The sequence below is a fragment of the bacterium SCSIO 12643 genome, assembly GCA_024398135.1.
Classification (GTDB): domain Bacteria; phylum Bacteroidota; class Bacteroidia; order Flavobacteriales_G; family Salibacteraceae; genus CAJXZP01.
The window spans coordinates 1,211,101-1,268,771 of sequence record CP073750.1; the positions used below are offsets into that span (position 1 = coordinate 1,211,101).

General features: G+C 37.0%; 54 protein-coding genes, 1 tRNA gene and 1 pseudogene (2 of these 56 only partly in view). 33 read left to right on the top strand and 23 right to left on the bottom strand.

The window, feature by feature from the left end; translation table 11 throughout:
* The 6 genes in view from KFE94_05250 to KFE94_05275 are tightly spaced (at most 24 nt apart) and all read left to right on the top strand, a layout consistent with a single transcriptional unit that may run on beyond the window.
* Window positions 1-600: the 3' portion of an outer membrane lipoprotein-sorting protein gene (locus KFE94_05250; protein ID UTW68218.1), read on the top strand. The gene continues 129 nt to the left of window position 1, outside the view; the window shows 600 of its 729 coding nt (coding positions 130-729); its start codon lies off the left edge, out of view; the stop codon is at window positions 598-600.
* 10 nt (window positions 601-610) lie between these two features.
* On the top strand, window positions 611-1,831 hold the full coding sequence (locus tag KFE94_05255) for an ABC transporter permease (protein UTW67519.1): 1,221 nt from the start codon (window positions 611-613) through the stop codon (window positions 1,829-1,831).
* 24 nt (window positions 1,832-1,855) lie between these two features.
* Entirely contained in the window at window positions 1,856-3,070 is a 1,215-nt protein-coding gene (locus tag KFE94_05260; protein UTW67520.1) for an ABC transporter permease, read from the top strand.
* Window positions 3,071-3,087: 17 nt separating this feature from the next.
* Window positions 3,088-3,780 carry an ABC transporter ATP-binding protein gene (locus KFE94_05265; protein UTW67521.1) on the top strand — a complete coding sequence of 231 codons (693 nt, stop codon included), beginning with the start codon at window positions 3,088-3,090 and terminating at the stop codon, window positions 3,778-3,780.
* Window positions 3,781-4,968 (top strand): hypothetical protein, encoded by a 1,188-nt coding sequence (locus KFE94_05270; protein UTW67522.1) that lies wholly within the window; start codon window positions 3,781-3,783, stop codon window positions 4,966-4,968.
* Between the two features lie 9 nt (window positions 4,969-4,977).
* On the top strand, window positions 4,978-5,514 hold the full coding sequence (locus KFE94_05275; protein UTW67523.1) for a DUF2867 domain-containing protein: 537 nt from the start codon (window positions 4,978-4,980) through the stop codon (window positions 5,512-5,514).
* Here the strand turns inward: KFE94_05275 and dusB are convergent.
* Entirely contained in the window at window positions 5,511-6,509 is a 999-nt protein-coding gene (gene dusB / locus KFE94_05280; GenBank protein UTW67524.1) for a tRNA dihydrouridine synthase DusB, read from the bottom strand. The genes KFE94_05275 and dusB overlap by 4 nt on opposite strands.
* Window positions 6,510-6,555: 46 nt before the next feature.
* On the opposite strand from dusB, the gene KFE94_05285 reads away from it, so the two are divergent.
* On the top strand, window positions 6,556-7,467 hold the full coding sequence (locus KFE94_05285; protein ID UTW67525.1) for a CPBP family intramembrane metalloprotease: 912 nt from the start codon (window positions 6,556-6,558) through the stop codon (window positions 7,465-7,467).
* Here KFE94_05285 and KFE94_05290 read toward each other — a convergent pair.
* The 10 genes from KFE94_05290 to thiL form a co-directional block, all read right to left on the bottom strand.
* Window positions 7,464-8,027 carry a biopolymer transporter ExbD gene (locus tag KFE94_05290; protein ID UTW67526.1) on the bottom strand — a complete coding sequence of 188 codons (564 nt, stop codon included), beginning with the start codon at window positions 8,025-8,027 and terminating at the stop codon, window positions 7,464-7,466. The two genes, KFE94_05285 and KFE94_05290, sit on opposite strands and share 4 nt — an antisense overlap.
* 106 nt (window positions 8,028-8,133) lie before the next feature.
* Window positions 8,134-8,604 carry a biopolymer transporter ExbD gene (locus KFE94_05295; protein ID UTW67527.1) on the bottom strand — a complete coding sequence of 157 codons (471 nt, stop codon included), beginning with the start codon at window positions 8,602-8,604 and terminating at the stop codon, window positions 8,134-8,136.
* 1 nt (window position 8,605) lies between these two features.
* On the bottom strand, window positions 8,606-9,193 hold the full coding sequence (locus KFE94_05300; protein UTW67528.1) for a biopolymer transporter ExbD: 588 nt from the start codon (window positions 9,191-9,193) through the stop codon (window positions 8,606-8,608).
* A 6-nt stretch (window positions 9,194-9,199) separates the two neighbouring features.
* Window positions 9,200-9,595 (bottom strand): hypothetical protein, encoded by a 396-nt coding sequence (locus KFE94_05305; GenBank protein UTW67529.1) that lies wholly within the window; start codon window positions 9,593-9,595, stop codon window positions 9,200-9,202.
* A gap of 11 nt (window positions 9,596-9,606) precedes the next feature.
* Window positions 9,607-10,449 (bottom strand): MotA/TolQ/ExbB proton channel family protein, encoded by an 843-nt coding sequence (locus KFE94_05310; GenBank protein UTW67530.1) that lies wholly within the window; start codon window positions 10,447-10,449, stop codon window positions 9,607-9,609.
* Between the two features lie 57 nt (window positions 10,450-10,506).
* Window positions 10,507-10,593 (bottom strand) — tRNA-Ser (locus tag KFE94_05315).
* 179 nt (window positions 10,594-10,772) lie between these two features.
* On the bottom strand, window positions 10,773-12,851 hold the full coding sequence (locus tag KFE94_05320) for a tetratricopeptide repeat protein (protein UTW67531.1): 2,079 nt from the start codon (window positions 12,849-12,851) through the stop codon (window positions 10,773-10,775).
* A gap of 3 nt (window positions 12,852-12,854) precedes the next feature.
* Window positions 12,855-13,886: an asparaginase gene (locus KFE94_05325; protein ID UTW67532.1), complete on the bottom strand. Its 1,032-nt coding sequence runs from the start codon at window positions 13,884-13,886 to the stop codon at window positions 12,855-12,857.
* 121 nt (window positions 13,887-14,007) lie between these two features.
* Window positions 14,008-14,571, bottom strand: coding sequence for a ribosome recycling factor (gene frr / locus KFE94_05330; protein ID UTW67533.1), 564 nt, complete (start codon window positions 14,569-14,571; stop codon window positions 14,008-14,010).
* Window positions 14,572-14,617: 46 nt separating this feature from the next.
* The gene (thiL, locus tag KFE94_05335) at window positions 14,618-15,679 is read right to left on the bottom strand and encodes a thiamine-phosphate kinase (protein UTW67534.1); all 1,062 of its coding nucleotides are present in this window, start codon (window positions 15,677-15,679) and stop codon (window positions 14,618-14,620) included.
* A gap of 129 nt (window positions 15,680-15,808) precedes the next feature.
* On the opposite strand from thiL, the gene KFE94_05340 reads away from it, so the two are divergent.
* The 12 genes from KFE94_05340 (at window position 15,809) to KFE94_05395 (ending at window position 28,852) form a co-directional block, all read left to right on the top strand.
* Window positions 15,809-16,033: a hypothetical protein gene (locus KFE94_05340; GenBank protein UTW67535.1), complete on the top strand. Its 225-nt coding sequence runs from the start codon at window positions 15,809-15,811 to the stop codon at window positions 16,031-16,033.
* A 79-nt stretch (window positions 16,034-16,112) separates the two neighbouring features.
* Complete coding sequence (locus KFE94_05345) at window positions 16,113-16,970, top strand: helix-turn-helix transcriptional regulator (protein ID UTW67536.1); 858 nt, start codon at window positions 16,113-16,115, stop codon at window positions 16,968-16,970.
* Window positions 16,960-17,457, top strand: a complete 498-nt coding sequence (locus KFE94_05350; protein ID UTW67537.1) for a GNAT family N-acetyltransferase — start codon at window positions 16,960-16,962, stop codon at window positions 17,455-17,457. Before KFE94_05345 ends, KFE94_05350 begins: the two co-directional genes overlap by 11 nt.
* Before the next feature lie 58 nt (window positions 17,458-17,515).
* Window positions 17,516-18,139, top strand: coding sequence for a Crp/Fnr family transcriptional regulator (locus KFE94_05355; protein UTW67538.1), 624 nt, complete (start codon window positions 17,516-17,518; stop codon window positions 18,137-18,139).
* 79 nt (window positions 18,140-18,218) lie between these two features.
* Window positions 18,219-18,431, top strand: coding sequence for a DUF2892 domain-containing protein (locus KFE94_05360; GenBank protein ID UTW67539.1), 213 nt, complete (start codon window positions 18,219-18,221; stop codon window positions 18,429-18,431).
* Window positions 18,432-18,538: 107 nt separating this feature from the next.
* Window positions 18,539-19,783, top strand: coding sequence for a hypothetical protein (locus tag KFE94_05365; protein UTW67540.1), 1,245 nt, complete (start codon window positions 18,539-18,541; stop codon window positions 19,781-19,783).
* A gap of 198 nt (window positions 19,784-19,981) precedes the next feature.
* Window positions 19,982-21,223, top strand: a complete 1,242-nt coding sequence (locus tag KFE94_05370) for an efflux RND transporter periplasmic adaptor subunit (protein ID UTW67541.1) — start codon at window positions 19,982-19,984, stop codon at window positions 21,221-21,223.
* Window positions 21,224-21,235: 12 nt separating this feature from the next.
* Complete coding sequence (locus KFE94_05375) at window positions 21,236-21,919, top strand: ABC transporter ATP-binding protein (GenBank protein UTW67542.1); 684 nt, start codon at window positions 21,236-21,238, stop codon at window positions 21,917-21,919.
* Complete coding sequence (locus KFE94_05380) at window positions 21,916-24,327, top strand: ABC transporter permease (GenBank protein ID UTW67543.1); 2,412 nt, start codon at window positions 21,916-21,918, stop codon at window positions 24,325-24,327. The genes KFE94_05375 and KFE94_05380 overlap by 4 nt, the downstream gene beginning before the upstream one ends.
* A gap of 117 nt (window positions 24,328-24,444) precedes the next feature.
* Complete coding sequence (locus KFE94_05385) at window positions 24,445-25,497, top strand: alpha/beta hydrolase (protein ID UTW67544.1); 1,053 nt, start codon at window positions 24,445-24,447, stop codon at window positions 25,495-25,497.
* A gap of 354 nt (window positions 25,498-25,851) precedes the next feature.
* Window positions 25,852-27,348, top strand: coding sequence for a hypothetical protein (locus KFE94_05390; GenBank protein ID UTW67545.1), 1,497 nt, complete (start codon window positions 25,852-25,854; stop codon window positions 27,346-27,348).
* A gap of 82 nt (window positions 27,349-27,430) precedes the next feature.
* The gene (locus tag KFE94_05395; protein UTW67546.1) at window positions 27,431-28,852 is read left to right on the top strand and encodes an SDR family oxidoreductase; all 1,422 of its coding nucleotides are present in this window, start codon (window positions 27,431-27,433) and stop codon (window positions 28,850-28,852) included.
* Between the two features lie 35 nt (window positions 28,853-28,887).
* Here KFE94_05395 and KFE94_05400 read toward each other — a convergent pair whose 3' ends face one another.
* The 5 genes from KFE94_05400 to KFE94_05420 all read right to left on the bottom strand — a co-directional run bounded on the left by KFE94_05400 (window position 28,888) and on the right by KFE94_05420 (window position 35,553).
* Window positions 28,888-31,968, bottom strand: coding sequence for an efflux RND transporter permease subunit (locus tag KFE94_05400; GenBank protein UTW67547.1), 3,081 nt, complete (start codon window positions 31,966-31,968; stop codon window positions 28,888-28,890).
* 20 nt (window positions 31,969-31,988) lie between these two features.
* A complete protein-coding gene (locus KFE94_05405; protein ID UTW67548.1) occupies window positions 31,989-33,497 on the bottom strand; it encodes an efflux RND transporter periplasmic adaptor subunit in 1,509 nt (502 codons plus the stop codon).
* Between the two features lie 17 nt (window positions 33,498-33,514).
* Window positions 33,515-33,802, bottom strand: coding sequence for a hypothetical protein (locus tag KFE94_05410; GenBank protein UTW67549.1), 288 nt, complete (start codon window positions 33,800-33,802; stop codon window positions 33,515-33,517).
* A 46-nt stretch (window positions 33,803-33,848) separates the two neighbouring features.
* Window positions 33,849-35,033, bottom strand: a complete 1,185-nt coding sequence (locus KFE94_05415) for a TolC family protein (GenBank protein UTW67550.1) — start codon at window positions 35,031-35,033, stop codon at window positions 33,849-33,851.
* 61 nt (window positions 35,034-35,094) lie between these two features.
* Window positions 35,095-35,553 carry a hypothetical protein gene (locus tag KFE94_05420; GenBank protein ID UTW67551.1) on the bottom strand — a complete coding sequence of 153 codons (459 nt, stop codon included), beginning with the start codon at window positions 35,551-35,553 and terminating at the stop codon, window positions 35,095-35,097.
* Window positions 35,554-35,708: 155 nt separating this feature from the next.
* Here KFE94_05420 and KFE94_05425 point away from each other — a divergent pair, with 155 nt between their 5' ends.
* The 8 genes from KFE94_05425 to KFE94_05460 all read left to right on the top strand — a co-directional run bounded on the left by KFE94_05425 (window position 35,709) and on the right by KFE94_05460 (window position 42,070).
* Window positions 35,709-36,314 carry a zinc-ribbon domain-containing protein gene (locus KFE94_05425; GenBank protein ID UTW67552.1) on the top strand — a complete coding sequence of 202 codons (606 nt, stop codon included), beginning with the start codon at window positions 35,709-35,711 and terminating at the stop codon, window positions 36,312-36,314.
* Window positions 36,315-36,532: 218 nt separating this feature from the next.
* The gene (locus tag KFE94_05430; GenBank protein UTW67553.1) at window positions 36,533-36,955 is read left to right on the top strand and encodes a hypothetical protein; all 423 of its coding nucleotides are present in this window, start codon (window positions 36,533-36,535) and stop codon (window positions 36,953-36,955) included.
* On the top strand, window positions 36,956-37,507 hold the full coding sequence (locus KFE94_05435; GenBank protein ID UTW67554.1) for a hypothetical protein: 552 nt from the start codon (window positions 36,956-36,958) through the stop codon (window positions 37,505-37,507).
* Window positions 37,497-38,321: a GNAT family N-acetyltransferase gene (locus tag KFE94_05440; protein ID UTW67555.1), complete on the top strand. Its 825-nt coding sequence runs from the start codon at window positions 37,497-37,499 to the stop codon at window positions 38,319-38,321. The genes KFE94_05435 and KFE94_05440 overlap by 11 nt, the downstream gene beginning before the upstream one ends.
* Before the next feature lie 32 nt (window positions 38,322-38,353).
* Complete coding sequence (locus tag KFE94_05445; GenBank protein ID UTW67556.1) at window positions 38,354-38,929, top strand: Crp/Fnr family transcriptional regulator; 576 nt, start codon at window positions 38,354-38,356, stop codon at window positions 38,927-38,929.
* Between the two features lie 77 nt (window positions 38,930-39,006).
* The gene (locus KFE94_05450; protein UTW67557.1) at window positions 39,007-39,531 is read left to right on the top strand and encodes a YceI family protein; all 525 of its coding nucleotides are present in this window, start codon (window positions 39,007-39,009) and stop codon (window positions 39,529-39,531) included.
* Window positions 39,532-39,648: 117 nt separating this feature from the next.
* Entirely contained in the window at window positions 39,649-40,554 is a 906-nt protein-coding gene (locus tag KFE94_05455) for a hypothetical protein (GenBank protein UTW67558.1), read from the top strand.
* Between the two features lie 31 nt (window positions 40,555-40,585).
* Window positions 40,586-42,070 carry a hypothetical protein gene (locus KFE94_05460; protein UTW67559.1) on the top strand — a complete coding sequence of 495 codons (1,485 nt, stop codon included), beginning with the start codon at window positions 40,586-40,588 and terminating at the stop codon, window positions 42,068-42,070.
* 2 nt (window positions 42,071-42,072) lie between these two features.
* On the opposite strand, the gene KFE94_05465 is transcribed toward KFE94_05460, so the two are convergent.
* Window positions 42,073-44,229, bottom strand: coding sequence for a S8 family peptidase (locus KFE94_05465; GenBank protein UTW67560.1), 2,157 nt, complete (start codon window positions 44,227-44,229; stop codon window positions 42,073-42,075).
* Window positions 44,230-44,377: 148 nt separating this feature from the next.
* Between KFE94_05465 and KFE94_05470 the strand changes: the two genes are divergently transcribed.
* Both KFE94_05470 and KFE94_05475 read left to right on the top strand, forming a co-directional pair.
* Entirely contained in the window at window positions 44,378-46,075 is a 1,698-nt protein-coding gene (locus tag KFE94_05470; protein ID UTW67561.1) for an RNA pseudouridine synthase, read from the top strand.
* A gap of 63 nt (window positions 46,076-46,138) precedes the next feature.
* Window positions 46,139-46,693: a putative metal-dependent hydrolase gene (locus KFE94_05475; protein ID UTW67562.1), complete on the top strand. Its 555-nt coding sequence runs from the start codon at window positions 46,139-46,141 to the stop codon at window positions 46,691-46,693.
* Here KFE94_05475 and KFE94_05480 read toward each other — a convergent pair.
* Complete coding sequence (locus KFE94_05480; protein ID UTW67563.1) at window positions 46,690-47,556, bottom strand: alpha/beta hydrolase; 867 nt, start codon at window positions 47,554-47,556, stop codon at window positions 46,690-46,692. The two genes, KFE94_05475 and KFE94_05480, sit on opposite strands and share 4 nt — an antisense overlap.
* 79 nt (window positions 47,557-47,635) lie before the next feature.
* Here KFE94_05480 and KFE94_05485 point away from each other — a divergent pair, with 79 nt between their 5' ends.
* On the top strand, window positions 47,636-48,271 hold the full coding sequence (locus KFE94_05485) for a TetR/AcrR family transcriptional regulator (GenBank protein UTW67564.1): 636 nt from the start codon (window positions 47,636-47,638) through the stop codon (window positions 48,269-48,271).
* On the opposite strand, the gene KFE94_05490 is transcribed toward KFE94_05485, so the two are convergent.
* The 3 genes from KFE94_05490 to KFE94_05500 all read right to left on the bottom strand — a co-directional run bounded on the left by KFE94_05490 (window position 48,263) and on the right by KFE94_05500 (window position 53,648).
* Window positions 48,263-49,816, bottom strand: a complete 1,554-nt coding sequence (locus KFE94_05490; protein UTW67565.1) for a hypothetical protein — start codon at window positions 49,814-49,816, stop codon at window positions 48,263-48,265. The two genes, KFE94_05485 and KFE94_05490, sit on opposite strands and share 9 nt — an antisense overlap.
* A 62-nt stretch (window positions 49,817-49,878) precedes the next feature.
* Window positions 49,879-51,450, bottom strand: coding sequence for a hypothetical protein (locus tag KFE94_05495; GenBank protein ID UTW67566.1), 1,572 nt, complete (start codon window positions 51,448-51,450; stop codon window positions 49,879-49,881).
* A 560-nt stretch (window positions 51,451-52,010) separates the two neighbouring features.
* Window positions 52,011-53,648: an ABC-F family ATP-binding cassette domain-containing protein gene (locus tag KFE94_05500; protein ID UTW67567.1), complete on the bottom strand. Its 1,638-nt coding sequence runs from the start codon at window positions 53,646-53,648 to the stop codon at window positions 52,011-52,013.
* Between the two features lie 148 nt (window positions 53,649-53,796).
* On the opposite strand from KFE94_05500, the gene KFE94_05505 reads away from it, so the two are divergent.
* A complete protein-coding gene (locus tag KFE94_05505) occupies window positions 53,797-54,360 on the top strand; it encodes a PorT family protein (GenBank protein UTW67568.1) in 564 nt (187 codons plus the stop codon).
* A gap of 39 nt (window positions 54,361-54,399) precedes the next feature.
* Window positions 54,400-54,779: pseudogene (locus KFE94_05510) on the top strand (DUF2237 domain-containing protein).
* 28 nt (window positions 54,780-54,807) lie between these two features.
* On the opposite strand, the gene hemL reads toward KFE94_05510, so the two are convergent.
* Window positions 54,808-56,100 (bottom strand): glutamate-1-semialdehyde 2,1-aminomutase, encoded by a 1,293-nt coding sequence (hemL, locus tag KFE94_05515; GenBank protein UTW67569.1) that lies wholly within the window; start codon window positions 56,098-56,100, stop codon window positions 54,808-54,810.
* An 8-nt stretch (window positions 56,101-56,108) separates the two neighbouring features.
* The gene (hemH, locus tag KFE94_05520) at window positions 56,109-57,152 is read right to left on the bottom strand and encodes a ferrochelatase (GenBank protein UTW67570.1); all 1,044 of its coding nucleotides are present in this window, start codon (window positions 57,150-57,152) and stop codon (window positions 56,109-56,111) included.
* Window positions 57,153-57,325: 173 nt separating this feature from the next.
* Here hemH and hemA point away from each other — a divergent pair, with 173 nt between their 5' ends.
* A protein-coding gene (hemA, locus tag KFE94_05525; GenBank protein UTW67571.1) for a glutamyl-tRNA reductase crosses the window boundary here: on the top strand, window positions 57,326-57,671 show its beginning. It continues 917 nt past the right edge of the window; 346 of the gene's 1,263 nt are visible here — the first part of the coding sequence; the start codon lies at window positions 57,326-57,328; its stop codon lies beyond the right edge, outside the window.

A 57,671-nucleotide genomic window follows, 5' to 3' on the forward strand; every position in this document is an offset into this window, starting at 1 on the left:
ACGCGTGAAATGACGATGGTTAGTTGGTCTTTAGGTAGAGATTATTCTATGACCTATTTGATCTCACCTAAAAGAGATGCCGGAAGTACTTTTCTTAACCGCCAGAAAGAAGTATGGTCTTATACTCCAAGTATTGAACGTATTATCAAGCTTCCACCGTCCATGATGACTCAAAACTGGATGGGAACTGATTTCACTAATGATGATCTTGTCAAACAATCATCTATGATTACCGATTACAAACACCATCTGATAGGTAAGGAAACAATTGAAGGTTATTCATGTCATAAAATCGAAATGATTCCTAAAGAAGATGCTGCCGTTGTTTGGGGTAAGGTTGTAGTTTGGATCGATGAAAAAGAATACATGCAAATGAAGGTAGAATATTATGATGAAGATGGATATCTCATCAATACATTACTGGGTAAAAATCCTAAAATGTTTGATGGCAAAATGCTCCCTTCAGTCATGGAAATGATCCCAGCGGACAAACCTGGAAACAAAACAATCATGACTCAAAATAGCATGAAATTCGATATCGTAATCGATGAAAGCTTCTTTACAACCAGAAAGATGAAAACAGTGACTGCAAACGATTAAATCCTGAACTATGATTTTTAAACTGGCATGGAGAAATATTTGGAGAAACAAACGGAGATCTTATCTCACAATTGCCTCCATTATGTTTGCTGTTATTCTGGCCATTTTCATGCGTTCCGTACAGCTGGGTTCTTACGAAAACATGATTGAGAACTCTGTTCGATTCTATACCGGCCATATTCAGATACATCAAAAAGGGTATTGGGACGATAAAGTCATCGACAACAGTATGGCTTTAGACAGTCACCTATTGGGAACTCTTCATCAAATTGAAGGAGTTACAGATGTTGTACCTAGAGTAGAGTCTTTTATTCTTTCTGCTTACGGCACTAAAACTCGCGGTTCTTTGATCATGGGAATTGATCCTATTGCCGAAGACGGTCTAACAGGATTAAAAGACAAACTGGTGGAAGGAGAATACCTGAACATCGATGATAAAGCGGTTCTTATATCAGAGGGATTAGCCAAATATCTCAGAATGGGAATTGGAGATACACTAGTCCTATTGGGACAAGGATATCATGGTTCATCAGCTGCTGCAATTTACCCCATTAAAGGAATCGTCAAATTCCCGGTAAAAGTTCAGAACGATCAATCGGTATTCCTCCCTGTCGCAGAAGCACAATGGCTTTTTGATGCTGCTGATTTATTGACTAGTGTTTCTATTATGGTCGATCAGGTAGATCGGGTAGAGGGTGTCAATCAAACAATAAAATCACAGGTAGATTTAGAAACTCTGGAAGTTATGGATTGGCAGGAACTCACACCAGAATTGCTTCAGGCCATTGAAATAGATAATCTAAGCTCCAAGTTTATGTTGTACATCTTATATCTGGTTATTGGATTTGGAATGCTTGGAACCTTTATGATGATGACAGCCGAACGTCAATACGAATTTGGAGTCATGATTTCCATTGGTATGAGTCGACTCAAAATGCAGATTGTTATTGCTCTGGAAATGTTAATGATGACCTTTTTGGCTTTATTCATTGGGATTAGCATTACACTCCCATTCCTCATTCACCTGCATAACAATCCTGTAAAACTGACCGGAGATATGGCTGTAGCGGCAGAAAACAAAGGTGTTGAAGCACTTCTAAGATTTTCATTAAATCCTGAGTTATTCCTAAATCAAGCCTGGGCTATATTTTTTATGGCATTCTTATTAGGTTTTTACCCCATCAGATCTATTCAAAAATTAAAGCCTGTAAAAGCCATGCGTGGTGAATAAGTTGAACTTACTTAAACGACTGATATGTTAGTAAAAATTGCATGGAGAAACGTTTGGAGAAATAGATCAAGAAGCTTGATTGTGATCTCCTCAATTGCCGTAGGTGTATGGGCTTTGGTAGCTGGAACAGGTTTTATGAACGGGTTTATCGTAAGTTATATTTCTGACCAGATTAACTATAACACTTCGAATATTCAGATTCATCACCCGATATTTCATGAAGACCGAGATGTCAATTATTACATCCCAGATGCTATTGAAAAGTCGGAATATCTACAGCAAATACCTGGAGTCATTGCAGTGACTCAAAGAGTTATTTTAAACGGGATGATCGCTTCGGCCAAAAAAGCAAGCGGTGTTGAGATCAGAGGGTTAAACATAGAAACCGAAAGACAGGTAACCCATTTAGATTCTATTCTTGTTGAAGGAAAATACTTTGAAGGAGTTAAAAGAAATCCGGTCATCATTGGTTCTAAATTAGCTGAAGAGCTTCATGTAAAAATTCGATCTAAAATTGTATTGACCTTCTCAGATAAAGATGGTGAAATGATTTCGGGAGCATTTAGAGTTGTTGGAATTATCAAAAGTTCAGCCGTCAATTTAAATGAAGGCACCGCATTTGTACGAGATTCAGACATTCAAACTTTGCTGGGAATTGATCAGAACTACCACGAAATTGCTGCACTTACGCATACACAAAGTGAAGAACAAGATATCATTTCCGAATACAAAAAGACATACAAAGAAGACCTCATTCAAGATTGGAAAGAAATCTCTCCCGACCTGGCTTACATCTCCGAGACCTTTGGAAACATGCTATACATTTTGATGGCTATTATTTTAATCGCATTGGTTTTTGGCATCATCAACACCATGCTGATGGCTGTATTGGAAAGAATAAAGGAACTTGGGATGCTTATGGCTGTGGGAATGAACAAGTCAAAAGTCTTCTTCATGATTGTTGTTGAAACGGTATTCTTAGGTCTGGTTGGCACACCTTTCGGACTTATTCTGGGATACTTTAACGTGAGCTATTATCACGAGCGAGGAGTCGATCTTACCGAATATTCGGAAGGGCTTGAAGCCTTTGGATATTCAAGTGATTTGTATCCATATCTGGAACCTTCGGTTTACATCATTGTATCTGTAGGCGTATTTATTACCACAATCGTTGGTGCTGCCTACCCGGCATATAAAGCAGTTAGTTTAAAACCTGTAGAAGCCCTACAAAAATTATAATTTGAAATTCATTGATCATGAGTATTATACAAGCAAAAAACGTAAAGAAAACATACAACGCTGATACCATTCCGGTACATGCATTAAATGATGTTAATTTAAACGTAGAGGAAGGTGAATTTACAGCCATTGTCGGACCTTCAGGTTGTGGAAAAACAACTTTATTAAATATTCTTGGAGGTTTAGATGATGCCACAAGTGGACATGTGGAAATTGATGGTACCGTAATTACTCAAATGAGCGATGGTGATTTAATTGATTTTCGTTTAAATAATATTGGTTTCGTGTTTCAGGCGTATAACCTGATTCCGGTTTTAACAACTAAAGAAAATGTAGAGTTTATTATGCTTTTGCAAAAAAAGGATGAAAAACTACGTTCGGAAAGGACTTTTGAACTATTGGAAGAAATGGGAATTGCAGATAAAGCAGATAAACGACCATCTGAGCTATCTGGTGGACAGCAACAAAGAGTAGCGGTGGCCCGTGCGTTGGCATCTAAACCTAAATTTGTTCTTGCCGATGAACCAACTGCTAACCTGGATTCAAACTCTACCAAAGATCTTTTAGATATTATGGCCAAATTGAATAAGGAAGAAGGAATCACTTTTGTTTTTTCTACCCATGATCAAAGAGTAATCGATCGTGCGAGAAGAATTGTGCATTTAGATGATGGTAAAATTGTGGATGACGTTACCGTAAAGCAATCTTGAATGAAAAGAATTCTATTCATATTTCTAAGCTTTATTGCTTTATCTCAGATTCAGGCACAGAGCAATTATAAATTGAAAGATCACATTCAATTTGGTGGTTATTTGAAATACATGCAAACGAATGTGATTCAAAATACAGATACAATCCTGACCGACAACCTTATTCATAACCGGCTGAACCTTAAAATTCAACTACCTAAAAACTTCACTTTTGGAGCCGGAGCCAGAATTCGTGCTTTTTATGGCGAGGTGACTAAAGGAGGCGTTATTGCTGGAAATGCAACGGGTAATTCTTATTCTGATCAACTTAAAGGATATGATGGAACTCTAAACCTGGAACGTACGTGGGTGAATGGTAATTCTCTAATCATCAACTCCATTATGGATCGTTTGTGGTTAGATTATGCGAAAGGAGACTGGGAAATTCGCGTAGGACGCCAAAGGGTAAATTGGGGCCTCAATACGGTATGGAATCCCAATGATCTTTTTAACGCACTCAACTATCTGGACTTCGATTACGAAGAACGTCCAGGGTCAGATGCGGTACGCGTACAATATTATGTTGGTGCAATGAGCTCTATTGACGTGGCTTATAAATGGGCTGAAGACCCTAAAAACAATGTGGCAGCTGTTAAATATAAATTTAACACGCACACATACGATATTCAGGTTTTGACCGGTAAATATCAAGAAGACCTCGCTGTGGGATTAGGTTGGGCCGGTAATATCAAGCAAGCTGGATTCAAAGGCGAGGGCACTTATTTCATTCCCTACGATAGCATTTCTTCGGCAACCGGTATTTTGAGTTTCTCCACAACTTTAGAATATGGATTTAAAAGCGGCTGGACTGGTATGCTTTCATACTTATTAAATAGTGGTGGAACAGATCACCCTCAAAACGCACTTTCATTAAGTACATTTACTCCAAATGCTAAAACGATGATGCCCAATAAGCACACAGTATTTGTAAACTTCCTTAAACCAATTAATCCGGTATTATCTGTAAATGCGGGTGGGTTCTATGGTTTTGGGGTAAACTGGTTGATCTTTTTCCCTACGGTTACCTATAGCATCAAAACCAATTGGGATATTGATTTGGTAGGGCAACTTTTCTGGGGAGATAATACACAAAGACAATTTACCAACCAGGGAAATGGCATATTTTTGAGGCTCAAATGGAGTTTCTAAATTAGACTCATGAATATTCAAAAATCACCGTTTCCAACGAACTCTTTACTATCTCATACCAAATACAACTACTTTGATAGCTATCTATCTGAATTTTCTGATCCAATCAAAAAGTTTGATATTCTATCGGTAGCAAAATCGTTTATGAGTGCTTCACCTAAATGGCTTGAAACTCTATTTTCATTGCGAAATAAAATAGTTGGTGTTTTCGGACTTAAAACTGCACCACACTTACAAGATCGTTCTGCTGTTATTAGAAATTTTAACGGACAACCTGGTGAAAAACTAGGATTCTTTAAAGTATACCAACGCTCAGAAAATGAAATCATTCTGGGTGAAGATGATACACATTTAGATTTCAGAGTTTCTTTATTACTGAAACCACAACAATCTGACTCTCAAATATTACAAATTACCACTACAGTTATTTTTCACAACTTCTGGGGCAAATTATACTTCTTTCCTGTCAAACCATTTCATCGACTCATTGTACCGGTAATGGTTAAAGGCATCATTAAAGAAATAAAAAATCAGCAATCGATCTAGCGTCTCTCAAAATCTCCCCTTTCGTATCGCTCCACTATACTATCCAAAGTATCATACAATTCATTCAACTCCACAGAAGTTACCAAAACCTGACGCACCTCTTTGAAATTGTGAATTCCTTTAAAATAATTGGTATAGTGTCTACGCATTTCGACAATTCCTCTACGTTCTCCTTTCCAGCCTTCAGATAACTCCAAATGTTTACGAGCCACCCTTACACGTTCACGAATTGTTGGAGGAGCTAAATGCTCTCCTGTACGCATATAGTGTTTAATCTCATTGAAAATCCAGGGGTAACCAATAGCAGCACGCCCTATCATAATCCCATCCACACCATACCTCTCTTTATACTCCACAGCTTTTTCGGGTGAATCAATATCACCATTACCAAATACTGGTATGTGCATTCTCGGATTGTTTCTCACATCCGCAATCAAACTCCAATCAGCCTCACCTTTATACATCTGCTTACGCGTACGACCATGAATAGATATCGCTTTAATTCCTACATCCTGTAGTTTTTCAGCAGTACTTACAATACTCTTGGTATCATCATCCCAACCCAATCTGGTTTTTACAGTTACCGGAAGTTTAGTCGCTTTCACCACGGCTTCAGTCAGTTCTTCCATCAAAGGGATGTTTCTTAAAATACCTGCACCAGCTCCTTTTGAAACCACTTTTTTCACAGGACATCCAAAATTAATATCCAAAAGCTCAGGATTCGCTTCCTCCACAATCTCAGCCGAGCGCATCATGGAATCCTTATTATGACCAAAAATTTGGATTCCAACTGGACGTTCTTCCGGATAAATATCCAGTTTTTCACGACTTTTTACTGCATCACGAATGAGTCCCTCTGTTGAAATAAACTCCGAATACATTAAATCAGCACCCAATTCCTTACATAATGCACGGAAAGGTGGGTCACTTACGTCCTCCATTGGAGCTAATAATAATGGAAATTCTCCCAGTTCAATTTGATCAATCTTTACCACTTTTTGATTTCTTTGCGATGCTGCAATATTACATAAAATACAATCTATGCCTTTAAAAAATAGTTTTAGTCATTCCGGATCTTTTGGTAAGGTCTTATTACTTATTGCTTTAATGGCCATCTGCATGATTGTTTCTTTGCTCATATTAACCGGAATACTTCTGATTTTTGGATTATCCCCGGATTTTGGAGGTACACTTACCGCTACAAGTTCTCAGGAAAATATTCTCATTGCCAAACTGATGCAGATAACTTCTCAAATGGGTTTATTCATTCTCCCGGCTCTGATTTTTGGGTATCTCACTGCTCCTTCAATCGCAAACGGGCTGAACATAGGTAAATTCCCAATACCAAGATCTCTGGCACTGGTTGTTGTTAGCACTTTATTTGCTATTCCTTTTATTAATTTACTGGCACAATGGAATACCCAATGGCATCTACCAGACTCTATGCAATCTATTGAGGACTGGATGCGTAATATGCAATATGCCAATGATAAATTGATGGAAGTCATCCTAATAATGGATACTCCTTCGGATATTGCGATTAACGTTCTAATGATGGCCATACTTCCTGCCGTAGGAGAAGAACTACTTTTTCGAGGAGTCCTACAAAAAGAATTTGAGAAATCCTTTAAAAACCCTCATTTGGCAATTTTTATAACCGCTGCTATATTCAGTGCTTTTCACCTACAGTTTTTAGGGTTTCTATCCAGACTCATTCTTGGAATGTTGTTTGGTTACTTATTCTACTATTCCAAGAATATATGGACTGCAATTTTAGCACATTTTACAAACAATTTTCTGGCTCTGATTTTTGCTATTATTTACGGATCAGAAATAGCTACACAAAGTTTTGAAAATAACATGGACCCCATGATTATTTTACCTTCAATTGTGGCAATAGGGTTATCCGGATATCTCATTTATAAAAACCGATCAGAACTCGCTCATGGTTAGTTGGGTAAAGCCTCAGATATTCTTTGAGGATAAATCATTTTAATTGCGTCACATTCGCTTTTGCGATTTGATTTCTTGAGTTCCTCATACGTGCGTCCGAACTTTTGATCAGACAAATCATTTCTTAATTCAGAGTATGCTCTTACCAATTCATTTTGCACCTGCAAATACATCCTATAAGATGTTTCTTTATCATTTTGCAGCGATATTACCTGCTTTGATACCATCATCTCCCCAAAGAAAGGAATGTCCTTTAATCTTTTCTCTGGGAAGTTGGCATTATCATTTACGTTTAAAATAAAATTTTTGGTAATCTGTGTCACCTGATCTAAAGATACCAGTTCTCCTTCGATCATGATTCGGTCATCAGCATTTACCCATACTTCTAAAACATTCCTTCTTAAAATTTCTGCTTCGCTTTTCTGATCCGGATCAGGAAGGACTCTCATCATTCCGGCTTCATCATCCATAGTTGTGGTCATTAAAAAGAAAACAAGTAATAGAAATGCTATATCCGCCATAGAGCCAGCATTTAGTTCAGGGGTAATTCGCGTATTCATAATTTTACAATTTGGGTTACCTTGTAAAAATCAAATATCACACCAAAAACTCTGGCATAAAAAAAGGGGAGCTTTTGCTCCCCTTCTTCTTATAATAGAATATTATTTATTTCACAACAGATCCTTCACGGCTGGAATAACTAATCTTTAATGCAGATACCTTTCTTAACTCTTGCTTTACTTCAGTCACAATACCCATTTTAGTATCGCTATCCACTTTTAAAGCAGTAATTAATAATGGCACCTCAGCCTCATCGTGTGTATTACGTTCAGTCTCAATATATGGTCCTACATCTGCAACTTCTGCAAACGCATCGCCCAATTGAATCCTGGAACTTGTTCCGTATACTTTAGCATCATTCGGTTCACCAATGTAGATGTAAGTTACCAAAGACTTGTTCTTAAACTTGGAGATTTCAGTAGCTTCAGGTGTACTCACCTTCACTTTTAAATCTACCTCTCTCATCACAGTAGTTACCATGAAGAAGAATAAAAGCATAAATACAATATCCGGTAAAGATGCCGTAGAAATTGCTGGTTCGCCCTTTCCGTTATCTTTTTTAAACTTACCTGCCATATTAGTTTCCTCCTACATTTTTTGGTTCAGCCTCAGAAATTCTTTGTGGATAAACTTTCTTAATAGCTTTTACTTTATCCTTTTCTTCGTCTTCAACCAATGATTCATAAGACACTCCGAATTCTCTCATTGCTAAATCATCACGCAATTCATTATACGCTGCAGCTAACTCATTTTGCACCTGCAAGTACAATTTGTAAGATGTTCCATTATCATTCTGTAAAGAAATCACCTGCTTTGAAACCATCACATTTCCAAAGTATTTTACTTCCACTTGTTTCTTCTCTGGAAGTTCTTCTTTATTCAATGGATTTGCGATAAATTCTTTGGCAGCTTCCTTTAACTCAGAAATGTCCATCAACTCACCTTCCACCAAAAGTTGGTCGTTCGCATTTGCCAATACAACAAATACATTTCGATCCTTAATCGGTGGTGGCTTTGGCATATCTGGCGGTAGCGTTGGCGGCAACTTACGCATCATTCCCATATCAGAATCCATCGTAGTCGTAACTAAGAAGAATACTAACAGCAGGAAGGCGATGTCGGCCATCGAACCCGCGTTTATTTCTGGCGCTTCTCTTTTTGCCATAATCTATTAACGCATTAAACTATATACTCTCGCAAATACCAATGTTACGATTGACGCTCCAAACAAAATGTAGATTGCGTATAATAACATTCCAGAAAAACGAGACATTCCTTCAGTAATTCCAACAGGATAGCTTGAAGCATCTGATCCGTCAGCCATACCGTATGCTATACCTAGCACAACTAACATACCTACGATACCGATTGCCATTCCTTTAATACTACTCGGGTTCGCGATCAATCCGATAGCACCACCGATGATTGCCACAACTAACCCGATTCCAAAATACACGTACGAGCCGTATAAGATTGGATCAACATTCCCAGTGATCGACATAATAAATAGGATAATTCCTAAGATTATGAGGACCAACATTGCTATAGATGAAATCTTATCTTTCATATCAGCAGGGATTATTTATTGTTGTGTTGATATTTAACTAAGATATCGATCAATGAAATTGAAGCATCTTCCATGTCATTGGTGATAGAATCAATTTTAGATACGATATAGTTATAAAATACTTGTAATACCATTGCTACCAAAAGACCAGAAACCGTAGTAATCAATGCCTGACCAATACCTACAGCCACAATCCCTGGAGAAATGTTGTTTGCTTCTGCAATCGCATCGAACGCGCTAATCATACCAATTACAGTTCCGAAGAAACCTAACATCGGTGCTAGTGCGATAAACAATGAAATCCAAGAAACGTTTTTCTCTAATTGTCCTACTTGAACACCACCGTAAGCAATTACTGATTTTTCTACCATCTCGATACCTTCATCGTAACGATCTAATCCTTGATAGAAAATACTTGCAACTGGTCCTGCAGTGTTTCTACAGATGTCTTTTGCTGCGTCAATACCACCAGTATTTAATGCAGTTTCTACATCATTCACTAATTTAGAAGTGTTTGATGAAGACATACTTAAATAAATAATTCTTTCAATAACAATAGCTAAACCTAAAATTAATGCCAACGCAACGAAAGACATGAATCCTGCATCACCTTCGATGAATTTTTGTTTAACAGCTTGATGAAACGTTTTTTCAACTTCCGGTGCCTCTTCAACTTCAGCTGCAGCAGCAGGCTCTTCAGCTGGTTCTTCTACAACTTCCTCTTCAACAGCAGCAGCGTTAGCTGTGTCGTCTGCCATCACTTCAGTAGTTGAATCTTCTTGTGCATTTACAACATTTGTTACTCCAAATGTAAGTACTCCTGCAACAGCCAATACGGCTAGAAATTTTCTCATGATTTATCAGATTTAATTATTCTTATTTTCTATTTATTAATTGTTTACAAATTCCAGCGGAGAGAGAGGGATTCGAACCCTCGGTACCCTTTCGAGTACACACGCTTTCCAAGCGTGCGCCTTAAGCCACTCGGCCACCTCTCCTGTTATGACCAAGTTCGTTTTTAAACGGCCACTAAACTACAAAAAAATTAATTTTTTCCAATGGAATCAAAATCTCATTTTCATAGCGGGACGCAATTATACATCATTCCTATAAATTATGTAAGCCTAAAATGTTTGTTTTCTATTTTGTTAACGTTAATTTTATGAACACGGTTAGTTTACTTTGGTTGATTTAAGGTTTGACTTTTCTCTACCAAAATCGTACCACGCTCAATTTGCCCGGATTGGTAATACGCAATCCCCAGGTTTTTCATAATACTCGCATTATTCGGGTTGGCTTGATACAATGGCTCAAGTATCTGAATAGCATCAGGATACCTATTCAACATTGCATAGGTAATTGCTAATTTCTCAGCAACATCGGCATCATTAGGATAAAACTGATATGCCTTTTCCATGTAAGGTAAAGCACGTGAAGGATTTTTTAAATCTCTTGCAAAAACTTGTGCGGCAGCCAATAAATATCGCTTATCATTTGGTGAATAAGTCAATGCTTTATCATATGCCTGTACGGCTTCTTCATATCTTAATTCCTGCGCTAATTTATTACCGATGTAGAAAATATTATCTTTAAAACTCTGCTTTGTAGGCTTTCTTTCGACACAGTAACCATAAAACTTGATAGATTCAGCGTAATTTCCTGATTCAAAGTATAGCTTACCTAATAAATCCAATGGAGGGAAATATTCCGGATAAATATCCAATGAAGTCTTTAAATACCCATATGCTTCATTGATCATTTCAGTTTTCACATCGGGATTTTTCTCCTCACTAATTTCTTTGATCAAGGCATCTCCCGCAGCCATATTGGCTTTGGCACTTCCCGTAGAAGTTGCCACGTCAGTTAGCGCTAATGTTGCGTCATTTTTCCACGCTTGAGATCTGGATAAAGTCATTCCGGAAAATACAATTGTGACTACTCCCATTAAACCAATGGCAGTCACAGGCTTAAAGCTTTTGGCTTTTGCGGGTAATTCTTCCAGTAAAAAATATGTGAGTGCCATTAACATTCCAATACTTGGCGCATACATAAAACGCTCATTCATAAAAACACCAATAGGGAAGAATAAATTCGAAATCAGAATCGCTGTCCCCAGAAAAAACAAAGCCGCAAAGGCATAAATACTTTTGCGTTTAAACCCTTTTATGATTACCCACAAAAGCCCCAACATTATCAGTACTCCGGCAATCACCCCTAAGTCGGACCAAATTGCATATTGTTGCCCATCTTCTAGAAATGGCAGGTGATACGGATAATAATCATGTGTTAAAGGGAAAGGCATAAACAACAACTTGATATAAGCTGCAAAAACCAGAAAGATGGTGGCTAATCGCTCACTACCATTTGCATACAGAAATGGATCATTCATTAGCTCTGTGACTTCAGTATCCGCTCCTCCACCAATTACCATATAACGAATTAGAGTATACAAAACACCAGCCCCAAGTAAAACCACAAAAGACTTATTCCAGTCCTTCATTTTACCTATATCAAAGAAATACATCATTAACGGTCCTAAGGCTACAAACGCAATTGTGGTTTCTTTAGACATCAGACTTAAAAACAAAAGTCCAAATGCCCAGATCAAATTTTGATTATTCCTGGAATCTACATATTTCAAAGTTTGAATTAATGCCATTAACCCAAACAATAAACTCAAAATCTCATCACGGCCTTTTATGTTCGCGACCACCTCAACATGTAATGGATGGGCTAAAAACAAAAGTGTCGTCCAAAAAGGAATGGTTTTCCAAATATCTTTTTTCAAAGATGAGGGAAACAACCGCATCATTAAATGAAACAACACCAGCCCTGTTGCTCCATACAATAAAGCATTGATCAAATGGCTCCACCATGGATTTTCTCCAAATAGCTCATATTCTATAGCATATGACACTAAAGATAACGGACGATAACGACCTCCAGCCACCAAGGCATCCTTGTCCAAATCAGCCACATCAATCCCATATTGCTCTGCCCAAAACCCATCCATAGAATCATAAAAGAAATGATCCATTACGCCATCAAAACCTCTGGTGGTAATTTGATTAGAGATAATTACAATTTTATCATCCAGTGCATATTCGAAGTTTACAGTTTGCGCATATAACAGGAATCCAAATACAAATAGAATCACCTTCCATTTCATATCTACCTGAGGAGCTTTCGAAATATTCTGTGCCTTATCTTCTGAAGGAGGAGTTACTTTTTTCTTATCTGCTTTGGATTTACGCATAGTTTAAACTGTTATCTCTCCTCTCAAAGGAGTTTCAAATTGTTGTTTTAATTCTTCTAAGGTTAAATTCTTTTCTTTCAAATACATCAACTTGGTCAACGCAGCTTCAGAAGTAATATCTACCCCACTGATCACTCCCAGATCTTGTAACTTACGTCCATTCGCATATAACTCCATGTTGACTCTACCCTTTATGCATTGTGTGACATTCACAATGACTTTTTCATTGGTCACGGCTTCTTCAATGGCATTCAAAAACCAGGGTAACATCGGCACATTTCCTGCCCCAAAGGTGATCAAAAGAATCGCCCAATTATCCGGACTTCTTAATACCGATTCCACCTGACTTTGAGGCATTCCAGGAAAGACAGGCAAGATAAATATATCCTGACTTTTTAATTCTACCACGTTGATATTCCCATCACCAAATGGCTTCAAATGATGATTCTTGTATTCTATTGTTACACCAGCTTCTGCTAAATCTCTAAAATTTGGAGAATGAAAAGCATCAAAGTGCATGGTACTACTCTTATGTGCACGATTACCTCGAATCAACTTATACTCAAAATAGATGGCTACTTCACCTACCATTGATTTTCCGTTCGCATCTTTATCTCCGGCAATCTCTATGGCAGTCAACAAATTCTCCTTCCCATCCGTTCTTAATACTCCAATAGGCAATTGAGATCCTGTAAGAATCACCGGTTTATTTAAACCTTCCAACATATAACTCAATGCTGAAGCGGTATATGCCATGGTATCTGTTCCATGTAAAATCAGAAAACCATCGTATTGTGTATAGTTTTCAGCTATTAAATTAGCCAGTTTATTCCAATGTTTGGGCGAGATATCCGAAGAATCTATCGGAACATCAAAAGCAATCGTATTAATCTCACAATTCAACTTTTTTAATTCCGGAATTTCTTCTGTAATCTGACTAAAATCAAATGGGTGTAATGCCTTTGAATGAATATCTTCGACCATACCTATCGTACCGCCTGTATATATCATTAATATTTTAGAAGGTTGTTGCATTATCCACTTATTTGATGCCCAAATATACCTTTTGGATTTTAGAAATCGTAAAATCAAATCATAAAAAAAGGCCGCATAAAATGCGACCTTTCCTAATTCTATTTTATAAAATCTAAAATAACTAGACTTTCATGATTTCTGCTTCTTTCTCAGCTACCAAATCATCCACCTTTTTAGAATAACTATTCGTATCTTTTTGGATCTCATCTTCCGCATCTCTTGCGGCATCTTCAGATAGGTGATTGTCTTTTAACTTCTTCACCTCATGCATGGCATCATGTCGCGCATTACGTACACTTACCTTTGCATGCTCCCCTTCCGCTTTAGCTTGCTTTGCTAAATCTCTACGTCTATCCTCAGTCAACATTGGCACATTGATAATGACCATCTCGCCATTGTTTTGCGGATTTAATCCTAAATTAGAATTGATTATTGATTTCTCTATTTCTTGTAACAAAGATTTTTCGAATGGCTGAATCATTAAAGTATGTGCATCTGGAGTGGTCACATTTGAAACCTGACTCAAAGGTGTTTTTGAGCCGTAATATTCAACCATCACACTACTTAACATTACAGGATTTGCTCTTCCTGTTCTAATCTTTAATAATTCTCTTTTTAAATGGTCCATAGAAGCTTCCATTTGCTCTTTGGCCATATCAAAAATCATTTCTAATTCTTCTTCCATGTTTTTTTCTTGGTGCTACAAATAAACAATTTTGAACGGCTTTAGCCTAATCGTTTTGCGATTTATTCTTAAACGCATTCCATCCCTGCGCTTGCAATTCAACTACCTGTTCTCCACGAGCCACCATTGATACTCCTGATTCTTTATCTGCGATATGCCCGATCACCGAAATCCCGGGAATTCCCTTCACAACATCATAATCTTTCTGAGAAATGGTAAACAAAAGTTCATAATCTTCACCTCCATTTAAAGCCGCTGTAGTGGCATTAAAATTAAACTCCTCAGCAGTTTTATAGGTTTGATAGTCAATTGGAATTTTCTCTTCGTAAATCTGCGCACCTACTTCGCTTTGCTTACATATATGCATAATCTCAGAGGCTAACCCGTCAGAAACATCTATCATTGAAGTGGGTATCACATGCATCTCTCCCAAAATCTTAATCACATCTCTACGCGCCTCAGGCTTTAATTGTCTTTCCAATACATATTCACTTCCAGACATATCCGGTTGCATTTGTGGATTTTCTCTGAAAACAGCTTTTTCGCGTTCCAAAACCTGTAACCCCATATAAGCGCCTCCTAAATCTCCGGATACACAAATCAAATCGTGTTCTTTTGCACCACTTCTATAAGCCAACTTCTCTTCAGGTGCCGAACCAATTGCGGTCACACTAATCACCAAACCTTTTAAAGATGAAGTAGTGTCTCCTCCAATTAAATCTACATTATAGAATTCACAGGCTTGTTTGATTCCCGCATAAATCTCTTCCAAAGCCTCCACTGAGTAACGACTAGAAACTGCTATAGATACTGTCACTTGTTTAGGTGTCGCATTCATCGCATAGATATCTGACAAATTCACCACCACTGATTTATATCCCAAATGCTTTAACGGTACATAAGTCACATCAAAATGCACTCCTTCCACTAACATATCAGTAGAAACCACTGTTTTTTCATTTCCGTGATCTAATACTGCCGCGTCATCACCAATTCCTTTTAGTGTAGATTTCTCTTTATTCTCGAATCCATTTGTTAAATGGTCGATTAATCCAAACTCTCCTAATTGTTCTAAATTAGAGGTACTTTGATTCTTATCTTCTAACATGCTGCAAAATTAGAATAACCCTAATTTTAATCATCAAAAAACAACCAAGTATTTACGGAATAGCTATTTACTGATATCTCATTATTAATTATATTTAAACTTATTCACTAATCTCAAATTTCAATCCCCATGAACCTACCTTTAATTCAATTATGGTCAACGATAACCTGTCCGGTATGTGGTTTTCAAAAAGAGGAAAAAATGCCTCAGGATTCTTGTCAGTATTTTTACGAATGCACCCATTGTATTTCGCTTATTAAACCGCAAAAAGACGATTGCTGCGTGTATTGCTCTTATGGTTCCATTCCTTGTCCACCAATTCAGAAAAGCACGGATTCTTCATGCTGTCACTAAATAGTGTTTTTAGTGAACCGGATCGCCATTGGTTTTATCCAATTCTTTTACATTTGAGAAACACTCTCTTGAATCAATTATGATCATCAAAAAAGAAACATTTGATTTATCAGATAAAACGGTATTGGGCAGGTTAATCTTCAGGCCGCCATTTAAAGCCAGTTCGGCATTAAAAAATGAAGCTCGTTTTGTTCATGTATTGAACGGCACCTCAAAATTGCATTCGCCAAACTCAAGGATGGATTTAAATCCTGGAGATAGTGTTATGATGAAATGCGAAAACTTTGTGAACAATTGGATTCCCAATGATAGCTCTGAACCCAATGAAGCCATCATCATCCAGATTTATCCCGATATTTTAAAACTGGCCTACAATGATCAAATTCCGGAGGTATTTAATTCCTCAACCCCTATTTCAGCAAATCCGGTTGAAAAAATCCCTCCACATTTAAACATGAATCATTTTATTACCGGATTAAAGCACTATTTAAATCATCCTTCCGTAATATCAGAGGAATTACTAAAACTTAAAATCAGAGAATTGATTCATTTGCTTTTGCACACTCCGAATTCGGGTCCAATTAAATCCATGTTAGGTGATCTTTTTAAAACAAAGGACTACGCCTTTAAAGAGATCATCCAATCTAATATTTACGAAGATTTGAATCTTTCGGATTTGGCCTTTTTTGCAGGACTCAGTTTATCCTCATTTAAACGTAAGTTCAACGAGCTTTATGGGATGAGTCCAACTAAATACATTATTGGCAAACGGCTTGAAAAAGCAAAAAAACTACTGGCAGAATCAGATACCCGAATTTCGGAAATTGCTTATTCCTGTGGATTTAATGATACCGGATATTTCTCCAAATCATTTATTCGTGCTTTTCAATATTCGCCTTCAAATTATCGAAAAACATTTCAACAAAATGACCTATAGATCTGCTCAACCTTCTGACTTAGACCAATTAATTCAACTGGGATTTCATACATGGAGTATATTTAAAAATGATCTCGCACCAGAATTCTGGAAACAACTTAAACATGGTTTATTGGATCGATCAACTTACGAACCACTGGTAAACGCGTCTTATGGTGTTGTATGCGAAAACGAACAAAATGAAATTATTGGAATGGTGTTTTTAGTTCCAAGCGGAAACCCAACCGACATTTTTCCCGCTGATTGGTGTTACATCAGATTTCTAACTGTTCATCCCGACTATGCCGGAGCAGGAATAGGGAAACAACTGACTAAAGAATGCATGGATTATGCAGTTCAAAATAAAGAACACACCATCGCATTACATACTTCGGAAATGATGCAAAATGCCATTCGTTTATATACCAACCTTGGATTTAAACGCCTCAAAGAAATCCCTTCCAGACTTGGAAAGAAATACTGGATTTACACCTATTCAATATCATAAAAAATCAATTTTTTGAGTTTGAAAATCACCTACTTTTGTATTGAAATCTCAAATCATTATGTCTGAAAAAATTCCTACAACACTCGCTCATTTAGATCCCGAGCTCGCTCAACAGATCATTTCTCATTCAACGACATTAGATATTTCGAAAAACACCGAAATATTAAGAGATGGACAATATGTTAAAGTGATTCCAATTGTGCTGGAGGGGCTCATCAAAGTTTTTACCAGACACGAGGACAAAGAACTATTACTGTATTACATTCAACCCAATGAAAGCTGTATTATGTCGTTTGCTGCCGGTTTAAAAAATCAACCCAGTCGCGTTTTTGCTATTACGGAAGAAGACACCCAAGCTTTATTATTACCTATCGATAAAGTCACTCAGTGGATCAAACAATTTCCGGATATCAACACCTTATTCTTCCAACAATACAATATTCGATACAGTGAACTTTTGGATACCATTAACCATGTGTTATTTCATAAAATGGATACCCGCCTGTTTAATTACTTAAAAGAAAAGTCGCGACTTACCGGGAAGAATCCTATCAAAATCTCACATCGCCAGATCGCGAACGAATTAGGTACAGCACGCGAGGTGATCAGTCGTGTGATGAAAAAACTAGAAGTAGAAGGTAAAGTCAAACAGCACCCCAACCAGATTGAAATTTTGGATTAGCCTACCGTGGTGACCCTGGTCACTGCTTCGTAGTTCCTACCCGTCCTAGCTTTGATGCGTCAAATTTAAATTACACATCATGAAAAAGAACATGGGCAACATAGATCGCGGAATCCGTATCGTTATCGCCTTATTACTAGGCACACTTTATTTTACAAATACCATAACCGGTACATTGGGCCTCGTTTTACTTATAGTTTCAGTCGTATTCGTATTGACGAGCTTAATCAGCTTTTGTCCGCTATACACGCTATTGGGAATCAAAACATGTCCGGTCAACAAAGCTGAATAAAATCTATTTCATCCCCCGTTTAAAATTGCGTTGATCTGGTCAACGCAATTTTTCACCACCTACTTTTAACTCCTAAACTTTATCTTATTTTCGTGGAAACCGCGCAAATGAAATATTTAATCTGTATTGTAATCAGCACGCTTACCTTTTCCCTATGGGGACAGAATTCCTATCGACAATATCTTCAGAAAAACAGTTCAGACCTCAGAAAGTCATTCCCTCAACTCGATTTAAAAAATCAAAAAATAATTGGATTTGCAGCTATTCATGGGAGTGCAAAAACTGAAGAGGCGGAACACATCCTTTTAACAGAACTCATCAAAAATCATCAACTCAAATATTATTTCCCAGAAACTGATTATGCCACTGCCTTATATTTCCAAAAATTCATTGACACTGGAGATACTATACTCTTAAAGAAGCTCATTTATGAATATGGAAGTCGTGTTCCACAAGAAGGTACGGTTGAAACATATCAGAAATGGCTAAAAATTCAACCTATTTTTAAACAACATAACGTACAGGTATTAGGTATTGATAAAGTGATCTCGTATAAATACTCGGTGATTGCATTACACGATGAAATAAAGCATATCTCGGGAACATCTTATTCAGACTCACTACAATCATTGATTCAAAACCCAAACACCAATTGGATGACTTATTTTGATTCCAGAACTAAAAAGATATTAAAATCATTTGTGGCTGATTATGAACAAAATCAAATTGTATATCAAAATCAAATTTCCGATACTTCTAAATTCAACTTCATTATTAAAAACTTAAAAGCCACCTGGACAAAAGGTGGTCGAGAACAACGTATTTATGATAACTACCTGCACCTTCTACCACAATTGGAATTAGAAAATCAAATGGCCTTCGTCCGGTTTGGTGTCTTCCATATCATGAAAAGCAGAATAAATAATTATGCTTCCTTTTTTACCCGACTCATTGAAAACAAAGTTTACACATCCAGTCAAATGGTAAGCATTCAATGCTTTTTAACTAAAAGCAAGGTCTTATGGGACGCACAGTTTGATACAGAAGGGAATTATAAAGGCTATTCTAAGCGTGCCGGAATTGGCACTTCAGATCATATTTTCGAACACTACAAAGGAATCAAGAATTTAAAACACACCCGAATATCAGATCTTACATTCTTCAATCTAGACCACGACCATTCTCCTTATTCTATTCCATCTGAATTAGATCTGGTTAAATCTAAAAAACTTCTATATCGTAAGCGTTGGATGCCAGATGCCAGTAAATCTACACTAGATTATTTGGATTACGCCATTTTAATCTCAAAATCCAAGGCAAACACTCCAATAGAAGAAATCCACACTCCATAACACAAACCACCTCAAAAACAACCACTTAAAACCCTATCACATCTGAATTGCAGCATATTACATGTGAAATGCACCCATTCACCTATGCTCAAAACCATTGCTGTATTATTTATTGTAACAGCCTCTTACCCATCCTAATTTAGATTTCAAATCTCCCCATAACATCATGTTTTACAAACAAATAAACCGTAATACTTTATGGATAAACGTATACATAATGCCAAAAAATCTTACAAAAAGTACTTTTTCATTGGAGGCGCAATAAGTGCTTTATTACTGATCACCTACCTTGTTATAAATACATCTAGTTCCGCATTGTATTTTCCAAAAGATCAAATCTTAATGGGTACGGTCATTCAGGGGAATTTCACAGAAATCCTCACCACAAATGGAACGGTAATCCCAAGTAAAACAGTTCAAATTGATGCTTTTGAAGGTGGAGTCATAGATGAGATTTATGTTGAAAATGGACAATGGGTTAAACAAGGAACTCCTCTATTACAATTGAGTAATACTGCCCTGTCTCTGGATTTCATGAACCGTGAAACTCAGATCATAGAACAAATCAATAATCTACGAAATACACGAATTAATCTGGATCAAAATAAACGCAATATCCAGGAACAGCTGGTAGACATTAACTATGAGCTACAACAACAAAAGGAACAATTTTTAAGAGATAGTTTATTGTTTCGCGACAGTGTAATTACCCTATCAGATTATCAGGCCAGTGCACGATACTACCACTATCTGGAAAATAAACAAAACCTTTTAGACCAGCGGACACAGACGGATGAAAAATACCGAATCAGCCAACTTCATCGTATTGATGCTTCGATCCAATTGATGGAACGTAATCTGGAAGCTGTACGAAAAAGCTTAAATCAAATGACCGTTACTGCTCCCATGAATGGTCAACTCAATTCTTTCCAACACGAAATGGGTGCGACTATTAGTAAAGGAGCCAATATTGGTAGAATAGATATCATGGATACTTTTCATATCACTGCCTTTATAGATCAATATTATCTCTCACAAATTAAACAAAATCAAAAAGCTACTATCAAGTTGGGAGGCACTCCATCTACGTTACAGGTTGCTAAAATATTCCCTACGGTAAACAACAATCAATTTGAAGTTCACTTTTCATTTCACGATCCACAACCTGAATCTCTAAGACGTGGTCAGAGTGCTCCTATGAAAATTCATTTAAGTAATTCCAATCAGGCCCTTTTAGTTCCCAAAGGAAGCTTCTATGCTACTGGAGGAGGAAAATATGCTTACGTCATCAAAGGAAATGAAGCCCATAAAACCCCCATTCAACTTGGAAGGCAAAACGATACACATATCGAAGTTCTTGCCGGTTTAAATCCGGGAGATCAAATTATCATTTCCCCTTATACGAGTTTTAACGATAACGAATTAATAATCATTCAATAAAATGTCCTAATTATGATTAAAACAATCAACCTTTCCAAAGTCTTCAGAACTGAAGAAATTGAAACCACTGCATTAAACCAAATCAATCTCGAAATCCAAAATGGTGAATTTGTCGCTATCATGGGCGAGTCAGGTTGTGGTAAATCCACATTTCTAAATACCGTTGGTTTATTAGATTCCGTTTCATCCGGCCAATTGATCTTCAACGGTACCGATGTAAGCCAGTTTTCCGAATCGCAACGTGCTGTTTTAAGAAAAAAAGAAATCGGATTTATCTTCCAAAGCTTCAACCTTATTGATGAACTTACTGTTTTTGAAAACGTAGAACTACCCCTCACTTACCAAAACATCCATAAATCAGAACGTAAAAAAATGGTCACTCAAACATTGGAACGTGTCAATATGTTACACCGTGAGAACCATTTTCCTCTACAACTCTCCGGAGGTCAACAACAAAGGGTAGCCATTGCACGCGCAATTGTCCACAAACCACATCTCTTATTGGCAGATGAACCCACCGGAAATCTGGATTCTAAAAATGGTACTGAAGTCATGGAATTATTGACCGAACTCAATCAGGATGGCTCTACTATTATTATGGTAACACACTCGGAAAAAGACGCGGATCATGCTTCACGCAAAATTCATCTTCATGATGGTGCTTTAATTGAATCACCTTTAAATATCATGGCATGAAAACAGGTCAAATAAAATCATACTTACGTTTCTTATCCAAAAACAAACTTTTCACTACGATAAGTGTCATCGGATTGGGAGTTGGAATTGCATCGTGTCTACTGATCAGTTTATATATCCATTACGAAACTTCATTTGATCATTACCACGAGAAAAAAGATCGCATCTACCGTTTGACTTCTCAATTAGACTTTAATGGTGTCATCGATGCTGCGGTTACAAATCTACCCAGTGGACCAACACTATTACAAGATTATCCGGAGGTTGAATCTTATGTTAGATTTAGAAGATTTGGGCGGGAAGCGCAAATCAAAGTAGATCAAAAAATGTATCCTACCAGTAACGTATGGATTGTTGATAGTACCATCTTTGATGTTTTCTCATATCCGATGATTCAGGGAGACCCCAAACGGGCATTGGTTCAACCCAACAGTATTGTTCTGACTAAAACTACGGCTGATCGACTATTTGAAAATGGTGAAGCATATAATCAAACATTATTCATCAATAATACGCTGTATCAGGTCACCGGAATTATTGAGGATATTCGCCCTCAAAGTGAAATGCAAATTAATGCGCTGGTAAGCCTTTCTTCCTTACCTCAACCATTTATGGATGCGCATAATCAGGATTGGTTCCGAATAGGATTCTATACCTACTTACTATTCCACCAACCGGTAGATAAAGTTGAATTTGAACAAAAGCTAGTTGAATTTGAAAAGAAATATGTCCAACCATGGAGTGCAGAAAATCAAATCGTAGCTTCGCTTAAATATGAAATTACGCCTCTCAAAAATCTTCATTTTGACAATACCAAAACCTATGATCAACCCAAGGGAAACAAAACTTATCTGATCATATTTGCTTCTTTGGCTGTTTTCCTTTTGCTTATTGCGGTTATTAACTATATCAACCTCAATTTGGCACAAGGCGGAAAACGATCAAAAGAAGTAGGTGTAAGAAAAGCTACCGGAGCACAACAAAAAGAAATCTTTACACAATTCATTTCCGAATCGGTCATTCTTTCATTTTTAGCATTGCTATTCGGTCTCATCGTATTGGTCATTTCATTGCCATATTTCAACAGAATTATTCAAGCGGAAATATCCTTTGGTTCTTTATGGAACCTTACATTCCTCATTCCAATGATTGGTATTTTTGCAATGATCACGCTTGCTGCAAATAGTTATCCGGCCATGTTGTTGTCCCGACTGAATCCTATTCAGGTACTAAAAGGAAATACACAAAATGGTTCCAAACTAAGCAAACTCAATCAAACGTTAATCTTCATTCAGTTTCTGTTTTCTCTATTTATGATCACCGCAACGATCATGGTACAAGATCAAATGACGTTTATATCTGAATATGGTTTAGGGTTTGAAAAGGATAAGATTTTAACACTTAGAATTCCAGCTGATTCTACAGCGAGAAACCAACTGTCGCCATGGTTAGAAACCATCAACACAAACGCCAATGTTATTGCCTCTAGTCAAACCAGAATTCCGGATGGTAGTGGGACCGGACAACTTATGTTTAGAATTGAACAAGATGAAAAAATGATGGAGCAAACCATCAATTACCTTTTTGTAGATGAAGAGTTTCTTGATGTTATGGGACTCGATTTAATTCACGGTAGAAACTTCGATAAAAACATCGCTACAGACCAGCAACAAGCCTTTATTGTAAATCAGAAAGCTGCTGAAGTTTTTGGCTGGTATACGGATGCCCTAAACAAAAGAGTTCAATGGGGATTAATGCCAAACGGACAAGCCACAAATGACGGCAAAGTGATTGGAGTGGTCAATAACTTTAATTTCCAGACGCTTCATAATGATTTAGCTCCTTTGGTTCTTTGTTTTAATCCCAATGGAGGAAATTCGATGTCAATCAGATATAATACTGCGGAATTGAATGGGCCAATTCAAAAACTTCAAACCAGATGGAATGAACTCGCACCTGGGTTTCCCATGCAATACGAAGTATTATCTACATCAATCTCGGACAACTATCAAACCGAAAAGCGTATGCATGATGTTTTGAAATACTTTAGTTACATCGCTATCATACTGGCTTTAGTCGGGCTATTCGCTTTAGTGAGTTATACCCTCCAAAGTCGAATTAAAGAAATTGGCATTCGTAAAGTACTTGGCGCATCCACCTGGCAATTGATTTGGTTAATTAGCAAAAACTTCTGGATTTTACTTTCGATTGCTTTTGTGGTAAGTACCCCGGTGGTCTGGTGGTTTATTCAGGATTGGCTCAATGAATTTGCATTCAGAACTGCCATTACCCCAATTCCATTTATCACTTCATATATGCTCATCGCAATCCTTTCCGGGTTGACCATTGGTTATCATATCTGGAGAGTGAGTCGTGTGGACCCTGTAAAGGCGCTTCGCTACGAATAATATCAATAAGCGGTATTCGTTAAATTACGAATACCGCTTGTTTATAAATTGATATTCCCCAAAGCATTTGGATTGGAAAATGTACCGATCTTGTGACTGCATATTAACGTCTATTCCATGATCAAAAGAATCTTTAAATTCTTTATTGCTTTTCTGTCTTTGGGGCTCTTAGTTATGCTGGGATCTATCTTAATCCCGAGAAACTATAACATCCCCAAACCTGAAAAACGAGCGAATATTAAATATTGGACTTTAAATGATAATTCCAGAATTGCATACACCCATCTTATACCAGATTCAAATCTGAAATCATTTCCAATTATCTATCTTCATGGAGGACCTGGAGGACCTATTTCAAATCATCACATCAAAAGTCTCCAACCTCTAACAAATTCGGGATATGAAATCTATTTATACGATCAAATTGGCTGTGGATATTCCGATCGTTTAGATGACATCTCCCAATATACCACCGACCGACATGTCAAAGATTTGGAAGAAATCATCGCCCAAATCGGAGCTTCAAAAGTGATACTGATTGGACATTCATGGGGCGGGATGCTTATTAATTTATTTCTTGAAAAAAATGCATCAAAAGTAAGCCGGGCTATCTTTTCATCTCCCGGACCTGTTCTTCCAATAAACCACAAGTTAGCCGGCATTACCGCTCCTGATAGTTTGAATATTCAATCGCCTTACTATACCAATCAAAGTGGCAGTGCACTGGCGTCAAATATAAGGTCAATGGCCATGCAAAAATGCGCACGATTGTGGAATTTTAAGTTAGCAGCGGATGAAGAAGCAGATGCATTTGCAACCTATCAAAATGGTTTTTTAAATCGCTCTACTGTAATGGATACTTCGCTTCAAGTCTCAGCTGTATTTGGCTCCGGGTTTTATACACAGGTGATGACGGTTAAGAGTTTCTATCATGTTCCGGATCATAGACATACCCTTGCCCAAATCAAGATCCCGGTTCTTATTTTAAAAGGGCAATACGACAATCAAAAATGGGGATTCACTAATGAGTACACTCAATTATACAGGAATCATCAATTCATCATAATTCCTAAAGCCGGGCACTCGATTTCTCGAGAACAACCGGATCTCTATACGCAATACATCATCAATTTTTTAGAACAGAAGACAAAAACAGACGTCAAAATCTAATCTTCGTTTTTTTAACATATTCCCCCAGAAAACACAAACAACTACAAAACAACAATTTAAGCCAAATTCAAACCCTAAAATAAAATGAAAAAATGTGGTTTATACGGATACCAAAAATGATCTGCGTAGTCTAAATTCGATCAGTAATTTCCTACGCAGTAGATACTCCGGTACCGTAGGCCTCACTTATGTCGGTATCGGGTATTTACTGTTTTTTAACGCAACTTATCCTAATTAAGATAATTAAGTTACTTTTGGATTAGCCTAATTCTAATAAATTTAATCTAACACTTAACAGATATAATAATGTCAAAATTTTCACTATTAACAGCCCTTGTTCTAATCTTCATCTCGTTGTCTTGCTCAAAAAAAGAACCTAAAATAAAAGAAGTTGAAAATAACTCTAACACAATCTATGCTGCAGAAGCTCCGTATTATTTTACAGCAACTTCCAATTGCTCAAATAACCGTATTGATTTACAATCACTAATTGATATTGCAGCAGCTAATAATAAAAGGTTAGTCATTGAAAAAGATGTCTACTGCATTGATGGATCATTGAACATCCCTTCCAATATTGAAATTGACTTTAGCGGGTCTACCATAGTTCGTGAAACAAATACTAATCCAATACTTGTATTTGATATGATCGTAAATAAAACACCTTCTATTGGAAATAAACATATTACATTAAAAAATCTAATTATAGATGGCCAATATCAAATCGATAATCTTAGTAATAATACTGATGCTCAAGGTTCCGGTGGAGATTTGTTTTCGGGATTAAAATTGGAAAATTGCACACAATCCAAATTAGAAAACATCACCGTCAAAAATACTGTAAATGCGGAAGAAGATGTCGATACACCAGCTGCAGGAATCTTTATCACAGACTGTTCCTATATAGAATGCAATAAAATTAATGGATATTATAACTTAGGTACAGCAATTATTGTTTACGAATCCAATAACATCACCATACATGAAAGTAAAACTGAAAACAACCTAGGTACTGGTCTTTCAACTATCTTATCTGATTTTTGTAGCTTATATAATCTCACATCCCATAATAACGGTCATTTCCAATACACAACAAGCCAGGGGCAAATTGAAGAACGTGTTTATTCAAATATTTCAATTAATGGAAAGTACTCCCAAATTAATGGGGTTATTACATCTAATGCTTCTGGTAGCGGCTTAAATATTGGACACCCAGCCAATCCGACCTATTTAAATGGAACTCCTGCAGATTTCACAATCATTGATAATGTTTTTTCATTTCATAATAGCATTGAAGGAATTACTATTAGAAATACAAATGACCTTTTATTATCCAATATACATGTACAAGAAAACTTCAGAAATAATCTCTTAATTTCTAACAATAGTTCCAGAATTAAGATCAATAATATTATATCAAACGGATATTATGTAGATAACGTTCTGAGTAAAGGGGTTCAACGAAATTCTAACCAATATGGCCATGGCATTAGTATTCTAGGTGGAGGTGGACACAGCATTAACAATGCCTCAATATATAACAATTACAAAAGTGGAATCTATATAGAAAATGTAAATGGTGGAGCGTCTATCAACGGGGGAAGCCAAATTTTCAACAACGGTAAATTGCTGGCAGATAATGTTAATGAAATAAAATCAGGCATACATATTGTCAACTCATATTTCTGTCGAATTAACGCAGCAAAAATTTATGACGACCAATCTACAAGTAATAAAACACAAGATTATGGCATATATGTTTCAGGGGGAGGTAATAACAAAACCATCTATTCTGACATTTTTTGGAATATTATTAATGACATCCAAGGGCCGATAGATATTATTAATTAACCTTTTTCACGTATACATTCATTTTGAATCTATTTCATTCTATATCTTTATAGAATACTTTCTGATTTCAAGATATTTACGAATGAAAATACTACTAACCGGAGCGACAGGATATATTGGCAAGCGACTACTTCCTGAATTAATTAAGAAAGGGCATGAAGTCATTTGTGCAGTTAGAGATTTAGATCGCTTTAACCCTCCGCAATCTTTACAGCCTCATATTAAAATCATTCAGATTGATTTACTGCAAATTCATACCCTGCAAAGAATCCCAAAAGACATTGATGGCGCATATTATTTGGTACATTCTATGTCTACCTCAACGGATTACGAGGCTTTAGAAATGCAATCTGCAGAGAATTTCAGAACCTGCATTGAACAAACCTCGGCCCAACATGTCATTTATCTAAGTGGAATTACCAATGAGCAAACGCTATCCAAACATTTAAACTCGAGAAGAAATGTGGAAGAAGAATTGGCCAAAGGCAATTACCATTTCACAACCTTTCGAGCTGGAATTATCATTGGTTCGGGAAGTGCTTCATTCGAAATTATTCGTGATCTGGTGGAAAAACTCCCGGTCATGATTACTCCAAAATGGCTCCGTACCAAATGCCAACCAATCGGCATTCGAGATGTGATCCAGATTCTGTCGGACAGTATTTTCCATGAAAATACGTACGATCAAAATTTTGATATTGGCGGACCAGATATTCTATCCTATAAAGAAATGCTTCTGGGATACGCGAAGTCCAGAAACTTACAACGTAAAATCTTTATTGTACCAGTTATGACTCCAAGACTTTCTTCCTACTGGTTATTCTTCGTGACATCGACTTCATACAAATTGGCTTTAGCTCTTGTGGATAGCATGAAAATTGAGGTCATCTGTAAAGACCAACGTATTTACGACATTCTAAATTTTGAACCCTTGTCATATGTGGAATCGCTAGAACGAACTTTATCCAGGATTCAAAGAAACAATGTCGTTTCCAGTTGGAAAGATTCTCAAATCAGCGGTCGACTCCGTTTTAATATTTCTGAGTTTATTCAGGTTCCTGAATTTGGTTGTTTCAAGGACCATCGTCAAAAAGAAACTCAAAACGTATCAAAAACCATTGATAAAATCTGGGCAATTGGAGGTGAAAACGGATGGTATTACGTGAATTTCTTATGGAAACTAAGAGGTTTCTTTGATCGATTGGTTGGCGGTGTTGGACTTAGACGTGGTCGTACGCACTTAAACGACATTCAGCCAGGAGATGCGTTGGATTTTTGGCGTGTGCTTTATGCCGATAAAACTGAAGGACGACTACTCTTATTTGCGGAAATGAAACTACCGGGAGAAGCCTGGTTAGAATTTAGAATGCAAAACAACACCTTAATCCAAACTGCGACTTTTAGACCTAAGGGCGTCTGGGGTAGACTCTACTGGTACAGTGTACTCCCATTTCATGCCATTGTATTTCAAGGCATGCTCCATCAACTCACAGAAGCAAAATAAAAATGGACGGCATTCACCGTCCATTTAAACAAACTCTATTTTCTATCGGAAATCCATTGATACACACAAGGAATGACAAACAAATTCAAAATCGTGGCCGATACCAGACCTCCCAGTATCACAATCGCCATGGGGCTTTGAATCTCATTTCCAGCCTCGCTTCCCTTTAAAGCTAAAGGAATCAGAGCCAGACCTGTGGTAAATGCAGTCATTAAAATTGGATTCAATCTATCCACTGCACCTTCCAATAGTAATTTCACCCCTTGAAACCCTTCTTTGCGCAAATCTTCATATCTGGACACCAATAAGATTCCATTCCGGGTCGCTATTCCAAATAAACTTATAAATCCAATAGTAGCAGCAATGCTGATAATTCCAGATGTAAAATACACCATCAGAATCCCTCCTATTAGCGCTAATGGTAGATTCAACAACACTACCAATGATAGCTTTACATCTTTGAATTCAAGATATAGCAATATAAAAATCACCAGAACTGCAAGAACTGCACTAATCATTAGTAATTGAGAAGCTTTCGTTTCACTTTCAAATTGACCTCCGTATTTAACACGATAACCCTCTGGCAAGTTGACCTCAGATTCTATGATCATTTGAATGTCATTCACAACACTTCTTAAATCTCTCCCATGCACATTCGCAGCCACAACAATTTTTCGTTGCACTTCTTCCCTACTAATCGTATTCGGACTACTCAAAGAACGGATTTCTGCCAACTCTTGAAGCGGAACAAAACCTCCATCGGGCAAATGAATCAATGCATTAGCCATTCGCTCCTTACTATTTCTAAACGCTGGTGCCAGACGCACCATCAAATCGAAATATCGCTGACCTTCATAAATCTCTCCGGCTTTTTCTCCCGCAAAAGAAATATCTACTTGTTGCATCAATTCCGAAATAGTCATTCCATAAGCAGCAAGCATTTCACGTTTGGGAACAATGCGTAATTGCGGCACTTCAATTTGTTGATCCACCGCCACATCAGCAATCCCGCTCACATTTTTAATCTTTGATTCTACATCCTTTCCCACTTCAAATAATCGCTGAAGGTCAGGACCAAAAATTTTAATTGCAATATTGGCTCTGGTACCGGAAAGCATATGGTCTATGCGATGCGCAATAGGTTGTCCCAAAGTAATATTCACTCCTGGAACAACACGCAACTTATGACGTACCTCTTCAAAAAATTCTTCTTTGCTTTTCCCGTTTAATACAAATGGCACATCTACTTCCGCAGCATTTACCCCTTGCGCATGTTCGTCCAGCTCAGCTCTTCCTGTTCTTCGTGTAACAACTTCCACTTCAGGCAACTCCAATAATAATTGTTCTACGAGTCGGCCCGTCTTATTACTCTCTTCCAAAGACATTCCCGGAACGCCTACTACACTAATCACCAAAGAGCCTTCATTAAATTCCGGCAAGAAACTTCTACCCAGCTGTGTGAATACAACTAAACTCAAAATAAAAGCTCCTAACGTCCCTCCGATCACCAGTTTTGGCATTTGCAATGCACCTTGTAGCGTTTTCCTATAAATGCTCCGCAACCAGATTTCTACTCGCGTTCCCTGCGCCTGATTTGACAATACGCTTTCTTTTTGAAGCAAATAGGAACATAATACGGGTGTAACTGTAACCGCAACTATTAATGAGGTCAATACAGAAGTGATAAAAGCAATTCCGAGAGGTTGAAGCAATCGACCTTCCATACCTCCCAAAAAGAATAATGGAATAAAGGAAACTATAATAATGAGCGTAGCGATAATGATAGAACTCCTGATTTCAATTGAAGCTTTTCGAACCACTTCAAGTATCGGAAGTCGCTCAGAAACAGGTTTACGAACATTCTCCCTCAGTCGTTTGAAAACATTCTCCACATCAATAATAGCATCATCTACCAAAGCTCCAACTGCAATCGCCATTCCTCCCAAACTCATTGTATTCATTGTGTAACCCAACACATTCAAAACAATTATAGACACCATTAATGAGATCGGAATAGCCAATAATGAAATCACAGTCGTTCGCCAATTCATCAGAAAAACAAACAAAACAATAACTACAAAAAATGCACCTTCCAAAAGGGTTTGTTTTAGATTGCTTACTGATGCCTCTATAAAATTGGCTTGTCTAAAAATATGACTTTGAATCAGTACATTTTCGGGTAAATCCGCTTGTAAATCAGTAATGACCTGATCTAAATTCTCGGTCAACTTTAACGTATTCACATTAGGTTGCTTCGATATCACCAAAATTACCGCTGGATTACCATTTAATGATCCGTCACCAATCTTATCTGAAGCCCCAATTTGGACATCGGCTACATCTCTAATTCGAATAGTTTGCCCATCAACATACTTCAGGACAGCCTCCTTCAACTGGTCTACTTGATAGACTCTCCCACTCCCCTTTACAATATATTGATTTCCATATTCCTGAATTACACCTCCGGGAGCATTTACATTAGCTGCACGTACTTTTTCAAGTACCTGAGACAAACTCACCTGATAATAGCTCAACTTTTGAGGATTTACCAAAACCTGATATTGTTTAAACTCTCCTCCAATGACCATCACTTTTGCGATTCCACTGACTGATTTAACACGAGGGCGAATAGTCCAATCTGAAATTGTTCGCAGTTCCATCGGAGATAAACCATCAGAAGTTACTCCCAATAACATCACTTCTCCCATAATAGAAGAAATGGGTGCCATAGTTGGTGTTCCAACTCCCTCGGGAAGATTTTCACTGACCATTGGAATTCGCTCACTCACAATTTGTCTGGCCCGATAAATATCGGTTCCCCATTCAAACTCCACCCACACAATAGAAATCCCAGCAGCTGAAGATGATCTGATCCGTCTCACATTTGGAGAACCGTTCATAGCAGTTTCCAATTGATACGTGACCAACTTCTCCACCTCTTCAGATTCCATTCCATGCGCCTCGGTAAGAATCGTTACCGTAGGAGCTGTGAGATCTGGAAACACATCCACATTCATGGTTCTTGCCAAATACACTCCGGAAATACTTAATATGACCGCTGCAAGCAAAACCATCAATCGGTTGTTTAATGAAAAAATTAAAATTCTATTTAACACTTGACTCTGTTTTTATGAATTTAATGTGCATGTCCGTGCGCAGGTGCCTGACCTGACATGGATGCCATTTTCACTTGATACGCGCCTTTGGTTACCACGATCTCTCCTTCAGAAAGACCTTTGATAATTTCCACTTCAGATCCATTTGTTCGTCCAATAACCACAGGTCTTCGCTCAAAGCTTTCCCCTGATAATTGTACAATCACTGAGTATTTCCCATAGTCTTCCAACAAAGCGGCTACAGGAATCACTTTACCTGTACTCTGGCTCCCTGTTTGAATATGAACTGGAGTATACGCCCCTTCCGGCATGGTCACCATTTCATTGATTTGCCCAAACACTTCCAGCATAGGCTGATCTCTTTCCACGGCTTTTCCAACAGAAATCAATTCTCCCTCTGTACTTAATAGATCTGACCATATCCCAGTTCTTGGTTGATACCAAATATTGTGTACCGTCTGCAAATCTTCTGTATCATCAATACTTACAAAGGTTTCCAATATACTTGAAGCTTGTTTGGACACGGTTATCAGGATATCTCCCTGATCTACATACGCTCCATTTTCTTGTAATACAGACTTTATATATCCATCAAACGGAGCCATGATTTGCTTTCCAGAACCCGAATAATTGGATTTTAAAGTTTCATATTGAGATTTTGCGATTAAATATTCTCGCTCCACTTTTTCCAATTCAGATTTAGGAATAATCTTAGAGTTATAGAGTTGTTGCTTACGCTGATACGCAGCCTCTAACTTTTCCAGATTCACTTGTGCTTCACGGATTTCAGCTTCCAGATTATTTTCCGTGAGCCCCTGACTATTGATCGTTAAAAGCACATCACCTTTCCGAACTTTTTGACCGGCAACAAGTCCCTCGCTATGATATTTCACTGTCCCACTAGCCGTGGCCACAATGGTTTGCGCGTTTTGCGGTGCAACCTTCCAGATCCCGTAAGTTTGGATCACATCATAGACTTCCTTTTCAACCACAGGGTATGTTTGAAAATCTATTTTCCAGGCTTGTTCCTTCAGAAATGTAATTTCATTTGAAGGGCTCTCTTCCGTAACGTTTTGTTGCGCTTCATCCAATGTTGCATATACCACAACATCCTGAACAATCACACGATCAGTTACCTCGGGAGTGATCAGATCAAAAACCAATTGATACACACCTGGCTCTTTTGGTTGTAAAGTCGGTTTAAAAATACCAGGAGAATCCGGAGCTTCAACGGTTTGTCGAATTCCGTTTTTTCCCTTTATCAAACTCACCGTCACTTTTCCTTCTGTAACCGCTTGATGTTGATCCAGAATTGTAAAATGTGCTGCAAATCTGCTCGTTTCACCCACAACTAAAACCGGGAATTCCACAAACAACTCTGTTTTCTCAGTCCAGATCGTGACATCTTCTCTAGGAACCTCTTCAGAGCTTCCCATATGATTTCCTTCTGAATCATGAGCATGCCCATGATTTGAAGCAGATTGGCAGGATGTTACCATCACTGCCAATAATATCACCAAATATTTCATTTCAATTATTCATTAAATTAATGGTGATGATCTGCTTCGTTTCCATCATGGTCGTGGTCATGATCATGTGTATCTTCCATTAAAGAATCCTGACCTACCACAAACTCTTCTTGCGCGTGGTGTTCATGTGCATCGCCATGTTCATGTCCATGAGATTCTTCTCCATGTGCATGACCGTGCGCCTCTTCACCATGATCATGAGAATGTCCTCCGGCTTCATGTGAATGACCTTTCTCTTGATTTGGGGCACTACATGCGCCTAGTAAAAACATTGTGGATACGATAACTATATTTACGATTTTCATAATTTCTATTTTTTAAATTTTATTTAATTCTTGTTTTGAGTTAAACTCATAATTGATAATCTAAAAGACTTGCTTTTAGAACATGCATTTCCATTTCCATCTTGAGCATAGTATCCATGGCGTCTCGATAAAACTGTAATTCCATGAAATACTCCAAATAAGAGATCTGCCCCAGGTGATACGCCTCTAGCAACATACTTTCACTATTCAGATCAGAAAGAGTAGATACATATTCTGTGTATTTACTCTTCAGAACCTGATAGTTGTTATACTGCTTTTGGAATTCAGCATAATGACTTTGCGCTACTACTTGATTCAACGACTGACTATACTGATATGCAGATGCTGCGGATTTGACTTTATTTCTATTACTCCATAATGGGATGGATAAACCACCATAAATCCCCGAGTAATTTGAACCAGATACTCCTTGATAATTATACCCGGCAGTCAAATTCGGCAGTCCTTTATTTTTTGATAGTTTGTAATTCTGTAAAGCAACTTCTTCTTGCTGATTCAAACTTCTCAATTCAGGATCTCGATTTTGTTTTTCCACCCATAAAGAATCTACCGGATCTATTTCAATTTCGGTTTCATATGAGGATGGAGAAAACATTATTTCATTCCCACCATTCAACTGCTGTAATGTCAACAACACATTCTGCATTTTGGTTTCTAACTCAGTTACCCTGAATTGCTCTTGGATCCAGGAAATTTTAGCCTTATTTACATCCAATAAGCTGACTTCTTCACTGTTATACATTTCAGAAATATGATTAAAAACCTGTTGAGCCTGTTGGACTCTTTTTTCTTCAACCTCTTTCTTCTTCTGTAGATAAACCAATTGCAAACAATATTGCTTTGCCGGGAGCAATACCGATTTTCTCTTTTCGGCATACTCCAGTTCTAACTGAGTATACTGTTTATCTATCAGTTTACTCCTTACCGAATAAACTGTTGGAAATTCAAATGACTGGGTAATCTGAAACTCTGAATAATCTCCGGTTTGATGTTCCCCCCAAGGTAAATAATACACCCCAACTTGAGGGTCCGGCAAATTATTTTGTGTTTTTAAAGCCAACTTCCGACTTTCAATCCAGGAAGCATATGCTTTGATTTCATTGTTGTTTTGTTCTATTTCCTGTAAAATCCGATTGATCTCATTGGTTTGTCCCCAAACAGATACTACAGAGATATACAGGAATAAAACAGTTCCTATATTTTTTAACATTTAAAATTATTTTAGGTTAAACGGACGGATGTCCATCAATACATTAGTTGTACCTATTGCATTAACCTAAAGAAGGAGGGCCTCGAAATGAAAATCCACTGACTAGCGGGTCGGAATATATTTGATACGGTTGATCTTTAATAGGAACCTTATCCCTAACAGTCCCAATATGTATGATTTGCTTCTGATCTACATCAAAAAAAGTCCCGGTTACAATTTGTAAAGAGTAACTTCTCTTAGTATACTCAGACGCTTCGTGCACATGATACACATGTGAATGATCTCCAAAAAATAAAGACCAAAGCAAACCATCTGAATCTTCTTCTGAATGATCAGAATCCTGATGGTGAGAATGTGTTCCTAAATGATCGTGATCATGTCTACCATCATGGTGATGATGAGATTCAGCTACCGGGTGTTCATGATGTGAATGATGCACATGAGGCACCACATTATGCAACATCAAAATACTAATGATGCCTAATAAAAAAATGGCTTTTAGTTGTTGCAACTGCTTCATGAGCTAACAAAATTATTCATTATCACTCAACTAACAATAAAAATATTATATGCAAATTCACTTATTTGACAATAAGTTTAAACTTATTTTGACCTTATTCATTATTTTTCGGACATCGAATCAATCATTATTCAAAATTTATTAAAACTATACTTATGATCATTTACGGAACCAAGCCTGTAAATCTATTGTCTAAAAACTCTAAAAATACTACGTGCCCCAACTGTCAAACCGAAGGCTCTATTACTTATCACATCTATCGTAAACATGCCCACATTTTTTGGATCCCATTATTCCCTCTCGGAAAAAAAGGATATTCGGAATGTTCTCATTGTAAAAATGTTTTAGAGCCAAAAGAAATGCCCCGAAACATGCAAATGGAATTGGATATTGTAAAAAATGAAGCACGTGGTCCAATCTGGCAATTCGCTGGTTTAGGAATTATCGCCATACTATTCGTTTGGGGTGGTTTTGCCAGCAAACAGGATAAAAAAATGGAACTTCAATACCTTGCCGCTCCAGCCGTAAATGACGTATATGAATACAAAGCTGAACCGGGAAGTTATAGCACCATGAAAGTTGTTGAAGTAACAAGCGATAGTGTTTTTGTTGCTCCAAACATGTATGAAATCTCTAAAATGAGTAAGATTTATAAAATTGATAAATCGGAAAATTATTCTGAAGATGTATATGGTATATCGAAAATTGATTTGAATAAAATGTATTCGGATGGAAAAATTTTCGATATCAATAGAGACTAAGAATTTTCTTGTTTTGAAACAAAGTCATCTACTTACCGGGTGACTTTGTTTCTTATCACATCAACCCATCAAATACTTTTTCGTCATTTAAAACGTTATTGATCAGATCAATTCACCCATTAAAGAACATTCTATATGACATTTTCACCAACTATCTATTGCAACGACTTTGCGCGTAATGTTCTTCCAATCCAATCTTTATTTTATTTCCTCTCAATATGAAAACCTGCCCACAATGTCGCCAAAACGTTTCCTACAAGAAATCTTTTACTCCGGATAATGCCATTAATATTCGAAAGCGTTCGCAAAAAGAACTATATATCTTCAAAGGTTGGTGTCCCAACTGCCAGATAGAACTCAGAAAAAAGGTAGAAGGTAATAAGGAAAGCAAATGGTATATCCACAAACTGGATAATCTCAAAGATTTGCCTCCTCCTATTTCAGATTCCGAACTTCATGAAATTGAACGCAAGCTATATCGTCATATCGAAAACCGGTATAAATGGAAGACCTTCCTGTCATATCGCAAGCCGAATGATACCATCCATAGATTTAAACATCTCAATGGCTCACAAAAAAACATTGCAATTGTTCGAAAAGACATGATAATTGCCGAATTTTCAGCTTTTATTGAGTTATAGATGAGTGATGTCCATATTGATGAAAGCATTTTTATCTGGATCTTTTTAACGGTATCCATTTTCTTTTATGCCTTTCATTTCGGTCAACTCCTACTTATTAATTTCTTCGAAAAACAAATCCGCACTTACCTCAGAATCCCTACAACAGGTACTTTTAATCAGATAACAGGCCCCATTTTAAGTAGTGTCATATTCTTTTATTTGATGGAAATGATCCTATTCTCAACAATCTCATCAACCAATGTATTTTTCTTCTTTCTAGAATTTTATAGCCCTTTTCATTTTGGATACATCTTCTTTATACTTGGCATGAGTTTTTTAAGTCTTTCAAGATTTTCTATCGATTCGAAAAAAACATACGAACAAAAGCTCACCAGAAGACAGTATTTGAAACGTGTCTTTGTATTATCCTCCATCACCTATGGTTTATTGATCATACAAAAGACTACTCATCTTTTTCCTAAACATTTCTGGGCAGTGTATATTATCGTACAAACTTTGGTTCTTTATTTAATATTCAATTGGAATAATCGCTCAACATATGGTCATTAAATCTTTAGAGCACATCTCATTTGACTCCATTATTACATGCTTTTTTAAAGCATTCGAAAATTACTTTGTTCCTCTACCAAACAACAAAGATCTGTTTAAAGCCAGATGGGAAAATGCGGGAGTGAATTTTAAATATTCTTACGGAATGTTTGATGGTGATCAACTTATAGCTTTTATTATTCATGCCATAGATTATAGAAAAGGACACAAAACCGCATTTAATACCGGGACCGGAGTTTTACCAGGTTACAGAGGACAACGAATCGTTCAAAAGTTATATGATGCCGCCATCCCAGAGTTAAAAAAACACGATATTACCCGTTGTACTCTTGAGGTCATTACTCAAAATAACAATGCCATTAAAGCGTATAAACGTATCGGTTTTAAAATCACGAAAGAATACCATTGTTATAACGGTTCCATCGCTCACATTGAACCGAATTCAAATACTCAAATAAAACAAGTCACTTCATCGGAAATCGATTGGGAATCCTTACCTCGACAAGAGGTTTATTCCTGGGATCATCAAAAAGAAACCTTGAAAAAATCTGATTTCACTTTGTTTAAAGTTTTTTATGATGACCAATGGGAATCATATTTCATTATGGATACCTCAAGAGGCTACATAGCTCAGTTTGACGTTTTGGTTCATTCAAACAATGTGTGGGACAGACTGTTCCAGAGTATTCGCAAGTTAGCTCATAACATCAAAGTTAATAATGTGGATTCTAAAATTGAAGCAAAAATTGCGACTTTGAAAAGAGTCCATCTACCACATATCATAGATCAGTATGAAATGGAACTTTTTATATGATTAATATTGTTCATCGTTATCATATTTAATCTATGCGTTCTATTTCTGATTTATTAAACGATCCTTCCGATCATACGGCCTTGCTTTTTGATGCTTTTAAGGAACATATCAAAATTAAAGTCGTTCCTAAAGGTACTATCCTGCAATATCAGGGAGACCAAAGTGGCACAGGTTACTATGTCAAAAAGGGACTTCTCAAAAGTTATATTATAGACGAAAAAGGAAAGGAACACATATTTATGTTCGCTCCTGAAAAGTGGATTATTTCAGATATCGAATCTCAGATTTTTGATATCCCTTCAGAACTTTTTATTGAGACCCTTGAAGATTCTGAAATCTATGTCCTGAAAAAAGAACTTCTAAATCAATCGTTATTGCCAGACCATTTGGTAAAAAGTGAAGTCATTCGACTTCTGAAAAGAATTTCTGTTTTGCAAAAAAGAGTCATCATGCTAATGAGTGCTCCTGCAATAAAACGCTTTGAGCATTTTATGGAAACTTATCCGGATATCATTCATCGGGTTCCTCAAAAAATGATTGCTTCGTATCTGGGCATCACACCAGAAGCTTTAAGCAAAATTAAAAGTGATCAATTCAAAAAGCCTTAAGTCATTTCTTAATCTACATTAATGCATAGTAGATCTGTCCATCGGAATTTTGCATTATAAATTTAAAATTGAAACTTATGAGAAAAGAAATCTGGTTATGGGTAATAGGTTTAATGCTATTTCTACCTACTCAAGCACAAAAAATAAATGCAGAAACTTCAAAAGTTACTTTTGAAATTGGAAACATGGCGTTCAGAGTGGTGGACGGATCGTTTAAAGAAATGAGTGGGCAGATTAATTTTAATGTAGCGAACTTATCTACTTCAACTTTTAATGTGTGTATCAATCCTGAAACAGTAGATACAGATAACAAAAAACGAGATGAACATCTTAAAAATGAAGACTTCTTTAATACGGCTAAATATCCTACAATCTGTTTTGAATCTACAGAAATCAAGAAAGGGGACAATGGTTTTATTGCTATTGGGAAATTAACTATGCATGGAGTCACCAAAGAAGTTCAAATTCCATTTACATATAATCAAAATACATTTACAGGAACCTTAAACCTCAACCGTTTGGATTACAATGTAGGCGAAGACACCAGTACATTTATGGTTGCAGATGAAGTAGCCATTACTATTATTTGTAACGTAAACTAACTAAATCAGGAGGGAGTTAAAACTATGACTTCCTCCTGATTTTAATATTTATCATTTGACCCGTAACTATTCGTCATTAAAATCGTCTATTTTGTAATCTAAAATATTCAGGTTTTTATGACTTATTTTTTCAAGTTGCTCAGATCACTTTTATTGATTTCCATCGGAATTTCCGCCCCATATTTCGTTATCGCCCAAAGTTTCACATTTGGCGTTTTAAATCAGGAATTAAAATGCTCTCAAGAACCCCAAAACCATATGGAGCCAGGCACTACGATTCCTGATTCATTAACATTACCCGATTCTGTAACGGTTCCACAAGGTACTCTAGTTTATCTTTCTACTTCCGCTTCAAATCCTAAAAACCAGATTTTATATACTATAGATATGGGAACTGAAAAAACGTTGATTTTAGATAGCTCTCAACCCATTCCATATCGGTCTCTAAGTCAAAAAAAAAGCAATCAGATTCAAAAAAAGTTAGCCAAAGACATCAATATCATCGGAATCAATTATCCCAATCAACCCTGGGTAGATTTTGTGTGTTTGATCAATAAAAAAGGAGAATATCTTCAAAACTCCTCAGTAGCTTACGCTCAGTTTTTTCAACAATATGTTTACCTTGCAAAACGCACCGTATATCTAAAAGAGAGCACCTCGACTAGTATAATTTCAACTCAAATTCCGGCTACCCCTTTAAAAAGTCATTGTCAATTTGCTATGGATACGACCACCTCCAAATCTGATTCAATTCCATATATCACCTCATTAAAAAAAATCAACCAAAAAAATTGTTCTACGCCAAACTATGAAGGTTTACTATCTGGTCTTAAGAAGCATGAAAACCTAACTGATTCCGAACCTCATCTACAGTTCTTAGTCATTGGTGTCATAGATTTAGATCATGACCATATCAATGAACTCATCATTGAAGCACGAGGATATGAAAGTCACCATTATCTGATCTATTCATTTGATGAAAAGTGGAATCTGGTATACTCTGGGGGCGGTTGTGGTATTTAATCGATTTAAATACATTTAGATTTTCTATTCCATGCGTTTTTCCAACATCCAGATTGTTATCGTACTTACGGTTCTCGGAACTCTAATTCGATGGATATATGGATTATACTTCGAAGCATGGAATCAGGCTCCTGATCATATCGCATGGGAACTTATTCTTCGAGAAGGATCATGGAATTATACGCAACTGATCCATTATCCTCATGAAGGTGGAAGTATTTTGGTTTCCTTAATTAGTCGCTTTATTGGCTTCTTTACCTCTTATGATTCTCTTGCTATCTCCGCACTTATCCTCGATAGTATTTCAAGGTTTGTTCAGTTATGGGTGGTATCTAAAGTCTTTTCCAGAAAAGTGTTTTGGGGCTTTGGAGCTTGGACGCTACTGGCTACGCCTTTCCTATTAATGTGGGGGATGGTCAATTTCGGACTTCACAATACATCCAGTGTATTCCCATTTATTTTTCTTTATCTACTAGGGCTTCCCCAATCACAAAAAAACCAATGGTTATTGGGAATATTTTTAGGAATTGCTATCTGGTTCTCGTATACCAACCTGATTTTGTTACCCATCTATTTGATCTATCAATTCATAACTTCTTCAAAAAAACAATCTGTGATTCATACCATTTTGGCGTTTATGGTTGTTTTTGGAATACATGTTTTGATCCGTTTAAATTTTGATCCCGGTTTCCATCTTTCTAATTATGGAATGACATCTATCCGTGGTATTGACTTCCTTTCATTTTCATCAGTCCATATGCAACATCTGTTAGGAACCTGGATCAAAGCTATTCCCCAATTAGCTGTAGGAAATACAACTACACACTTCGCTTTAATTCCAACAGCTATCATTTGGTTTATCCTGTTCATTTTAAGCCTGAAAGGTATTTATACTTCATTTCAAAATCGCAAATTTTCTAAATCCGTCTATTACGCCTTTCTAACTATTCCGGTTTTTCTAATTGCCTATGGTTTAAGTCCATTTTATTATGGGAATATCCAAAATGGAAACTTCACTACTTATCGACATCTCACGTATATCTTTCCTATTCTATCAATGATGATCATTGTAGGTCTCTCGGAGCTGAAGTATCAAAAAACTTTGATTATGACTTATTTATTTGTGCCTGTTGTTACGGCAGGAATATCGGTCATAAATCCGATAAAGAATTCTCAAAGCCGTACTTCAACCCTAAAATCTGCCGGATGGGTGATTGGTTATAAGTTTGGACATGATCCTTCTAAACTCCAAAGCATTATTTCAGATTCGGAGAATTATGATTTACTTCTGGAAGGTACCGGATGGGGTGTATGTACCGCTTTATTTGAAAAACCTACGACTTCCTCAGAGGAAATGTCTAACAAAATAAATCAGCTACTCAGAATTAATAATCAGTTTAAACCTTCAGAACAAATTATTTTTCTTCAAGGTGTAAAATATGCTTTTAGTCCAAAGGCAAATCCGCAACTTCCTCAGGAAACACTACATCAAATTTTAGAAAAGACTGCTCCTTAAGCTTACTGCTTGATAAACTTCATCACACCAAAATCAGAATCAGACTCCAAATGCAACACATAAGTTCCTGCAGGTAATTGCTGTACATCTATCAATTGTGTCGCAGATCCAGTATAAACCAATTGTCCATTTATCGAGAATACTTTTACACGATATGGCTGACCGGAAACATCCTGAATATTTAAATAATCCTTAGTGACAGTTGGATATACTTTGACACCTTCAATTATTGGTTGATCCTCTACTGATAACAAAATACGTACGGCTTCTTTTACAGCGGCATAAGCATCAACCTTTCCCCATCCCCATTCAGCACTACCTGTTGCAGGAATAGCTCCTGTCTTATCATCTTGTCTTGCTTTTGTTTTTAAAATATCTTTAATCTGAGCCGGAGTTAAATACGGATTCGCTTCCAACATTAAAGCAACCACACCAGTAGCTGCCGGAGATGACATAGATGTTCCTGAGAACTTGGAGAATTCGTACGTTCTTCCATTAAAAGTTGTTGAAGATGTTGGTGTATATGCTCTGGTAGTAAATGACGAAATAGACGACTCCACACTAACTCCAGGTGCAGAAATATCCGGTTTGATTCGCTCATCAATTGTTGGGCCTTCACTTGAGAAATTGGCTAATGCGCCATTTATTACCGTTCCATTTGGAATACGAACTTCACTGGTATGTGCCGCAACGGTAATTACATCTTTTGCGCAAGCCGGTTCCCCGACAGCATATAATGCATCGCCAACCATACTGTTAGGACCAAATGAGGTAAAAGGCATTCCCCAGTTACCCGCACCATTACTCAATTCAGTCACATTATGATAATGTACTGTTCCCGTATTGGCATAAGATTTTAGTACTACGCGCAAATTTGAATTGGTATTCTTTACACGCAATGTCATATGAGGTCTTTGATTTTGTGGATGAGCCGCATCGGTAGCTAAATTGAAAAATATGGTATCCGTTCCGGTAATCAACATCGAATCCAAATACGAAACCGCTGTTGCCGTTTCATATATCGGAGACTTCACCTTTAACGTGTTACCACTATAAATTTCAATTCCCGAACGAAATTCATGACCACTTTCTCCCCACATGGAAACACTCTGTCCCCACATGCTTGGGTGCGCATTGTAGTTGTAAAAGTTAATGGTAGTCACCACAGAATCCTGATTAAAATCTTTCTTGATATGGAAATTCACATCACCATTATTTCCTCCGGAAGTCACAATCACTACACCATCATTTACAAATCCATCTAATGCCTGACTTAATAAAGACGTTCCATCTAAAGGTCCCAGGTGATACAGTCCCCAACTCATATTGATCACTAGTCTTTTGTTTTCTGCATTGGCAAAATCCTTCATCCAACTCACCGCATCAATCACCGATCCGGCATCTAAATGAATGGCAGTAAACAAGTATTCCGATTCAAAAGCCACTCCTCTTAGACCTATTCCGGCTCCACTTCCACCAGCAATTCCTGCCACATGACTCCCATGAGTTGCGTAATCATAATATGTACATGCGGTATCCGATTGTGCCGTCATTAACTCCGTTGCACCTACATACTCGGTACCATAACTCATAGATGACGGTGCCGGACCTGAAGTTTTGAATTGATCCCAGGAAGCTAAAATTCTGGTTTCCTGTAAAGCAGTATCATAGAACATAGGATGTGTATAATCAAATCCCCAATCCGTTACTCCAATAATCACATTTTTACCTGTATAAGAATTATCCAGTCCTAAACCCTGATGCACTGAATCTGCTCTTAAATCTAAAACCGCTTTAGCAACTTCCGGTTGGATTCTATTCGCAATCTCTATGTAACGAACGCTTTTTAAACTCTGAATTTTATTCAGTTGATCAACAGGCACTTTTAAAGTTACAATATTGTTGATCTGAGTTCCTGGTATAATTCCCTTCGGTAAATCAGTTGGCGAAAATGATTCTGTCACCATTGCTACCATCGACAAATGATCGGTTCCGTTTATTGAATAAATCGGATATTTTTCATCCAAAACGTTCAATTGACGTGACTGAACAGATTTTTGTATTTCACTTAAGATGTGCTGATCTCCACTTGAAATCCCTACTTGTCCATATAACCAACTACTTATACTTAAAAACAATACCGATGTAAAAAACTTCATACGCATAATTTGAAATTGCAATGTACCAAAATTTTCATTTTCACAAATGTCTTCCATCGATCATATGGGAATTAAATCTGAGATTCGTTTGTTGTTCTCCTTACTTATCCAAATCGATTTCTACTTTCGCATCCTGTAACAATATTTGATGAATTCTTCCAAGGCACATACTGATCCCTGTTTCATTCCTTTCAAACAGGCTTTTAAAGATGAAGATTTACCATCGAAATTCACATTTCCTTTTCAATATCAACCGCATCCAATAGCCCAAATGGCTACAAAGGAGCTACAGGAATATCTGGAAACACAAACTTCGTGGACACATCAATTTTGGGAACCATCGGCTGACCAAAACAAAGCTGTTGGCAAAATGTTTGGCGTATTGATTGTCAAAAATACTTATGGTCGATTGGGATACCTTACCGCCTTCTCCGGAATATTGGGAAGTCAAACATTAGTCGGGCGATTTGTTCCTCCGATTTATGATCGTAAAGGTGAGTCAAGTCTTTTTCTAAAAATTGAAAAAGAGATTTCTCAGATCAATCATCAAATTGAACAGCTTCAAAAAGCTACAGATTATCTCGATCTCAAACAGTATTTACAAACATTACAAGAAGAATCTCAAAAGGAGATTGCTCAAAATAAACTAGCTGCAAAAGCGGCTAAAAAAGAACGTGATCACAAAAGGGATCATTTCAAAAACATATTGGATCAGGAAGCATACGAAGAATTATTGAACGCACTTCGTAAGGAAAGTATGGACTTAGATTACCAGCATAAAAAAGCTTCTAAATCCTGGAAAATTCAAATTGAGGAGACTTTGGAAAAACTCAAGGAAAAAGAAGATTTCATCCTACAACTTAAAAGCTTACGGAAACAAAAATCAACAGAACTACAGGATGTTCTATTTCATGAATATCAGGTATTAGATAGTCGGGGTAATTCACGCAGTGTTCTGGATATTTTTAAAGATCAATTGGATAAAAAGCCTCCAGCTGGAACTGGAGATTGCGCAGCTCCTAAACTAATCCAATATGCTTTCCAAAAAGGTTATCAGCCAATTGCTCTGGCTGAATTTTGGTGGGGTAAATCTCCACAATTGGAAGATCGAAAACATGGGCAATTCTACCCAGCATGTCGAACAAAATGTGAACCTGTATTAAATTATATGCTTGCTGATGTGGATATGGATCCCAACCCCATAGATGCGATAACAACCCAAAATCTGGATATTCAATTCCTATTTGAGGATGATCATATTGCAGTGATTCATAAACCGGCAAATCTACTTTCTGTTCCTGGTAAAAAAATACGGGATTCGGTTTTCACCAGAATGAAAAAAAAGTTTCCAGATGCAACCGGTCCATTATTAGCTCATCGATTGGATATGTCCACTTCCGGAATCATGGTCATTTCTAAATCTTTGGAAGTCCACCGTGTTTTGCAAAAACAATTTACTGATAGAACCGTTCAAAAACGGTATGTGGCCCTATTGGCTGGACATCCAAAATATACGTCTGGAATTATTGATCTCCCTTTAAGAGTTGACCTGGACCATAGACCGCATCAAATAGTTTGTGATCGCTATGGTAAACCTGCCAGAACCAAATGGTCGGTTATTGAAAAAACAGAACAACATACACGGGTGTATTTTTACCCCATCACCGGTCGCACACATCAACTAAGGGTTCATGCTTCGCACCCAAGTGGATTAAATTGTCCAATCGTAGGTGATGATTTATATGGAATTCCGGACACACGTCTACATCTTCATGCAGAATCCATCACCTTTAAACACCCTGTTACTCAGGAGCAAATATCTTTCCAATCTGATCCCGATTTCTAAATTCTATTCATCAGAAACACATACCTTTATAACCCAATTGATCAAATCAAAAATCTTGCTATTATGTTAGTCACAGAAGAAGAACTTTATAAACTCAGGTTTCCCGTAGGAGAGTTTAACGCGCCCGAAACCATCATTTCAGCACAAATCAATCAATGGGTAGATGTTATTGCGGCATTTCCACATCGAGTGAATGAAGCCACAAAACGTCTTAACACCACCGAAAAGAACTGGAGATATCGCCCGGATGGATGGAGACTCAAGCAAGTCGTTCATCACTGTGCAGATAGTCATATGAATAGCATCATTCGATTCAAACTCACTTTAACCGAAAAAGCTCCAACCATAAGACCATATATGGAACACCTTTGGGCTGAATTGGTGGATAGTCAGGATGACGATCTATCTCATTCCGTTTCAATTCTAACCAGTGTACATCATAAATGGGTACAACTACTTTCGAATTTTACTTCGGAGGATTACGCAAAATATTATGTCCACCCGGAATATGGAACCAACTACCGACTGGATGAAGCTATCGGCTTATATGCCTGGCATTGTCAACATCATTTTGCGCATATCCAACAAGCGCTTGAATCAGAAGGGAAATACAATTAGTTATTCAAGTAGACTGCTAGTTTAGCATTTAATGGTGGATAATTAACTGGAGGTGCATGTTTACAATTCGGTAATAAACTCCCTTCTACAAAATTGGGAAATACCTCCTTGGCACGTTCAATTACCTGCTCTCCCGGAAAGAAAACATCTTCATCCGCACCTAAAACATACACTGGAGCTTGTAAAGATTCCATTTGCGCTTTAGTTACCAACGGAGGTTTACGCATGTCCATATCAACATATTTAAAAATATCCGCCTGGAATTCATGCCAACCTTCCGGATCGGTAAAAATATTATCTAAGAGTTGATCCAGATTCTTCCTGGACGGAATTAAGTTATATTTCAACATGGGCCAGGCTACTTTTTTAACGGATACCCACGGTGAACTATCCACAATCCCTCCAGGTACCACCAATATCAGTTTTGAAATTCTTTGTGGGGCATATGCCGCCAATTTCATGGATACGAAAGCACCGTAAGAAACACCCACTATATTCACCTGGCTAATAGATAAATGATCTAAGACTTCTTCAAACCAAACGCCATAGCTGTGGTCTTTAATACTTGGTCTGTGCTCTGCGCTTCTTCCAGTCTGACCAATCATATCCGGGGCATAAACTCTATGCGTTTTAACCAACTCTGAAATCGCCAATAATGCTATAGGTGCATTCGCTCCAACTCCATGCATGACCACAACTGGTGGGGCCTCCTCAGGACCCGCAATCAATACGTTTGTAGCCCCGAAACTGGTTTCAAAATTCTTCTCCACAAAATCAAATGGTAGCTTAGACAATGCTTGTCGGTAATGCCCTTGAAATTTTCTTCGACCTTCTTCTGATTTATATATGGTTGACTGTTTCATAAAACTCATTTTTGTAGTACAAATGTATTCAAAAAATCAAAATTAGGACGATTGGTCTAATTTTAATATTTTAGAGGTTATGAAAACCAAAGAGAAAATTTTATCCTCCGCATTAAACTTGTTCAATCAACAGGGCGTAAGCTCTATTTCTTTACGTGATATCGCGCAATCTACCGGTATTAGCAAAGGAAACATCGGTTACCATTTTCCCCTTAAAGAGGATATCGTTTACCAGTTATATACTCAAATGAAGGAAGAGTTATATGAAATCTCAAAGCAGTTTGTCTCTACACCTGACTTACTAGAAATGTTGCTAAATGCACCAATTCTCACTTATGAATTATCTCATAAATATCGTTTTCTATACACCGAATACGTTCATGTATTACAACAATATCCAAGAATAAAAGAAGAACACCAACAGGAAGTTTCGGAAAGGAAAAATCAATTTAAATTCATTCTTCAAGGTCTTCAATCCACTCAGATCTTAAGAAATGATATTAGTAAACCTCAATGGGATATTATTTTACAGCAGAGTGGCCTTGTTAGGACCATGTGGTTTGCATATACTGCATTCCAACAAGACCTTTCCAAAAAAGATAAACTTTGGAATTACGTAGAAATGGTGAACCAATTATTATGGCCATATCTAACACCTAAAGGAATCTCACAATACGACCAAATTACTCAAAAAATCAAAAAATCATTAATGTAATTGAATTCGCTCATCCCAGCCTCCGCCTATAACACCAACTCTTAATAAGTCTCCTTCAAGTTTAGGATATGCGATTAACACCGGATAATTTTCCTCGACCTCATAAACGTCATGATTAAACGAAATTGTATCGCTGAAAACAACATCACCACCTTTTTGTATTTCCCTAAATATTCTGGTCTCTTCTGCTAAATCTTTCAAACTTAATGTCACCAATCCCAAATCTTGATATACCAACACCTTTCTTTCTTCATTTTCGGTGAGCACAATCGAAGTGTATTCTTTTAATTGCTCCAAAAAATTCTGGTGGTATCTATCTTTCCTCAAATAATATACTTCATGAGGATAAATTTCTCTGTCATAGTTAGCCAGGATATCCAAGGGTTTTCTCCATTGTACAGCCTTGGTGTCTAACCTTTTTTGATACTCACTTTGATTATAAAAATTATCAATCAATAAACCCAGAACCCCCATGTTGATTACAATAAACACAAGCTTTGGAATTTTTAAACGGTCCATAATCGGATCCAATATTTCCATTAAAGAAATCACTACCAGAGGCCAAAACGGCAACAATACTCTTCCGGTAGGCAAAGGTTTATTTCCGATCCAGGCCATTGTAATAATCAAAGCAAATGTACCAATGGTAATAAGTCCAATAGGGTTCTTAAATTTTGAAATAAAAAAGAAACCGATAATCAAGCCCACAATCAAAAAAGTCGCAGGAATTATATAAGCCATTTCCATTTCAGAACGCCCCAAAAATCTGGAGATGAAATCATATGGTATAGCCTCAATGACCCCTTCTTCATAAGCTCCATAAAGAGGCTTTCCCTCTCGTGTAACCGAAAAAAAGCCGTAAACTCCAAGTAAAAACAGTCCTATAATCCACCTCAATTTCTTCTTAGGAATTTCGGGTAATTTCCATTTAAAATCAAAAACAAAAATGTAAGCGCCCATTACCAGAATAATTGGAATAGCTACATAATTCGCATACATGGCTAAAAGGAATAAATATGCCAACCATAGATACCATTGGTTAAACTTGTCCTTATTCTTGTACACAAAAACAGATGCCAATAAAAATGCGGCAGACATTCCATATCCTCTGGCCATTGACAAATAGGTTGTAAAATAGTAAAAGAGCAACAGCAGTCCTAAAAATATCAATCGGTTTTTAAATTGTTTTGAAAACGATATTGCCGTGGAAATATAAACCCCTGCCAATAACACGGCCGGTAATCTAATTGCAAAATCGTTATAAGGGAAAAACAGTGTGGTTACCGTCATCAATAGCGAATTCAAGACATGTGTATTCGCTATTCTAAATTGATATATTTTCCAAACATCCTGAATTCTGCCGGTATTCATATAGGTATAGGCCTCATCATAGGTCATATCCATATATGCAGCCTGGAAGATGACCCAAACGAAAATCACAGTACCTAATAAAATACTCACCACATCCTCAAAACTCTTGATCTTTAAATCAAAAAAAGGTTTCAATTTTTTTCCAAATTCTGATAACGTAGTTATTATTCCCATGAAATCTATTTCCTGCGAAAATAGGTTAGTCCTTTTTATGAATAAGCATTCTTCTATATATATTAGCGAATATCTATATCAATTGACCAGTCACAATTATTGGGAATCAATACGATTTTATCCCCATCCACATTTGAAGGATAAGACAAATAAGTCCACATTTGATTTCCAGACTTATACAAATAATATTCAAGAATCCACTCATCCTCATAAATCAACTCACCGGTTTTATAAACTTTCCTATAAAACCTATCGAAATATGGCTTTCTATTAAAATCAAAAGCCACTACTCTCAGTTGATCATACCCAGACCACTTCACACCATTTTTCTCCATAACAAATGATGGTTTCATTTGACTTAACTTTTTTTGAATAAGTCCATGATAAAGGTCTTTCTCCAAAACATATCTATCGTGAGGGAAATAATAAGTATCAAAAGGATAAATATCTTTATCATAATCTGCTAATATAATAAGAGGCTTCCTCCACAATTCCAGTTTATCTTTATATAGATTTGAAAAATACGTCTGATTAGAGAAATTGATCATAAACACGACTAAAAACAAAACGTTAAATAATAAAACCACCTTTTTAGATATCCTTAGGGATTCAGTTAAATAATCCAATATTTCAATTATAAGAAGTACTATCAATGGCCAAAATGGAATCAATACTCTGCCGGTCGGTAGAGGTTTATTTCCTATCCAACTAATACCTATTATTAATACCAATGTACTTATCAAGATTACACCATACATTTTTTGCGCACGGGTTACCAGGAACGTTCCTAATGATAAAAAAACCAAACCCAATGTCCCTATAACAACCCAATGCTCAGAAATATTGGATGAATCAATAAAACGACTGACCAAATCATAAGGAATAGCTTTAAAAAAACCAATATCATATGCGCCATATAAAGGTCTCCCCCCTCTTGTTACCAAAAAAAAAGCAAAAATGCTGATTGCAAAAAGTGTTATTATTCTAATCCACTTTGACCTGGAAATTCTGGGTATTAAAAACTTAAAGTCAACAACCCAGATATAAATGCTAAAAACACATACTATAGGTATTGCTACGAAATTGGAATATATGGACAATAAAAAGAAATTGGCCATCCATAAATACCAATTATGAAATTGCTGTTTATTCTTATGCACATAAACAGCGGCAAGAAGGAAAGCTGCGCACATCCCATAACCTCTTGCCAACGATAAATACCATGTGAAATAAAAAAAACCAAAAAGTAATCCAAGAAAGATCAACCTGTTCTTAAACTGTTTAGAAATTGATAATGCCACAGAGATGTAAAATCCAGCTATTAAAATAGCAGGTAATCGAATAGCAAAATCATTATACGGGAAAAATAAAGTGGTCACGGTCATCAAAAGAGAATTCAATATATGGGTATTGGCAATCTCAAATTTGAATATTCCCCAAAAATCTTGGATACGACCAGTATGAAGATACGTATACGCCTCGTCATAGGTCATATCTAAAGTTATCCCATGAAAAACGACAATTACGAATATTAGTACGCCTAGCACCAATGAGAACAGGTCTTCAAAGTTCTCTATTTTAAAATTAAAAAAAGGGGTAAGACCTTTTAGGAGGTCCGAGTTTAGTAGGCTCATTCAAAATTATTTAAAACTAAAATAATTAATGTACACTATAAATTAAGATCAGACCTAAGAATACTTTATTCCGAGAGATTACATTTGCTAAAAAATCAAAGTGTACTCATTTACATTAGCACTTCATTCATGGAACCGATGGGCAGTTCTTATAAGCCTGATTCTTATCTGTATCACCTCTTTTAGAGGGTGGAAAAAACAACTTGTTTTTGAACGGAAAAATAGAATCCTACAAACAGTTACTCTATCAATTGCGCATTTACAATTGTTCATTGGCCTCTATTTATATTTTATCAGCCCAATTAGCAGCTACTTTCTTTCTCACTTTTCTGAAGGGATTCATGAGCGGGAACTGCGTTTCTTTGGAATGGAGCACGTCTTTGTGATGGTCATCGCCATCGTATTGATAACCATTGGAAATTCCAAAATAAAGAATGCACAAACAGACAATAGAAAATTCAAGCTCCAATTCGTATGGTTTGGAATTGGATTAATTTTGATTATAAGTTCTATTCCGTGGAGTTTTTCTCCACTGATTAGTCGTCCTTTATTTAGGCCTTTTATTTTTTAAGGTCAATCTCTTTTAAATTTTCAATTCTATTTCGTTCAAGAAAGTCATCAATTGTTTCGAAATGTTCAATGACTCTTTGATCTTTAAATTCAAAAACCTTTTGAGATAATCCTTGTAAAAAGTCTCTATCGTGAGATACTAATATTAATGTCCCATCAAACGCGCTCAGTGCTTCTTTTAGAACATCTTTAGATTTTAAATCCAAATGATTGGTCGGCTCATCCAGGATCAGAACATTCACGGGTTCCAATAACAACTTCACCATTGCCAACCTGGTCTTTTCTCCTCCGGAAAGCACACTCACTTTCTTATCAATCGCATCTCCGCTAAACATAAACTGACCTAGAATATTCTTGATTTGCTTACGAATATCTCCTTTGGCCACCTGATCTACAGTCTCAAAAATCGTGAGACTCGGATCCAATAATGAAGCTTGATTTTGAGCAAAATATCCAACCTGCGCATTATGTCCCAAACCACATTCTCCTTCAAATTCAATCTCCCTCATAATGGCTTTGATCATAGTGGACTTCCCCTCTCCATTCCTTCCAACGAAAGATACTTTTTGACCACGTTCAATACTCATATTGGCATTTTTAAATACCGCATGATCTCCGTACCTTTTTGACATTTCCCTTACCACAACCGGAAAATCGCCTGAACGTTGTGCTGGAGGAAATCTTAATTTCAAAGAAGAATTATCTACTTCATCAATCTCAATAATTTCGAGCTTCTCCAACATTCTCTCTCTAGAATTCACCTGATTTGTTTTGGAATACGTTCCTCTAAATCGTTCGATAAAAGCTTTATTATCTGCAATGAACTTTTGTTGTTCCTGATATGCCTTTAACTGGTGTGCTCTACGTTCTTCTCTTAAGGTTAAATAATGGCTATAATTGGCTTTATAGTCATATATTTTACCCATAGTGACTTCAATCGTTCGATTGGTAATATTGTCAATAAATGCTCTATCGTGTGAAATCACCACAACAGCCTTCGCTTTATTCACCAAAAAGTTTTCCAACCAAATCACCGATTCAATATCCACATGATTCGTAGGCTCATCCAAAAGAATTAAATCTGGTTTTTGCAGTAGTATTTTGGCCAACTCAATTCTCATTCGCCACCCCCCGCTAAACTCACTGGTTTGACGATTAAAATCTGAACGTTTAAACCCCAGACCTTGTAAAGCTTTTTCAACTTCTGCATCGTAATTGACATCTTCAATGGCATAGAATTTCTCACCCAACTCTGTCACACGTTCAATGATCTTCATATACTCCGCAGATTCATAATCCGTTCGCGTTTCTAATTCTTTATTTAGACGATCAATTTCGTCTCGCATAGAGAATATATGCGCAAACGCCTTGGAAGCTTCCCCAAAAACGGTACAATTGTCTTCCGTCAATAAATGCTGCGGTAAATACGCAATTACGGTATCACCAGGGGCACTCACATTTCCTTTAGATGGCTTCTGAACTCCAGCAATAATCTTCATCATGGTGGATTTTCCCGCACCATTCTTCCCCATCAAAGCGATCTTATCATTCTCATTGATCACAAACGAAACATCACTAAACAATGTATGTCCGCTAAACTCAACTCCTAAACCATCTACAGATATCATATCAAAAAAATTATGGCGGCAAATCTAATGATTCCTTACCGGGTATAATTAAATCTTTAGACATCAGAATTTCCATTTTTTGATTTAGGTCAAAAAATAATTTCATCACTCAAATGACCTTTGCACCGCAAATCAACCAAATCCAATTATGAAATTACATTACACATTAAAAATCTATATTTTCTTTACATTTCTGCTTTCTGCACAACTGATACAGGCACAATCTGATAGTTATTATCTTATCGGATTAAAAGGTGGAGTCAATGTAGCCAACCTTCAAGGATCAGAAGGTTCAACACTCACAGGTTTTACAGGTGGGCTATATGCTGAATATTTAATTTCCCCTGTATTTACGCTTAGATCTGAAGCGCTATACTCTCTTCAGGGAAATCGAAATGATCTACTTAGTGATCGCATCAAACTACATTATTTAAACTGGCCTATTTTAGGTAAAGTTTATGTTTCCGATATGCTTGGATTAGAATTTGGGCCTCAAATTGGTTTTCTGCTAAGTGGTACCGGAGGCACATTACCAAGTGGAGCATATAACGCTGTAGACTTTGGGTTGGCATTCGGAACTTCTGTGAATGTAGTGTCCAATCTGGACATCGGTGTGCGTTATAATCTAGGATTAACGGAAGTCACAAAAACGCATCAAAACATAAAAAACTCAGTTTTTCAATTTACCCTGGGCTATACTTTGGGTTATTAAGTCCGTTTAATTTGATTACTTTAGATTCAAAGTATTCTTATGGCAGATTTAAATGTATTCGGACAACCACTCATCCCATGTAGTATGGAACCTCTTACTGGTTATTTTAGAGATGGCTGTTGTAATACAGATGAAACTGATGTAGGCGTACACACTGTTTGTATTGTGGCTACGAAAGAATTTCTAGATTTTTCAAAATCCGTAGGTAACGTAACGATCTTTCTACGCCATTACCTCAATGGAATTTTGCAGGAGTTAAACCAGGTGACAAATGGTGTTTATGTGCAGCGAGGTTTTTACAGGCACATCAAAATCACGCGGCTCCAAAAGTCGTTCTAGAAGCTACCAATGAAAAAACATTGGAAATTGTTTCAATGGATATCCTACTGGAATATGCTTTTTATAGTAATCCGTCTTAGAAATTTCTAAGACGGATTAATCTTTTATCTACTTAGCAATAGTCGCTAAAGTTTCAGCTGCTCGTTTTACAGTGTTATCAATATCTTCGTAAGACAATGCATCACAGATAAACCAGGTTTCGTATGCTGATGGTGCTAAATACACACCTCTTTCCAACATTCCATGAAAGAATGCTTTAAACTTAGGATTATCCCCTGCCTTAGCGGTCTCAAAATCGATCACCTCTGAATCACAAAAATGCACAGAAATCATAGACCCATATCTGTTGATGGTATACGCATGTCCTGAAGCACTGAAAACAGCATCTAACTCTTTATGCAAATAAGCTGTTTTCTCATTGATTCGCGTATAGATTTCTCTGTCCTCATTCAATGCAGATAACATCGCTAGTCCAGCCGACATCGCCAATGGATTCCCTGACAATGTACCTGCCTGATAAACTGCTCCTAATGGGGCCAACATATTCATAATTTCATTACGTGCCGCAAAAGCACCTACAGGAAGTCCGCCTCCAATGATTTTTCCAAAGCACACAATATCTGCTGTAATTCCGAAAACTTCCTGTGCGCCACCTGGCGCCAATCTAAATCCGGTCATCACCTCATCAAAGATCAGTAATATTCCTTTCGATTCAGTATATGCTCTAAGCTCATTTAAAAACCCTGGTTGTGGAGGAATACACCCCATGTTTCCGGCAACAGGCTCAATAATAATCGCTGCAATTTCGCCTTCATGTTCTTCCACTATGCTTTTAACATGCGCCATGTCATTATAGTTCGCCAACAAAGTATCTTTTGCGGTACCTTGTGTCACTCCAGGGCTATTTGGTGCACCGAATGTCACCGCTCCACTACCTGCTGCAATCAAAAATGAGTCCGAATGACCATGATAGCATCCTGCAAACTTGATAATCTTGTCTTTTCCGGTAAAACCACGAGCCAAACGAATCGCACTCATACACGCTTCCGTTCCTGAATTTACCATTCTGATTTGATCAATGCCAGGTACCATAGAAACAATCAATTTCGCAATCTCAGTTTCCACTTCTGTTGGTGTTCCAAATGAAGTTCCTTTTCTGGCTCTATCGACCACTGCATTTACAACTGGCTGATATGCATGCCCCAAAATCTGCGGACCCCAGGAATTGATATAATCAATATAGGTATGTCCATCCTCATCTTCTAAATAAGGCCCTTCAGCACCTTTAATATAAATAGGTGTTCCACCTACAGATTTAAATGCTCTCACCGGAGAATTTACTCCTCCCGGAATATACTTCTGTGCATCTTGAAACAACGCACTACTTCTTTGATAACGCATCAATAATTCTATTTTATTTTCAAATATTCTTTTTCGCCCTTTTCTTCTTTCCAATCATCACTCCATTTACGCAAAACGTCTATCCATCCGGGGTACGTATTTAAGCAGGAAATAAACTGATATTTCTCTCCCCCTGACTCCATAAAAACCTCTCGATTTTCCATATCCATCTCCTCTAAAGTCTCAAGGCAATCTGCCACAAAAGATGGTGCCACAACCTTAATATTTTTTTTACCCTCTTGCGCCAGTTTGACTAATGTCTCATCAGTATAAGGCTGCAACCACGGATCACGGCCCAATCTACTTTGAAACGAAGTCGAGTAAGTTCCTTCTTTTAATCCTAATCTTGAGGCAATTTCTTCAGTGCTTTTGTATGCCTGGTGTCTATAGCAAAACTCATGTGCCGGAGATGGAGTCACACAGCAACTCGCATCAATCTTACAATGAGATTGAGTAATATCTGATTTTTTTATATGTCTTTCCGGTAAACCGTGATAGGAAAACAAAAAGTGATCATATACATCATCTTCCTGCTCAGACTTCATTTGTTCGGAAATCACTGATAAATATGATTCATCATTATAAAATGCAGGTAAAACCTCCATGGTCATATTTTCAAACTGGCGTAAATCTTCTTTTGCCTGTTCGATCACGGTTTCGGTGGTCGACATTGCAAATTGCGGATATAATGGAATCATTAAAACCTCATCAACACCTTGTTGATCTAACGCTTTTAACCCATCTGCGATTGAAGGTGAACCATAACGCATTCCCAAAGCAATCGGGCAATCTATTTTTTCTTGTAATCGATCTACCATCTTCTGCGAAATCACCACCAATGGAGAACCTTCTTTGGTCCAGATTTTTTGATATGCTGCGGCAGATTTTTTCGCTCTGGTATTTACAATGATCCCCTTAACCAGTAACCATCTAAAAATAAAGGGAATATCAATCACTCTTTCATCCATTAAAAACTGCCCCAAATAACGTTTTACATCTGTAGGGGTCGGACTATCAGGGGATCCCAAATTCACCAATAAAATTCCTTTCATCTAAAAAAATCTAAATCTGCTATTTTTAAAACTATACAAAAGAAACATTTGTTTGTTCCCAATCAAATATCCCATTCAAATGCCTGTAAAATCATGACACTTTCTTTACAAAAGGTCCGAATGATTCCTTTCAGGGCTCCGTATATTTGCGGGACACTAAATCAATCCATAATATGCGGTATTTGGATCAAAATAATCCGACACAATTTTATGTCATCGGGTTATCTTATAAAAAAACAGATGCAGAGACCAGAGGACTTTTTAGTATTGGATCAGATCAACAATTAGAGTTGTTAGAGAACTCCAAATTGGTTCAATGTAAAAGTTCATTATTGATCTCAACTTGTAACAGAACCGAGCTTTACGGTTTTGTTTCAGATCCTGAGGTTCTATTTGAGTTATTGGTAAAATATTCAAAAGGGAATCTCGATCTACTTAAAGAAATAGCATACATATATAAAGGCGAAGAAGCGATCAACCACTTATTTAAAGTGGCATGTGGCCTGGATAGTCAAATCA

Excerpts from the sequence above, each read along its gene's own strand:
- KFE94_05450 (UTW67557.1), top strand. The coding sequence starts at position 39,007 with ATGAGAAAAGAAATCTGGTTATGGGTAATAGGTTTAATGCTATTTCTA.
- KFE94_05275 (UTW67523.1), top strand. The coding sequence starts at position 4,978 with ATGAATATTCAAAAATCACCGTTTCCAACGAACTCTTTACTATCTCAT.
- KFE94_05435 (UTW67554.1), top strand. The coding sequence starts at position 36,956 with ATGAGTGATGTCCATATTGATGAAAGCATTTTTATCTGGATCTTTTTA.
- KFE94_05355 (UTW67538.1), top strand. The coding sequence starts at position 17,516 with ATGTCTGAAAAAATTCCTACAACACTCGCTCATTTAGATCCCGAGCTC.
- KFE94_05370 (UTW67541.1), top strand. The coding sequence starts at position 19,982 with ATGGATAAACGTATACATAATGCCAAAAAATCTTACAAAAAGTACTTT.
- KFE94_05470 (UTW67561.1), top strand. The coding sequence starts at position 44,378 with ATGAATTCTTCCAAGGCACATACTGATCCCTGTTTCATTCCTTTCAAA.
- KFE94_05345 (UTW67536.1), top strand. The coding sequence starts at position 16,113 with ATGATCATCAAAAAAGAAACATTTGATTTATCAGATAAAACGGTATTG.
- KFE94_05285 (UTW67525.1), top strand. The coding sequence starts at position 6,556 with ATGCCTTTAAAAAATAGTTTTAGTCATTCCGGATCTTTTGGTAAGGTC.
- KFE94_05305 (UTW67529.1), bottom strand. The coding sequence starts at position 9,595 with ATGAAAGATAAGATTTCATCTATAGCAATGTTGGTCCTCATAATCTTA.
- KFE94_05505 (UTW67568.1), top strand. The coding sequence starts at position 53,797 with ATGAAATTACATTACACATTAAAAATCTATATTTTCTTTACATTTCTG.
- KFE94_05480 (UTW67563.1), bottom strand. The coding sequence starts at position 47,556 with ATGAAACAGTCAACCATATATAAATCAGAAGAAGGTCGAAGAAAATTT.
- KFE94_05380 (UTW67543.1), top strand. The coding sequence starts at position 21,916 with ATGAAAACAGGTCAAATAAAATCATACTTACGTTTCTTATCCAAAAAC.
- KFE94_05495 (UTW67566.1), bottom strand. The coding sequence starts at position 51,450 with ATGAGCCTACTAAACTCGGACCTCCTAAAAGGTCTTACCCCTTTTTTT.
- KFE94_05475 (UTW67562.1), top strand. The coding sequence starts at position 46,139 with ATGTTAGTCACAGAAGAAGAACTTTATAAACTCAGGTTTCCCGTAGGA.
- KFE94_05320 (UTW67531.1), bottom strand. The coding sequence starts at position 12,851 with ATGCGTAAATCCAAAGCAGATAAGAAAAAAGTAACTCCTCCTTCAGAA.
- KFE94_05405 (UTW67548.1), bottom strand. The coding sequence starts at position 33,497 with ATGAAATATTTGGTGATATTATTGGCAGTGATGGTAACATCCTGCCAA.
- KFE94_05265 (UTW67521.1), top strand. The coding sequence starts at position 3,088 with ATGAGTATTATACAAGCAAAAAACGTAAAGAAAACATACAACGCTGAT.
- KFE94_05395 (UTW67546.1), top strand. The coding sequence starts at position 27,431 with ATGAAAATACTACTAACCGGAGCGACAGGATATATTGGCAAGCGACTA.
- KFE94_05430 (UTW67553.1), top strand. The coding sequence starts at position 36,533 with ATGAAAACCTGCCCACAATGTCGCCAAAACGTTTCCTACAAGAAATCT.
- KFE94_05310 (UTW67530.1), bottom strand. The coding sequence starts at position 10,449 with ATGAGAAAATTTCTAGCCGTATTGGCTGTTGCAGGAGTACTTACATTT.
- KFE94_05340 (UTW67535.1), top strand. The coding sequence starts at position 15,809 with ATGAACCTACCTTTAATTCAATTATGGTCAACGATAACCTGTCCGGTA.
- KFE94_05300 (UTW67528.1), bottom strand. The coding sequence starts at position 9,193 with ATGGCAAAAAGAGAAGCGCCAGAAATAAACGCGGGTTCGATGGCCGAC.
- KFE94_05440 (UTW67555.1), top strand. The coding sequence starts at position 37,497 with ATGGTCATTAAATCTTTAGAGCACATCTCATTTGACTCCATTATTACA.
- thiL (UTW67534.1), bottom strand. The coding sequence starts at position 15,679 with ATGTTAGAAGATAAGAATCAAAGTACCTCTAATTTAGAACAATTAGGA.
- KFE94_05455 (UTW67558.1), top strand. The coding sequence starts at position 39,649 with ATGACTTATTTTTTCAAGTTGCTCAGATCACTTTTATTGATTTCCATC.
- KFE94_05375 (UTW67542.1), top strand. The coding sequence starts at position 21,236 with ATGATTAAAACAATCAACCTTTCCAAAGTCTTCAGAACTGAAGAAATT.
- hemH (UTW67570.1), bottom strand. The coding sequence starts at position 57,152 with ATGAAAGGAATTTTATTGGTGAATTTGGGATCCCCTGATAGTCCGACC.
- KFE94_05290 (UTW67526.1), bottom strand. The coding sequence starts at position 8,027 with ATGAATACGCGAATTACCCCTGAACTAAATGCTGGCTCTATGGCGGAT.
- KFE94_05385 (UTW67544.1), top strand. The coding sequence starts at position 24,445 with ATGATCAAAAGAATCTTTAAATTCTTTATTGCTTTTCTGTCTTTGGGG.
- KFE94_05410 (UTW67549.1), bottom strand. The coding sequence starts at position 33,802 with ATGAAAATCGTAAATATAGTTATCGTATCCACAATGTTTTTACTAGGC.
- KFE94_05295 (UTW67527.1), bottom strand. The coding sequence starts at position 8,604 with ATGGCAGGTAAGTTTAAAAAAGATAACGGAAAGGGCGAACCAGCAATT.
- KFE94_05445 (UTW67556.1), top strand. The coding sequence starts at position 38,354 with ATGCGTTCTATTTCTGATTTATTAAACGATCCTTCCGATCATACGGCC.
- KFE94_05350 (UTW67537.1), top strand. The coding sequence starts at position 16,960 with ATGACCTATAGATCTGCTCAACCTTCTGACTTAGACCAATTAATTCAA.
- KFE94_05270 (UTW67522.1), top strand. The coding sequence starts at position 3,781 with ATGAAAAGAATTCTATTCATATTTCTAAGCTTTATTGCTTTATCTCAG.
- KFE94_05485 (UTW67564.1), top strand. The coding sequence starts at position 47,636 with ATGAAAACCAAAGAGAAAATTTTATCCTCCGCATTAAACTTGTTCAAT.
- KFE94_05325 (UTW67532.1), bottom strand. The coding sequence starts at position 13,886 with ATGCAACAACCTTCTAAAATATTAATGATATATACAGGCGGTACGATA.
- KFE94_05465 (UTW67560.1), bottom strand. The coding sequence starts at position 44,229 with ATGAAGTTTTTTACATCGGTATTGTTTTTAAGTATAAGTAGTTGGTTA.
- KFE94_05260 (UTW67520.1), top strand. The coding sequence starts at position 1,856 with ATGTTAGTAAAAATTGCATGGAGAAACGTTTGGAGAAATAGATCAAGA.
- KFE94_05425 (UTW67552.1), top strand. The coding sequence starts at position 35,709 with ATGATCATTTACGGAACCAAGCCTGTAAATCTATTGTCTAAAAACTCT.
- hemL (UTW67569.1), bottom strand. The coding sequence starts at position 56,100 with ATGCGTTATCAAAGAAGTAGTGCGTTGTTTCAAGATGCACAGAAGTAT.
- frr (UTW67533.1), bottom strand. The coding sequence starts at position 14,571 with ATGGAAGAAGAATTAGAAATGATTTTTGATATGGCCAAAGAGCAAATG.
- KFE94_05255 (UTW67519.1), top strand. The coding sequence starts at position 611 with ATGATTTTTAAACTGGCATGGAGAAATATTTGGAGAAACAAACGGAGA.
- KFE94_05365 (UTW67540.1), top strand. The coding sequence starts at position 18,539 with ATGAAATATTTAATCTGTATTGTAATCAGCACGCTTACCTTTTCCCTA.
- KFE94_05415 (UTW67550.1), bottom strand. The coding sequence starts at position 35,033 with ATGTTAAAAAATATAGGAACTGTTTTATTCCTGTATATCTCTGTAGTA.
- KFE94_05490 (UTW67565.1), bottom strand. The coding sequence starts at position 49,816 with ATGGGAATAATAACTACGTTATCAGAATTTGGAAAAAAATTGAAACCT.
- KFE94_05360 (UTW67539.1), top strand. The coding sequence starts at position 18,219 with ATGAAAAAGAACATGGGCAACATAGATCGCGGAATCCGTATCGTTATC.
- KFE94_05460 (UTW67559.1), top strand. The coding sequence starts at position 40,586 with ATGCGTTTTTCCAACATCCAGATTGTTATCGTACTTACGGTTCTCGGA.
- KFE94_05500 (UTW67567.1), bottom strand. The coding sequence starts at position 53,648 with ATGATATCTGTAGATGGTTTAGGAGTTGAGTTTAGCGGACATACATTG.
- KFE94_05420 (UTW67551.1), bottom strand. The coding sequence starts at position 35,553 with ATGAAGCAGTTGCAACAACTAAAAGCCATTTTTTTATTAGGCATCATT.